This is a genomic window from Marinobacter sp. JSM 1782161 (assembly GCF_011421605.1).
Taxonomy (GTDB): Bacteria; Pseudomonadota; Gammaproteobacteria; order Pseudomonadales; family Oleiphilaceae; genus Marinobacter_A; species Marinobacter_A bohaiensis.
Genome location: NZ_WSSA01000002.1, coordinates 1,663,346 through 1,721,016 on the forward strand (window position 1 = coordinate 1,663,346; position 57,671 = coordinate 1,721,016).

The 57,671-nt window shown below is 63.2% G+C and carries 53 protein-coding genes (2 of these 53 running past the window's edge); 20 read left to right on the forward strand and 33 right to left on the reverse strand.

The genetic code is table 11. The features are described 5' to 3' along the window. Window positions 1-859: the 5' portion of a malate dehydrogenase gene (locus tag GQB00_RS07415; RefSeq protein ID WP_165855755.1), read on the reverse strand. Its footprint begins 62 nt before the window's first position; the window shows 859 of its 921 coding nt (coding positions 1-859); it begins with the start codon at window positions 857-859; its stop codon lies off the left edge, out of view. Between the two features lie 420 nt (window positions 860-1,279). Here GQB00_RS07415 and hpaD point away from each other — a divergent pair, with 420 nt between their 5' ends. The 6 genes from hpaD (at window position 1,280) to hpaI (GQB00_RS07445) (ending at window position 7,423) form a co-directional block, all read left to right on the forward strand. Continuing rightward, a complete protein-coding gene (hpaD, locus tag GQB00_RS07420) occupies window positions 1,280-2,293 on the forward strand; it encodes a 3,4-dihydroxyphenylacetate 2,3-dioxygenase (protein WP_165855756.1) in 1,014 nt (337 codons plus the stop codon). A gap of 63 nt (window positions 2,294-2,356) precedes the next feature. Continuing rightward, entirely contained in the window at window positions 2,357-3,628 is a 1,272-nt protein-coding gene (locus GQB00_RS07425) for an FAD-dependent monooxygenase (protein WP_165855757.1), read from the forward strand. Between the two features lie 135 nt (window positions 3,629-3,763). Next, a complete protein-coding gene (locus GQB00_RS07430) occupies window positions 3,764-4,822 on the forward strand; it encodes an amidohydrolase family protein (RefSeq protein ID WP_111495053.1) in 1,059 nt (352 codons plus the stop codon). Window positions 4,823-4,943: 121 nt separating this feature from the next. Next, the gene (locus GQB00_RS07435; protein WP_165855758.1) at window positions 4,944-5,813 is read left to right on the forward strand and encodes a fumarylacetoacetate hydrolase family protein; all 870 of its coding nucleotides are present in this window, start codon (window positions 4,944-4,946) and stop codon (window positions 5,811-5,813) included. A gap of 3 nt (window positions 5,814-5,816) precedes the next feature. Beyond that, a complete protein-coding gene (gene hpaH / locus GQB00_RS07440) occupies window positions 5,817-6,620 on the forward strand; it encodes a 2-oxo-hept-4-ene-1,7-dioate hydratase (protein ID WP_165855759.1) in 804 nt (267 codons plus the stop codon). An 8-nt stretch (window positions 6,621-6,628) separates the two neighbouring features. Then, window positions 6,629-7,423, forward strand: a complete 795-nt coding sequence (hpaI, locus tag GQB00_RS07445) for a 4-hydroxy-2-oxoheptanedioate aldolase (protein ID WP_165855760.1) — start codon at window positions 6,629-6,631, stop codon at window positions 7,421-7,423. Between the two features lie 81 nt (window positions 7,424-7,504). Here hpaI (GQB00_RS07445) and GQB00_RS07450 read toward each other — a convergent pair whose 3' ends face one another. The 10 genes from GQB00_RS07450 to GQB00_RS07495 all read right to left on the reverse strand — a co-directional run bounded on the left by GQB00_RS07450 (window position 7,505) and on the right by GQB00_RS07495 (window position 16,675). Further along, complete coding sequence (locus GQB00_RS07450; protein ID WP_165855761.1) at window positions 7,505-7,933, reverse strand: hypothetical protein; 429 nt, start codon at window positions 7,931-7,933, stop codon at window positions 7,505-7,507. A 123-nt stretch (window positions 7,934-8,056) separates the two neighbouring features. Then, on the reverse strand, window positions 8,057-8,809 hold the full coding sequence (locus tag GQB00_RS07455; protein WP_165855762.1) for a DUF2218 domain-containing protein: 753 nt from the start codon (window positions 8,807-8,809) through the stop codon (window positions 8,057-8,059). Window positions 8,810-9,079: 270 nt separating this feature from the next. Continuing rightward, window positions 9,080-10,303: a multidrug effflux MFS transporter gene (locus GQB00_RS07460; protein ID WP_165855763.1), complete on the reverse strand. Its 1,224-nt coding sequence runs from the start codon at window positions 10,301-10,303 to the stop codon at window positions 9,080-9,082. Between the two features lie 40 nt (window positions 10,304-10,343). Continuing rightward, window positions 10,344-10,733, reverse strand: coding sequence for a RidA family protein (locus GQB00_RS07465; RefSeq protein WP_165855764.1), 390 nt, complete (start codon window positions 10,731-10,733; stop codon window positions 10,344-10,346). A gap of 65 nt (window positions 10,734-10,798) precedes the next feature. After that, window positions 10,799-12,028: a hypothetical protein gene (locus GQB00_RS07470; protein WP_207950631.1), complete on the reverse strand. Its 1,230-nt coding sequence runs from the start codon at window positions 12,026-12,028 to the stop codon at window positions 10,799-10,801. Window positions 12,029-12,466: 438 nt separating this feature from the next. Next, on the reverse strand, window positions 12,467-13,741 hold the full coding sequence (locus GQB00_RS07475) for a DUF3500 domain-containing protein (protein WP_165855765.1): 1,275 nt from the start codon (window positions 13,739-13,741) through the stop codon (window positions 12,467-12,469). A 46-nt stretch (window positions 13,742-13,787) separates the two neighbouring features. Beyond that, a complete protein-coding gene (locus tag GQB00_RS07480) occupies window positions 13,788-14,642 on the reverse strand; it encodes a fumarylacetoacetate hydrolase family protein (protein ID WP_165855766.1) in 855 nt (284 codons plus the stop codon). Between the two features lie 36 nt (window positions 14,643-14,678). After that, complete coding sequence (locus GQB00_RS07485; protein ID WP_111495035.1) at window positions 14,679-15,074, reverse strand: nuclear transport factor 2 family protein; 396 nt, start codon at window positions 15,072-15,074, stop codon at window positions 14,679-14,681. A gap of 34 nt (window positions 15,075-15,108) precedes the next feature. Next, a complete protein-coding gene (locus tag GQB00_RS07490; protein WP_111495033.1) occupies window positions 15,109-15,891 on the reverse strand; it encodes an SDR family oxidoreductase in 783 nt (260 codons plus the stop codon). 52 nt (window positions 15,892-15,943) lie between these two features. Next, entirely contained in the window at window positions 15,944-16,675 is a 732-nt protein-coding gene (locus tag GQB00_RS07495) for a dienelactone hydrolase family protein (RefSeq protein WP_165855767.1), read from the reverse strand. Window positions 16,676-16,976: 301 nt separating this feature from the next. Between GQB00_RS07495 and GQB00_RS07500 the strand changes: the two genes are divergently transcribed. From GQB00_RS07500 to GQB00_RS07510, 3 genes are all read left to right on the forward strand, one after another. Continuing rightward, window positions 16,977-17,489, forward strand: a complete 513-nt coding sequence (locus tag GQB00_RS07500; protein WP_207950632.1) for a sigma-70 family RNA polymerase sigma factor — start codon at window positions 16,977-16,979, stop codon at window positions 17,487-17,489. Window positions 17,490-17,646: 157 nt separating this feature from the next. Next, window positions 17,647-18,693: a FecR family protein gene (locus GQB00_RS07505; RefSeq protein ID WP_165855769.1), complete on the forward strand. Its 1,047-nt coding sequence runs from the start codon at window positions 17,647-17,649 to the stop codon at window positions 18,691-18,693. 150 nt (window positions 18,694-18,843) lie between these two features. Then, window positions 18,844-21,267 (forward strand): TonB-dependent siderophore receptor, encoded by a 2,424-nt coding sequence (locus tag GQB00_RS07510; protein ID WP_165855770.1) that lies wholly within the window; start codon window positions 18,844-18,846, stop codon window positions 21,265-21,267. A 94-nt stretch (window positions 21,268-21,361) separates the two neighbouring features. Here GQB00_RS07510 and GQB00_RS07515 read toward each other — a convergent pair whose 3' ends face one another. Next, on the reverse strand, window positions 21,362-21,787 hold the full coding sequence (locus tag GQB00_RS07515; protein ID WP_165855771.1) for a DUF1294 domain-containing protein: 426 nt from the start codon (window positions 21,785-21,787) through the stop codon (window positions 21,362-21,364). 274 nt (window positions 21,788-22,061) lie between these two features. Between GQB00_RS07515 and GQB00_RS07520 the strand changes: the two genes are divergently transcribed. Beyond that, on the forward strand, window positions 22,062-24,212 hold the full coding sequence (locus GQB00_RS07520) for a PhoX family protein (RefSeq protein WP_165855772.1): 2,151 nt from the start codon (window positions 22,062-22,064) through the stop codon (window positions 24,210-24,212). 69 nt (window positions 24,213-24,281) lie between these two features. Here GQB00_RS07520 and GQB00_RS07525 read toward each other — a convergent pair whose 3' ends face one another. The 3 genes from GQB00_RS07525 to GQB00_RS07535 form a co-directional block, all read right to left on the reverse strand. Beyond that, on the reverse strand, window positions 24,282-25,586 hold the full coding sequence (locus GQB00_RS07525; protein ID WP_165855773.1) for an NRAMP family divalent metal transporter: 1,305 nt from the start codon (window positions 25,584-25,586) through the stop codon (window positions 24,282-24,284). 154 nt (window positions 25,587-25,740) lie between these two features. After that, the gene (locus GQB00_RS07530) at window positions 25,741-26,211 is read right to left on the reverse strand and encodes a DMT family transporter (protein ID WP_228160515.1); all 471 of its coding nucleotides are present in this window, start codon (window positions 26,209-26,211) and stop codon (window positions 25,741-25,743) included. 10 nt (window positions 26,212-26,221) lie between these two features. Then, a complete protein-coding gene (locus GQB00_RS07535) occupies window positions 26,222-26,650 on the reverse strand; it encodes a DMT family transporter (protein ID WP_165855774.1) in 429 nt (142 codons plus the stop codon). 90 nt (window positions 26,651-26,740) lie between these two features. On the opposite strand from GQB00_RS07535, the gene GQB00_RS07540 reads away from it, so the two are divergent. Next, window positions 26,741-27,673, forward strand: coding sequence for a LysR family transcriptional regulator (locus tag GQB00_RS07540; protein ID WP_207950634.1), 933 nt, complete (start codon window positions 26,741-26,743; stop codon window positions 27,671-27,673). A gap of 16 nt (window positions 27,674-27,689) precedes the next feature. On the opposite strand, the gene GQB00_RS07545 is transcribed toward GQB00_RS07540, so the two are convergent. Beyond that, a complete protein-coding gene (locus tag GQB00_RS07545; RefSeq protein ID WP_165855775.1) occupies window positions 27,690-28,283 on the reverse strand; it encodes a TetR/AcrR family transcriptional regulator in 594 nt (197 codons plus the stop codon). 89 nt (window positions 28,284-28,372) lie between these two features. Here GQB00_RS07545 and GQB00_RS07550 point away from each other — a divergent pair, with 89 nt between their 5' ends. After that, the gene (locus tag GQB00_RS07550; RefSeq protein ID WP_165855776.1) at window positions 28,373-29,578 is read left to right on the forward strand and encodes an MFS transporter; all 1,206 of its coding nucleotides are present in this window, start codon (window positions 28,373-28,375) and stop codon (window positions 29,576-29,578) included. A gap of 79 nt (window positions 29,579-29,657) precedes the next feature. On the opposite strand, the gene GQB00_RS07555 is transcribed toward GQB00_RS07550, so the two are convergent. The 10 genes from GQB00_RS07555 to GQB00_RS07600 all read right to left on the reverse strand — a co-directional run bounded on the left by GQB00_RS07555 (window position 29,658) and on the right by GQB00_RS07600 (window position 40,690). Continuing rightward, window positions 29,658-30,641 carry a DctP family TRAP transporter solute-binding subunit gene (locus GQB00_RS07555; RefSeq protein ID WP_165855777.1) on the reverse strand — a complete coding sequence of 328 codons (984 nt, stop codon included), beginning with the start codon at window positions 30,639-30,641 and terminating at the stop codon, window positions 29,658-29,660. Between the two features lie 387 nt (window positions 30,642-31,028). Further along, window positions 31,029-31,691, reverse strand: coding sequence for an outer membrane protein (locus GQB00_RS07560; protein WP_111495009.1), 663 nt, complete (start codon window positions 31,689-31,691; stop codon window positions 31,029-31,031). A gap of 152 nt (window positions 31,692-31,843) precedes the next feature. Continuing rightward, window positions 31,844-32,305 (reverse strand): DUF2059 domain-containing protein, encoded by a 462-nt coding sequence (locus GQB00_RS22010; RefSeq protein ID WP_204355729.1) that lies wholly within the window; start codon window positions 32,303-32,305, stop codon window positions 31,844-31,846. Between the two features lie 183 nt (window positions 32,306-32,488). Beyond that, window positions 32,489-33,538, reverse strand: coding sequence for a tartrate dehydrogenase (locus tag GQB00_RS07570; protein WP_165855778.1), 1,050 nt, complete (start codon window positions 33,536-33,538; stop codon window positions 32,489-32,491). 46 nt (window positions 33,539-33,584) lie between these two features. Continuing rightward, window positions 33,585-35,114 carry a tripartite tricarboxylate transporter permease gene (locus tag GQB00_RS07575; protein ID WP_165855779.1) on the reverse strand — a complete coding sequence of 510 codons (1,530 nt, stop codon included), beginning with the start codon at window positions 35,112-35,114 and terminating at the stop codon, window positions 33,585-33,587. A 20-nt stretch (window positions 35,115-35,134) separates the two neighbouring features. Further along, entirely contained in the window at window positions 35,135-35,614 is a 480-nt protein-coding gene (locus tag GQB00_RS07580) for a tripartite tricarboxylate transporter TctB family protein (protein ID WP_162628751.1), read from the reverse strand. A 60-nt stretch (window positions 35,615-35,674) separates the two neighbouring features. Continuing rightward, a complete protein-coding gene (locus tag GQB00_RS07585; RefSeq protein WP_165855780.1) occupies window positions 35,675-36,622 on the reverse strand; it encodes a tripartite tricarboxylate transporter substrate binding protein in 948 nt (315 codons plus the stop codon). 157 nt (window positions 36,623-36,779) lie between these two features. Continuing rightward, window positions 36,780-37,604 carry a 4-hydroxy-2-oxoheptanedioate aldolase gene (hpaI, locus tag GQB00_RS07590; protein ID WP_228276681.1) on the reverse strand — a complete coding sequence of 275 codons (825 nt, stop codon included), beginning with the start codon at window positions 37,602-37,604 and terminating at the stop codon, window positions 36,780-36,782. Between the two features lie 3 nt (window positions 37,605-37,607). Then, window positions 37,608-39,095: an NAD-dependent succinate-semialdehyde dehydrogenase gene (locus GQB00_RS07595; RefSeq protein ID WP_165855781.1), complete on the reverse strand. Its 1,488-nt coding sequence runs from the start codon at window positions 39,093-39,095 to the stop codon at window positions 37,608-37,610. A 59-nt stretch (window positions 39,096-39,154) separates the two neighbouring features. Beyond that, the gene (locus GQB00_RS07600) at window positions 39,155-40,690 is read right to left on the reverse strand and encodes a UxaA family hydrolase (RefSeq protein WP_165855782.1); all 1,536 of its coding nucleotides are present in this window, start codon (window positions 40,688-40,690) and stop codon (window positions 39,155-39,157) included. Window positions 40,691-40,807: 117 nt separating this feature from the next. Here GQB00_RS07600 and GQB00_RS07605 point away from each other — a divergent pair, with 117 nt between their 5' ends. After that, on the forward strand, window positions 40,808-41,752 hold the full coding sequence (locus GQB00_RS07605; RefSeq protein WP_111494991.1) for a LysR substrate-binding domain-containing protein: 945 nt from the start codon (window positions 40,808-40,810) through the stop codon (window positions 41,750-41,752). 57 nt (window positions 41,753-41,809) lie between these two features. On the opposite strand, the gene GQB00_RS07610 is transcribed toward GQB00_RS07605, so the two are convergent. From GQB00_RS07610 to GQB00_RS07625, 4 genes are all read right to left on the reverse strand, one after another. Then, window positions 41,810-42,148 carry a zinc ribbon domain-containing protein YjdM gene (locus tag GQB00_RS07610; RefSeq protein ID WP_111494989.1) on the reverse strand — a complete coding sequence of 113 codons (339 nt, stop codon included), beginning with the start codon at window positions 42,146-42,148 and terminating at the stop codon, window positions 41,810-41,812. Between the two features lie 97 nt (window positions 42,149-42,245). Then, window positions 42,246-44,597 (reverse strand): FdhF/YdeP family oxidoreductase, encoded by a 2,352-nt coding sequence (locus GQB00_RS07615; RefSeq protein WP_165855783.1) that lies wholly within the window; start codon window positions 44,595-44,597, stop codon window positions 42,246-42,248. A 90-nt stretch (window positions 44,598-44,687) separates the two neighbouring features. Further along, window positions 44,688-45,581 carry a LysR family transcriptional regulator gene (locus GQB00_RS07620; protein WP_165855784.1) on the reverse strand — a complete coding sequence of 298 codons (894 nt, stop codon included), beginning with the start codon at window positions 45,579-45,581 and terminating at the stop codon, window positions 44,688-44,690. 145 nt (window positions 45,582-45,726) lie between these two features. Beyond that, complete coding sequence (locus GQB00_RS07625; protein ID WP_165855785.1) at window positions 45,727-47,907, reverse strand: TonB-dependent siderophore receptor; 2,181 nt, start codon at window positions 47,905-47,907, stop codon at window positions 45,727-45,729. A gap of 232 nt (window positions 47,908-48,139) precedes the next feature. Between GQB00_RS07625 and GQB00_RS07630 the strand changes: the two genes are divergently transcribed. Next, window positions 48,140-49,099: a helix-turn-helix transcriptional regulator gene (locus GQB00_RS07630; RefSeq protein ID WP_165855786.1), complete on the forward strand. Its 960-nt coding sequence runs from the start codon at window positions 48,140-48,142 to the stop codon at window positions 49,097-49,099. Window positions 49,100-49,117: 18 nt separating this feature from the next. Here the strand turns inward: GQB00_RS07630 and yeiP are convergent, their stop codons facing one another. Then, window positions 49,118-49,684, reverse strand: a complete 567-nt coding sequence (gene yeiP, locus GQB00_RS07635) for an elongation factor P-like protein YeiP (RefSeq protein ID WP_111494979.1) — start codon at window positions 49,682-49,684, stop codon at window positions 49,118-49,120. 157 nt (window positions 49,685-49,841) lie between these two features. On the opposite strand from yeiP, the gene GQB00_RS07640 reads away from it, so the two are divergent. After that, window positions 49,842-50,729, forward strand: a complete 888-nt coding sequence (locus GQB00_RS07640; protein WP_165855787.1) for a ribokinase — start codon at window positions 49,842-49,844, stop codon at window positions 50,727-50,729. A gap of 102 nt (window positions 50,730-50,831) precedes the next feature. On the opposite strand, the gene GQB00_RS07645 is transcribed toward GQB00_RS07640, so the two are convergent. Continuing rightward, window positions 50,832-51,401: an outer membrane beta-barrel protein gene (locus GQB00_RS07645; protein ID WP_111494975.1), complete on the reverse strand. Its 570-nt coding sequence runs from the start codon at window positions 51,399-51,401 to the stop codon at window positions 50,832-50,834. A gap of 657 nt (window positions 51,402-52,058) precedes the next feature. Between GQB00_RS07645 and dctP the strand changes: the two genes are divergently transcribed. From dctP to GQB00_RS07660, 3 genes are all read left to right on the forward strand, one after another. Then, entirely contained in the window at window positions 52,059-53,132 is a 1,074-nt protein-coding gene (gene dctP / locus GQB00_RS07650) for a TRAP transporter substrate-binding protein DctP (RefSeq protein ID WP_165855788.1), read from the forward strand. 2 nt (window positions 53,133-53,134) lie between these two features. After that, window positions 53,135-53,641 carry a TRAP transporter small permease gene (locus GQB00_RS07655; protein WP_165855789.1) on the forward strand — a complete coding sequence of 169 codons (507 nt, stop codon included), beginning with the start codon at window positions 53,135-53,137 and terminating at the stop codon, window positions 53,639-53,641. A 72-nt stretch (window positions 53,642-53,713) separates the two neighbouring features. Continuing rightward, the gene (locus tag GQB00_RS07660) at window positions 53,714-55,009 is read left to right on the forward strand and encodes a TRAP transporter large permease (RefSeq protein WP_165855790.1); all 1,296 of its coding nucleotides are present in this window, start codon (window positions 53,714-53,716) and stop codon (window positions 55,007-55,009) included. A gap of 18 nt (window positions 55,010-55,027) precedes the next feature. Here GQB00_RS07660 and GQB00_RS07665 read toward each other — a convergent pair whose 3' ends face one another. After that, on the reverse strand, window positions 55,028-56,125 hold the full coding sequence (locus tag GQB00_RS07665; RefSeq protein ID WP_165855791.1) for a mechanosensitive ion channel family protein: 1,098 nt from the start codon (window positions 56,123-56,125) through the stop codon (window positions 55,028-55,030). Between the two features lie 328 nt (window positions 56,126-56,453). Between GQB00_RS07665 and GQB00_RS07670 the strand changes: the two genes are divergently transcribed. Next, window positions 56,454-57,392 carry a metal-dependent hydrolase gene (locus GQB00_RS07670; RefSeq protein WP_165855792.1) on the forward strand — a complete coding sequence of 313 codons (939 nt, stop codon included), beginning with the start codon at window positions 56,454-56,456 and terminating at the stop codon, window positions 57,390-57,392. A gap of 43 nt (window positions 57,393-57,435) precedes the next feature. Next, on the forward strand, window positions 57,436-57,671 hold the beginning of the coding sequence (locus GQB00_RS07675; protein ID WP_165855793.1) for an SDR family NAD(P)-dependent oxidoreductase. The gene runs 601 nt beyond the window's last position; the window shows 236 of its 837 coding nt (coding positions 1-236); its start codon is at window positions 57,436-57,438; its stop codon lies off the right edge, out of view.

Consider the following 57,671-nt stretch of genomic DNA (forward strand, 5'->3'; position numbering starts at 1 on the left):
GGAAAGCCTGCTGCTCACGCTCGTTCAGCCTGGGATGCAATACCCGTTCGATCCCGTTGCCACCAATCACCGCCGGCAGGCTCAGGCAAACGTCCGTTACCCCCTGGAAACCGTCCACCCGCAGGCTGACCGGCATGGTGTGCTTGGCGTCCAGAGCGATGCTCTCGATGATGAACGCCGCGGCCAGGGCGATGGCGTAGTTGGTGCAGCCCTTGTGCTTGAGCACTTCAAAGCCGGCTCGCGAGGCCTTCTCGAACAGGGCGAAACGACCCGGCGTCGGGTCCAGCGGCTCACCACCGGCCTCCGCGCAGCTCATGGCCGGAAACTGGCTGTCGCCGTGCTCGCCCAGGATATAAGCGCGAATGTCCTCGGTGTGGATCCGCAACTCCTCCGCCAGCAACTGACGGAAACGCGAGGAATCCACCAGCGTGCCCGTGCCCAGGACCTGATTGGGCCGGAAGCCGGTAAACTTCAGCGCATAGTGGACCAGTACGTCCACCGGGTTGGACACCATCACGATCGTGCTGTCCGGCGACAGACGCGCCAGTTCCGGCATGATCTCACGCATCAGGTCCACGTTGCCCTGGGCCAGCTCCATGCGGCTGCGCATATGCTTGGGCGTGGGCACCGACGCGCACATGGCGATGATGTCGGAACCGGCCGTGTCCGCCAGGGTTCCGGCGTTGACCTGGGTGGGCGTGCTGACGAACAGCTGGCCGTGGCGCAGGTCCAGGACGTCCCCCAACACCGATTCCCGGCTGCGCCCCACCAGCACCAGTTCCTTGACGATGTGTTTCATGGCCAGGACAAACGCCAGGCTCGAACCGACATTGCCCATGCCGATGACGGATACTTTCATGCTCTTTCCCCAATGCGGAGACACCGCCGGCCAACGAGTAGCATGGGCAGCAACCTCCGCTCAACGTGTGAAACATCCCAACACGAGCAGTATCCGTGCCCGGTGCGGCGCAGACCTCACCAGCGCCTGCCACCTCGCAATGGCACGCCTTCTACCCGGGCTCATCACAATAACGCCCACCTCGGCTAACTGAACGACGCACGACCGACGCTCAAGCGCACCAGCTCGGTGCAAAGCTCCCACCTTTTCTCCAAACCAAACACCTCAACTACGACTTTTGTCTAATCGTTGATTGGAAAATTAAGATATATCTTTTTCTAAGATATATCGAAATATTCAAATCACTCGCAATCGAAAGACGCACCAAAGTGTGAAAGGCCGGCCCGTCCGGAGCCGCGTCGAACGACAGGGAGAACAACAATGAGCCTGAATGATTTCGTCCTGAACCCACCCTTCAACGTGACCCGCACCAGTCACGTTGTGCTCAATGTGAGCGATCTGGAAGCCAGCAAACACTTCTATACCGAACTGGTGGGGCTGGTGGTCAGCGATGAGGACGCCAACAGCGTCTACCTGCGAGGGCTGGAGGAGAACGGCCACCACAGCCTCGTGCTTAGCAAGTCGCCAGACGCCGGCAAATGCGCCCGGATCGGCATGCGGGTACTGACCGACGACGACATCCACGCCGCCCAGGACTATTTCGGCAGCCGCGGCATCGACTGCCAGCTTGTCGACGTGCCTTTCCAGGGCCCAACCCTGCACGTCACCGACAGCACCGGCGTGCCATTGGAGCTGACGTCTTCCATGGAGCGACGTCCGCGGATGATGAAGGAATACAACCACTACCGCGGTGCCAGCGCCCAGCGCATCGATCACTACCAGATCCAGACCCACGACGTACGCCGCGCTTATGAGTTCTACCAGCCGCTGGGATTCCGGCTCAGCGAGTACACTTTTTCCAAGCGCGAGGATGGCGGCGAGAATCTGTGGGGCGTCTGGATGCAGCGCAAGGGCAACCCGCACGACATCGTCTTTACCAACGGGCTGGGACCGCGCCTGCACCACTTCGCCTACACCCTCCCCGATACCAACGACATGATCCGCGCCTGCGACGTGGCCGGATCCCTGGGCTATGCCGCCCGCCTGGAGCGCGGCCCGGGGCGCCATGGCATCAGCGGCGCGCTGTTCGTCTACTTCCGCGACCCGGACGGCCACCGCGTCGAGCTGTTCAACACCCACTACCAGCACATCGACCTGGAGCCGCCACTGGCCTGGGATCTGGCCGACCCCAAACGGGCCGACCAGTGGGGGTTCCCGGCGCAGAAGAAATGGTTTGCCGAAGCGAGTCCCTTCGTGGGCACCGAACCGCGCGAGCCCAACATCAAGGTGGACCCACCGACCCTGGAGCGATTCCTGGCGATGGTGAACGAATAGTCGCCAATCATCCGACACCGGCTCCGGCACGGAGCTACCGCTAACAACAAGAGGAAACGAACCATGCTGGACATTGCAATCATCGGCGCGGGCCCGGGTGGCCTGGCCACCGCGCTGCGACTCCACCAGCAGGGCTTTCGCCCACACATCTACGAAGCCGCCCCGGAGCTGAAACCGCTCGGCGTGGGCGTGGATATCAAGCCCTATGCGGTGAAAGAAATCACCGAACTGGGACTGTATGAAGATTTCCGCGACATCTCCGTCGAAGCCCGGGAATCCGTCTTCTACACCGGTTACGGCCAGAAGATCTTCGGCGAGGAATGCGGCCGCCATATGGGCTACGACCACGACCAGCGTTTCGTTCATCGCGGCCACATGCAGATGATGCTCTACAAGGCCGTATTGGACCGTCTGGGCGAGGATGCCATCACGCTCGGCGCGCGCTGCAAGGACATCGACCAGGATGCGGACGGCGTCACCCTGACTTTCGAGGGTGAGCCTGGCCAGGTCCGCGCCGATGTGGTGATCGGTGTCGACGGTATCCGCTCGGTCATCCGCAGCAAACTGCTGCCGGAATCCGACCGCTCCCATTTCTCCGGCCTGACCCTCTACCGCGGCGTTACCGTCATGCCGCCGATCAAGACCGGCGGCAGCATCCTGCACATCGGCGATCCGATCCGCCAGGGCACCCTGATCGTCTACCCGATCCAGGACAACGTCGATGGCCAGGGCAATCAGCTGGTCAACTGGGTGGTCGAGCAGGACGAGAAGCCCCAGAGCGAGGAAGACTGGAATCAGGAAGTGGGCATCCAGGAAATCGAACACGTGTTCGACGACTGCAAGCTGGACTTCCTCGATGTCGGCGAGATGATCCGCAACGCGCGGGAATGCTACCTGTTCCCGCTGATCGACCACGACCCACTGCCCCAATGGTCGTTCGGTCGCATCACGCTACTCGGCGACGCGGCCCACGCCATGTACCCACGCGGCGGCAACAGCGTCTGTCAGGCCTTCGTCGACGCCCGCGTGCTGGCCGAGCGCCTGGCCGCGGTGGACGACCCGGCGGAGGCGCTCAGGCAATACGAGGCGGAGCGCCGGGAAAAGGTCAACTGGCTGGTCATGGCCTCCCGTGGCGAAGGCCCGGAGGTGGTTCGCCGCATTGTCGAGGAACGCAGTGGCGGCAAACCCTTCGACGATATCGAGACGATCTTCCCCTACGAAGAAGCGCTTTCCATCTTTAGCGAATACCACGCCAAGGCCGGGATGAAGATCCCCGGAAAAAAAGAGGGCGCCGGCGAGTCAGGGAAGTACAAATCGGTTTTCTCCACGTCTTGAGGAAGTCGAACCGGGACCGGGCACGTTCCGCAAGAAACGGTCCGGCCCAACGTTCGCCGTCGCACGATGGCGCGCAATCATGAATCCACAACAGCAATCAGAAACACGACTGAAACCACAACAAGGACCAAAACCATGAGTTCCAGAAAAATCATCGACGCTAACATGCACTGGCTGCCGGGCGACCTGTTCTCCGACAAGAATCTGCTGAATTCCTTTCTCGACTGCATCCCCCGCCAATACGGCGTACACACCCGGGTCGAACAGATCGAAGGCAAGGACCTGCAGCAGTTGATCATCGAACAGCCCAAGGGCTACGTGAACCTGAACTACGCCGAAGGTCAGTACACCCTGGAAAGCCAGTTGGCCGACATGGAAAAAGCCGGCGTGGACCATGCGGTCTTCCGTCTGCCGGTGTGGCAGGAATGGCTCGACATCGAGACCTGCAAACTGGTCAACGACCGTATGGCCGAATACGTCAAACGCAGTGGCGGTAAGATGACCGCGCTCGCCGTCGTTCCGCCCTGGGGCACCGACGCCTGCCTGCGCGAAGTCGACCGCTGCCTGAACGAACTGGACTTCAAGGGCGTGCAGATGGTGGCCCACTACGGCCAGATCTACCTGGACGACCCGGTCTTCCGTCCGTACCTGAAGTTCCTCAATGACCTGAACGTACCGGTGGTGGTCCACCACACGCCGCTGCCGGTGGATTACCATTCGGTACTGCCGTACACCAACCAGCGTCGCCAGTTCGGTCGCTGCGTGGACCAGGCCACCGCGGTCGGCCGCGAGCTGTTCAGCGGCATGTTCGACGAGCTGCCCAACCTGAAGTTCATCCACTCCATGCTGGGCGGTGCCTTCTACGCCTTCGCCGACATGCTGGTTCCGCCCCAGCACAAGTTCAACGATGCCGTGGACCGCTTCCAGACCGGCACCAGCAACCTGCGCGATCAGCTGAGCAACAACATCTTCTTCGACACCTCCGGCGCCCCGCAGTGGGGCAAGGCCCAGCTCGAAGCGGCTGTCAGCGTCATCGGTAGCAAGAACATTCTGTACGGCAGTTCCTACCCGATCCGCAAGGACTGGTTCTTCCAGGGCATCGAAACCATCGAATCCCTGAACGTCACCGACGAAGACAAGGCCAACCTCCTGGGTGGAAACGCCGCCCGTATGTTCAACATCAACCTCGACTAAATCCCCCGGCATCCACACCGGGAACGCGGCCGCCATACTCGATGGCGGCCTGTTTTCGCCCGCCCTCTCGGGCGAACCGCGTTGAAACTGACTCGAGTCCAAACAACAACAGGAGGCTCAGTTGAAACACGCCCGATTTGCAACTCTATCGTCGCCCCGGGGTATCCTCTACGGCCTGGTCACCGATCACGGGATCATCGACCTGTCGGCCCGCTACTCGTCCCGCTGGCCGACACTGCACGAGGTGGTCGCCGACAACGCGCTGGCCACACTCGCCGAAGAGGTCACCAACCTCGAGCCCGACTTCAGCCCCGAAGACGTTACCTATGAGATTCCCCTGCCCAGACCGGGCAAGATCCTTTGCGTCGGGGTCAACTATCCCAACCGCAATGCCGAGTACCGCGACGGTCAGGACGCGCCGCCCAAGCCCTCCCTGTTCGTGCGTTTTCCCGGTTCCCTGACCGGCCACCTGCAGCCGCTGATACGGCCGCCGGAAAGCGAGCAGTTGGACTACGAAGGCGAGATCGCCATCGTCATCGGAAAGAAGGGGCGTCGCATCCCGGCGGCTAAAGCGCTGGACCACATCGCCGCCCTGACGCTGTGCAACGAAGGCACCATCCGCGACTGGGTTCGCCACGCCAAGTTCAACGTCACCCAGGGCAAGAACTTCGATAGCAGCGGCGCTATGGGTCCTTGGCTGGTGCCCTTTACCGACGCGTCCCAACTGGCCGATATCCAGTTGACGACCCGCGTCAATGGCGAGATTCGCCAGCAGGACCGCACCAGCCGGATGCTTTTCTCCTTTCGCGAGATCATCGCCTACATATCCACGTTCACCACACTGGAACCCGGCGACATTCTGGTGACCGGCACCCCCACCGGCGCCGGCGCCCGTTTCGAGCCACCGCTCTGGCTGCAGCCGGGCGATGTGGTTGAGGTCGAGGCGGAAGGCATCGGCGTGCTGCGCAACATCGTGGAAGACGAGGGATAAACCATGCTCGACCCAAACGCCATCCAGCAGGCCGTCGCCGACCTGGACGAAGCCGAGAAAAACCGTCGGCAGACCGGCCTCCTGTCGCTGCAACATCCGGGCATGACTCTGGACGACGCCTACGCCGTCCAGAACGCCTGGGTCAACCGCAAGATCGACGCCGGCCACCGTGTGATCGGCTGGAAAATCGGCCTGACCTCCAAGGCCATGCAATACGCCCTTAACATCGACACACCGGATTCGGGCGTGCTGTTCGACAACATGCTGTTCGAGGACGGCAACCGCATCCCGCCGGACCGCTTTATCCAGCCCCGAATTGAAGCCGAGCTGGCCTTCGTCATGAAAGCCCCGCTGTCCGGCCCCGACGTCACTGTCTTCGACGTGATCAACGCCACCGACTACGTGACCCCATCGCTGGAGGTCCTGGACACCCGCATTCTGCGCAAAGACCCGGAAACCGGTCACGCACGTACCATCGTCGACACCATCTCCGACAACGCGGCCAATGCCGGCATCGTGCTCGGCGGCCGGGCCGTGCGCGCCCACGAGATCGACATGCGCTGGACCGGCGCCATCGTCTCGCGCAATGCCGCCGTCGAGGAAACCGGACTGGGGGCCGGGGTGCTCAATCATCCCGCGCGCGGCATCGCCTGGCTGGCCCGCCGCCTGGCCCGTTACGGCGACCGCATCGAGGCCGGTCAGGTGGTGCTGTCCGGTTCTTTCATCCGCCCGGTCGAGGCCCGCCACGGTGACACCATCGTCGGCGACTTCGGCCCCTACGGCACCGTCAGCTGCTTCTTTGAGTGAGGAATGCCATGCCTGCCCCGCGTAACACTTTCAAACAGGCGCTGCTGGAGCGGCGTCCCCAGATCGGCCTCTGGGTCGCCCTGGCCAGCCCCTATACCGCCGAGATCTGCGGCGGCGCCGGTTTCGACTGGCTCTTGATCGACGGCGAACACGCCCCCAACGATGTGCCCCTGATGATGGCGCAGCTCCAGGCCCTGGCGGCCTCGCCGTGTCATACCGCGGTTCGCGCCACCATCGGCGAGCCGGCCCTGATCAAGCAATACCTGGACATCGGCGCCCAGACACTGCTGGTGCCCATGATCGAATCCGCTGCCCAGGCCCGGGACATGGTGCGTGCGGTACGCTATCCACCACAGGGGATTCGGGGGGTCGGCGCGGCCCTCGCGCGAGCGTCGGCGTTCAACCGCATCCCGGATTACCTGCAGACCGCCAACGACGAGATCTGCCTGCTGCTGCAGATCGAAAACCGGGCCGGCCTGGAGGCATTGGATGACATCGCCACCACCGAAGGCGTGGACGGCGTCTTCGTCGGCCCTGCCGATCTTGCCGCCGATATGGGCTATCTGGGAAATCCGGGAGCACCCGAGGTCCAGGCCGTGGTCGAGGACGCCCTCAAGCGCATCCAGTCACACGGCAGGGCCGCCGGCATTCTGTCTGCCGATCCCAAACTGGTGGAACGTTACCTGGAACTGGGCGCCACCTTCGTGGCTGTCGGCAGCGACGTGGGCCTGCTGGTCAAGGAAAGCACGCGACTGGCCAGCGCCTTCAAGGAGAAAGTACCGCCCCGGGCCGGTACGTCCTGAATCCCACAGGCAGGCCCGGTTTTGGTCCTGCCCCTCCTGGCCGGATCCCGGGTGGTCAAGGCCAGTCAGCAGGCTTTGGCCTTACAGCCGGAAGCCGGCAAATGTCTCCGGCATCGGACGTGGGCGAAAGGCGACGCCGACCCGCTCCAACAGGGCGGCGCCGGCCTGGAGCAGATCATAAGACGGGCCGGAGTCTTCCGGGTATTCGACGCCCTTCATCGGCAAGCGGTAGCGTGCAAAATAGTTCAGCGTCGCCAGCAGGTCGAGCTCATCCCGCGACACACAGGGGGACTTGGGGCCCAGCATGTCGAACCGCCCAAACTGCCGGAACAGGGCCTGGAAGACCTCGATCAGATCGATGATGTCGGTTTCCGACACGCCCTGATGGCCGAGCTGGGGGGCAATACCCGGAAAGGGATCCGCACGGTCGTGAATCGCCCGCAGTACGCGCAGCATCTCCTGTTCTGACTTGGAACATTGATGCTTGATGAAAAGAATCGGCGTGGACATGTATGACATCCTCTTTCAAAACATGTTCAAACAGTTGTATCAAGTGCGCGACTCCGAACCCCATCCATGGTCCGCCGGCCCCAAATATCGCCGATCATTCCAGGGTGTCGGCTAACAGCCGGCTCAGGCCGACTGCCAGTCGAACCTCAGCTCTTCGCGGACGGCGGCATCTTCCAGGTGACGTACGATGATCTCCTGGAGTTCCCCCATCTGCTTGACGTCGGGCGACATGACGGTGACACGGAGTTCATGCTCCCCGGCCTCCAGGAAACAAGCCCCCCGGGACATACGGATCTGGACCGAGTTCTCGCCGGCGGTGACCGGCGTCTTGTGCTGGAAGTGACTGCTCAACCGGCGCACGAAACGCTCCGCATTCGGCGTCTCGACAACGGCGACGCTTTTGACGTTGGTATCGGCCACCGGCCGCTCGTTCATTAGTTCCTCAACCTCATCGGCCGCCGCATCGATGACCCCTGCGATCTTGTCGAGGGTGCTTTCCGCCAGCGGTTCACGCTTCATGCGCAGACTCAGGGCGAACTTGAGGTGGTCCATTGCGTTGACGATCTGCGCCGGCGGCCGGCCTTTGCCGGACGGTCCAACCCGTGACATCAGGAGCTTTACCTGCGCCTCGTTCGCTTTCAGGAACGCCTTGCCTTCCGAGGTGATGCTGTACTGTTTTCGGCCGCCACCCTCGGTGTCGATGACCGCGTAGTTCTTGTCATAGAGCCAGGTCAGCGTGGGATAGATCACGCCCGGGCTGGGTTTGTAGTTGCCGCCGAAGCGTTCCTTGATCTGCTTGATGATCTCGTAGCCGTGGCTGGGCTGGTCCGCGAGCATGGTCAGGACCAGCAGTCGCAGTTCGCCGTAGTCGAACAAACGGCCACTGCGTCGGCCGCCCCGGCTTCCCGAGCCGGCAGCGTCACCGGACCTGTCGCCGTCATGGCCTGGAGAACGATCATCACGCTTGTTACCTTTTGCCCTACTCTTTCTCGGGTTACTTCCCGCCGCACTCTTCAAGCTGGTCAAGCTGGCTACTCCACTCTCATCGCATATAACTTAATTTTAGATATATCTGAAATATAGCATCCGCCTGACATGCAGACAATGCTGGCACCGGCCGGAGTGGGCGACCGGTTCGGACAGCGATTAAGCCGCTTCTTCCACAGCGGTCCCGGTCAAGCGGCGCCGCAACAGTCTGTAGGTCAGTGTTGCGCCAGTCGCCGCGGCACAGGTCACACTGGCCATGGCCACGGCGTCACTGCCCAGTGCGCCGACCAGGGAAGCCGCCAGCGCCGCGCAGCCGAACTGGGTCACGCCGAACAGCGCCGAAGCCGCGCCGGCGGTATCCGGTGCCAGGTCCAGCAGCCCGGCGATGGTATTAGCTCCGGCCATACTGACGGTCAGCAACATGAGGAAGGCCGGGATCACGATGCCCCAGAGCCCACCCGCGCCGGTAACGGCCATGACGAGCAGGACAATACTCCAGATCAGGGTGTTGCTCACGGCGATGCCCAGCATGGGCAGATACCCGTAGCGCACGACCAGCCGGCCATTAATCAGATTCCCCAGCAGCATCGCGATCATGTTGAAGCTGAAGTAGAAACCAAACAGGGAGTCGTCGACGCCGAACTGGTCGATGTAGATGAAGGAACTGGCGGAGACGAAGGCAAACAGCACGGCGAACATCTGCACCCCACACGCGAGGAACAGCGGGAAAGGTCCGCGCTGCAGCAGCTCGAAATAGCCCAGGTACTGGGCTGGCAGGCTACCGTGGCGCGCGCGTTTGTCGACACCGTGGGACTCGCCCAGCCACAGTGCCGAAGCCAGCAAACCAAGGGTGGCGTAGGCCGCCAACAGCCAGAAAATCGCACGCCAGGACGCCACACTCAGCACCAGGCTCCCAATCAGCGGGGCCACCAGGGGGGCAATGGCCATCACCATGATCACGAAGGAAATCACGCGGGCCGCCTGCGACCCGGAGAAACGATCACGCACGATGGCGCGGGGAATCACCTGGCCCGTGGCGGCCCCCAGGCCCTGCAGCGCCCGCGCCAGGATCAGCGTGGTGACCGATCCCGCCAGGGCACCGGCCACGCAGCCCAACAGGTAGAGCGTGAACCCGAAGTACAGCACCGGCTTGCGGCCGTAGCGATCGGCGATGGGACCATAGAGAAACTGACCCACCGCCAAGCCGATGAAGAACAGACTCAGGCTGTACTGGGTAACGGCCGGATCGGCCCGAAACTCCTCGGTCAGCGCCGGCAGCCCCGGCAAGTAGATGTCCGTGCCCAGGGAGGACGCCGCGCTGAGGATGCCCAGCACCACAATGAGCTGTACACGCTGACGGCGGTTACCGCTATCGAACGTCATGGAAAGGTCCTCTGCGTATGCACCAGGTGTCACGGTGGGATCAGCGGTTCGCCAGTACCGCCACGAAATCGCACTGGATCAGCATGTTACCGGTGAAGTTTCCATCCAGCGCGTGACGCGCCGGGCGCGACTGCGGGTCCGGGAACAGCCGCTCCCAGTGTCGGTTCACCACGTCGCGCTGGGACTTGTCCTGCATCCACAGGGTCATCTTGATGATGTCGGCGGTGCTGCCGCCGGCCATCTCAAGGATGCTGCGGACATGCCCGAACATTAAGGCGCACTGCGGCTCCAGCCCGTCGGCCATTTTTCCAGTGGCGGGATCACGCCCGTAGATCACGCCCGAATAGAGCATGCCGTCCACGCGGCAGGCTGCCGGGATGGGATTCCTGTGTGCGAACCCGTCGATATAGATGCTCTGTCGTCGCTGCATGGGTTTGACCTCGCTGGTGAAGAACGGGGCGCCGAAACCGGCGGGCGCCCCTTGTCGAAAGGCGGCTAACCGTGCCCCGGCGCGTGGCCCAGTTTGTAGGTGATGCGGATACGCTCGGCGTGGTAGGCGCCGGTCACGTCGGAGTCGGAGTCGATGTAATCCCCTTCGAACTGCAGCCCGAAACGATCGGTGACGTTGTAACCCAGGATCACGAAGCCGGCGTTGAATTCGGACTCATCCAGCGGGTAGTTGATCCCGGTCGATTCCTCCAGTTCAAAGCGCGTCAGGCCCAGAACCGCCAGCAGCTTGTCGTCATGGTGCACGTAGCGCAGTGAATAGGAGCGCCCCGGCTGGTCTTTGGTGGCCAGCGACGCCAACGGCTGGCCATCCTCGATCGGCGTGGAGTTGTAGATACCGTAGCTGTAGGGCGCGACGTAGGCGCCGCTGAGGAAAGCGTCGTCCTTGTGGGGGACATAGGTCGCGGCGAGGTAGATCTTGTCGTGGCGAGAGTTGATCCCGATACGGCCGGAATACAGGTCCGTGTCCACGTTCTCAAACGGTGCCGTCTGATCGGAGACGTCCCATTCCTTGACGTACTGCAGGGCCCAGAAGGGGGTCCAGGAATCCATCTTCAGGGAATCCAGCGGCATCTGGAAACCGGCATAGGCCAGTTGCAGGCGCTTGTCGAAGTTGTAGTACCAGGCCTCGGCATTGGCGCCGTAACGATGCCCCCAGCGCACACCCGCAGTGGCAAAGCCATTGCTGTCCGTCTGCGGCGTGTCGGTTTCGGGGATCTCCGGATTACCGGCGTCCCCCTCGATGAAGCTGTCTTCGCTGAAGGGCTTGAAGCGGAAAATGCGGTAGCCGTACACCTTGATGTCGGGATTGAACGGCAGTGCGTAAGTGCCACCGAAACCTTCGTACAGCGCCGGGATCATGGTGCGGCCGTCGCCTTCGTTGGCAAAGGGGGTATCCAGCCCGATGCGGCCGCCCTTGAGATCGAAACCAGCGCCCCGGTAGCGTAGGAAGGCCTTGCCGATCATGGTGATGTTGTCGGACGGCACATAGCCCTCGGTCTCGTCCGGGTTGGACGGATTCAGGCCGAAATTGTAGGCGGAGTATTCACCCACGCCGAAACTGAAACCGTGGAGATCGGCGCTGCGATACTGAAACTCGCCGCCGAATGAATGTGTCCGTTTGTCGTCGATGATGCCTTCGTAGGTCTTGAAGAAGGTCATCGTTTTCAGCTCACCGAAAAACGTCCCTTGTGCCAGCCAGTCGTTGAGCGAATCCACGGATTCTCCGGATGCCTCGGCCGCATGACCGACCGGACTGAACAGCAGGAAAAACGAAACGATGAAAGAGCCCAACCTGGATATCAACTTTATTGTCATTGTGTTGCCCCTCTTGTTCTCTCGTGTGCTTCTGTCTTGTTATGGATTGGAATAAACGCGCTGTTTTTCTGGGCCTGACCGGAATTCCGGCGGCGTGTCATGCCCTCCTCCGCGTCACCCGGACGCGCTTCCGCGGCGTGTATCGATACCAGCTCGCGACCGTATTCCAGACAAAGGCAGGCCCAACGGCCCGGCGTACAGCCAGCCCGGGAAAAGGCTCAGTCTTGAGATAACGGTCCCGCTAGCGGCTAAAAGGGCCCCGGATGCATTCCCAATGCAGCAACCGGGGCAAGTCACCTCCGACACAACAACGAGGTGACCGACCTGGGGACGGAGCGGCTATCCTGCCTGCCCCGGCTCCCGATCGGGGCCATGAACACCGCATCCGCAATGCTTCTGGAACTGATCCAGCAAGGCCTTGCCGTAGTCGTTACCGTTGGGAATGCGAGTGATGGTGTGGATGTGGAACTTGGCGGGTTCCTCATTGCCCAGCCACATGCCGCTGTGATGGTCGAACTCGATCATGATCACCGGGCTCTGGATGCGGTAGTAGAAAACGTCGTCATCGCCGCAGCCGCCGATCCAGTTCCACCAGGTGTCGTCCAGGTGGCTCTCGACGAGCCGCATACGCGCCGCGCGCGGACCGTCGGGCAAAAATTCCAGGAAGGTCTCGATCACCTGCATCAGTTTGGCGCGCTGGGATCGATCCAATTCCGAGGCACGTATGCCCTCAAGGGGTATCACACGGTTGTCCTGGCAGGCGCCGCCAAGGTGGCGCTGGTCGGCAAAGTTGAAGCGCCAGTCCGGCATGGCCGGATCTTCCATCAGCCGATAGATCGTGGCCCGCTCGCGCAGCGTCGGCGATAGCGACTGCATCAGCGCCAGCCCCAGGCTTTCCTCGCCGGTGAGCAGAGTGAAAGCCTCTCCGTCGCCGCGGTCGATGTGCTTGGGCTCCACCCCCATGAAGGTGGGCGAGATCACCAGCTGACGCCCCACGACGAAACAGCAGATGGCAGCGTGATGGCCGTACAGGCTCCAGCCCCAGGGCTTTGTGGTGGACGGCTCGCCGAACATCAGAACGTGATAGCTCCACCGGTTCATGATGTTGTTAAGGTCGTACAGTTCGCCCAGAAAGTGGTTGGCGTCCATCAGTCGCCGGATCTTGGTGAACCCCTTTTCGCTGGTAAACGCCTGCAGCAGTTTCAGGAACGCCTGGCGCGAGCCCTCCGACATGTTCTCCAGGCGTACACCGTTGTCGTTGAACTGAATCTCCGGGTTATACCAGCCCCGCCATTCCGGGGCGTCCACCGGATAGCCGACCTGCTTGCGCTGGGCCTCATCCAGCGTCTCCAGGAACGCCTCTGCCGCCGCCACCGCAGGCGCCACATCAAAGCCTTCATCCTCAAGATCAAACAGACCATGCTCCACCTCGCCGTCGGGCGTGACACCCTGAAAGGGCTCATCAAGGGCGGCCTGCCACTCGTCGCGCAGCTTGGCGCCCTTCTCGTTGGAGAGCATGCGCTCGGTATAGGTCTTGGGGTCCACCCCCCGCGCCGCCTGGATACGAAAAGTGTCCGGCGGCAGGATGTAGTCACGATAATCGTCACTGGCCATGCCATTTGCTCCTCGATAGATCAACGGATCGGTGTACACACCGACGTCAGCCCCGGCCGTCACCGACCACCCGGTTCTCGATGTAGCCCAAGGATTCAATGTCCAACCGCACCACGTCGCCCTCCTCCAGGAAGTTGCCTGTGGGTGCACCGATACCCGACGGCGTGCCCGTTGCCAGGATGTCACCGGGCTCCAGGGTCATCACCGTGGAGAGGTATTCGATCTGCTGGTAGATGTCATAGATCATGTCGTTGGTGGGGGAATGCTGGCGCACCTCGCCATTGACCGTCAGTTTCATGTCCAGGTTCAGCGGGTCGGCGATCTCATCATCGGTGGTCAGCCAGGGGCCGATAGGGCCGTGCGTGTCGAACGACTTACCGAGAGTGAACGTGGGCGACTTGTGCAGCCAGTCCCGGGTGGACACATCGTTGACGATCAGGTAACCGGCGATCACCGCACGTGCGCCATCCGCCTTCACGTGACGGCAGCGGCGACCGATGACCACGCCCAATTCGATCTCGTAGTCGAGCATGTCCGACTCCTGCGGCTTGACCACCGGATCGAAAGGCCCGTTCAGGCAACTGACCTGCTTGTTGAACCAGAGCTGACTCTCGGGAATTTTGATGCCGGCCTGGCGCGCCTCCTCGGCGTGTTTGGCATAGTTCATCCCGATCCCCAGGAACTTCTGCGGATCGTTGACCGGCGCCTCCAGGCGCACCTTGTCCATCGGAAAGGCCGGCTCGGCCACGCCCTCCAGGTCAGAGCGCAGTTGCGGCAGGTCGCCCAGCAACTGCCGCATGGAGTGCCCCACGCCGGCCACACCGGACAGGTCCACCACCCGGTCGCCCACAACCTTGCCGATACGGGTGGTCCCGCTTTCCGTAAATCGCACCAGTTTCATCTTGTTTTTCCTTTCACGAATGAACGTCCAGACAGGTCAGGACCTGTCGCGAACCGGAGTCAGTTGGGACAGCACCACCTCCCAGCGCTGCTCCACCTGACGTAGAATCAGGGTGGAGAATCCGTGGCGGACCATTCGCTCACCGGTTTCCAGCGAGCGCACCGTGTTAATGGTGACGCCGGTGACGACGGCCAGGTGTCCCTCGACCCGTATCTCGGGCACCTCACGCTCGATCGAGACGAAGCCGCCCATCCTGCGGATGTGGTTGAGGAAAGCCGGCTTGTCGTGAACCATGCCGGTGCTGTGAATATGCACCAGGTCGTCGGCCAGCAGCCCTTCCAACACGCCCAGATCCGGCTCGGTGAGGGCACGCTGACGAACTCGCTCGAATTCCAGGATGGCCAGTCGGCTGTCCTGCTCCCCACGCGTCATACCGCTTATCTCCTCCGGTTCGCGCCCGCTCCGGTCAGACCAGGCCGTCATAGGAACCACCGTCGAGCTGTAGGTTCTGGCCGGAGATAAACGCGGCCTGGGCGCTGCACAGGTATGCACAGGCATCGCCGAACTCCTCCGGTCGGCCATACCGGCCGGCGGCGATGGAGCGACAGTTGCGCTCCCGTGCCTCGTCCCGGCCGATTCCTTCCTTCTTCATCAGCCGCTGCAGCATGAATTCCTGGCGCGGGGTATCCACCCGCTCGGGCAGGAGGTTGTTGAGGGTGACGTTGTCCACCGCCACTTCTCGGCTGATGGCCTTGCTGATGGCCGTCAGGGCGGCGCGGGCGGAAGTGGACAGCCCCATCATGTAGTGCGGGGACTTCACCATCGCCGAGGTAATGTTGACGACGCGGCCGAAACCGCGGCGACGCATGCCGGGGATGTAGGCCCGGATTAACTGCACTGCGGGCATGAAATTGGCTTCCATGGCCGCATCCAGGGCCGGCTCGTCCCAGTCCTCCAACGCGCCGGGCGCCGGGCCCGCGTTATTGGTGACGAGGATGTCCACATCCGGCACAGCCCTGAGGATCGCAGCGCGCCCCTCGCGGGTGGTGAGATCCGCCGCAACATGACCGATTTCGGCTTGGGGGAAATCCTTTCGCAGGGTGTCGACCACTGTCCGCAGCTTGTCCTCGTCGCGGCCGTTCAGAGTCACCGCCACGCCTTCCCCCAGCAGGGAGCGGGCACAAGCCAGCCCCAGCCCCTGGGACGATCCGCAGATAAAGGCCCTGCGCCCGGCGATACCAAGATCCATCATTCACTCCTGTTACTGACATGCGTCGTCGCGTGACGGGGCACCCAGCCCCTCACTGCCCGAAAACATCCTCGAAGAAGCCCGTCATGGCGTGCCAAGAGCGGCAATCAGCGGTGGCACTGTAGGCCGCAAACGGGGGCGTTCCGGGGCCGTCGGCCTCGGTAAAGGCATGCCTGGTGTGGCCGTACAGATTGACCTCCCAACCAAGTCCGGCCTGGGTCATGGCCTCCTGAACACGGGCCAGGTCGTCGGCATTGGCCATGGGGTCGTCGGCACCGGTGCAGATCAGTGCCCGGGCCTCGCCGCAGGCATCCGACCAGTCGTCGTGGACCAGGTTGATACCGCCGTGGAAACTCACCACGCCCTGCAACTCACCGCCGCTGCGAACAAACTCCAGCACCGAGGAACCGCCAAAACAGTAGCCGAGACCGCCCAGCTTGCCGGGATGGGTCGACGACTGCGCCCGGAGCGTCTCGCGGGCGGCCTCCATGCGCCCCATCCAAAGTGTCCGGTCTTCAGCAAAAAGCCCGATCATGTCGTCGAATTCAGCCGGGCCGTTGAGCCGCTTGCGCCCGCCCCACAAGTCCACAGCCAGGGCGGCGTACCCCAGGGCCGCCAGCCGCTCGGCGCTGGCCATGACGTGCTCGGTCATACCTTCGGCGCCGTGCACGACCAGCACCCCGGGACAGCTCCCGGGCGCCGCATCCCGTGGCGAACAGAAATAACCGAGCATGCGGGTGTCGTCCTGAACATATTCCACATCGCGGGTTTCAACGTGCGTCATGCTTCACCTCTTCATTCGCCGTGCGTGGCAGGCCACCGCCGGAGAACGGCAAAGGCACTGAAAGCAACGGGTTGCGGGGTGGTTTTCCATAGGTATTGTGCGATCTTTTTTGTAATTTTCGATATATCTGATAGCAAGATATATCTAGAAATACGCACCAACCATTAGACAAAAGTCGTACATTTCAGGGCGCCCATCGATGCCTGGCGTGGAAATAATTGATAATCAATCTCATTTTCTGGTATCAATAGGCGCCGCGATCCAGGCCCTGGCCGCGTCGTTTTCTGAGGAAGCAGTCGCCTTGTCCCATCCCCAATCCGCGCTTGACCTGTTCGTCAGCCACCGGAGTGCGCTGGTCAGCTATGCCAGCCGCATTACCGGCAGCCGGGTGACGGCGGAGGATCTGGTGCAGGAGGCCTGGCTGCGTTTCGACGAGGCGTCCCGGGGCCGCTTCCTGGATGACGCCACCGGTTACCTCTACCGGATCGTGCGCAACCTGGCGCTGGACAGCCTTCGCCGCACCACCCGCGAGCCCCCGGTGACCGTACCGGCCCCGGAGGACGACGCCTCACCACATGCCGCCGATACCGCCCGCAACCCGGAAACGGTCAACCTCTACCGGGACGAGTACGCGCGGGTCCTGGCCGCCATGAACGAGCTGCCCGAGCGCACCCGGATCGCACTGGAGATGAACCGCTTCGGCGGCGCCAAGCTGCGGGAAATTGCCGCCTATCTCGATATTTCCGTCGCCCTCGCCCACAAGCTGGTGGCTGAAGGCATCGAGTACTGCAAAGAGCGTCTGGAGCGTCTCTAGTGTCCATGCAACGCCAAACAGCGCCTCTGTTTTCCCGGAACCTGTTTTTTTGGAAAAAGCCGGTGTCGGAACGTTTCGTCATCAGGGCACCGCGTTGGCAGCAGAACGGCCCCGATAACAACAGCACTCAACGAGCCGCAAAGGGATAGACACGGGAATGGCAGGGAACACCGAATCAAGCCGCGCCCGGATCGACCGGGAAGCGACCGACTGGATGATCCGATTGCAGGAGGAGCCCGGGAACGACGACCTCCGCCAGGCCTTCGACACGTGGTTGCAACGCAGCCCCGAGCACGCCGACGCCTGGGCGGCGACCCGGCATACCGCCCTGTTGATTGAGGCCGCGGCCCCGGCCGAGCCCCGATCCTGGCAGGCTGCACTGGATGAGATGCGCGGTCAGACTACCAGCCACCAGCAGGATGCAGCCTTCGCAGCAAACGACGCGCCGCCCACCGGGGCTGAACCCCGCGCGGCACAGCGGCGCCCCCGACGTCTGCGTGTCGCCGGCCTGGCGATAGCGGCCTGTCTGCTCGCGCTGGTGGTGGGCCCTCACGCCTACCTGCACATGCGGGCGGACTACACCACGGATACGGCAGAAACGCGCGATATCCAGTTGAGCGACGACAGCGTCGTCACCCTGGCGCCGGAGAGCGCCATCAGCGTTCACTACAGTGACGGCGAGCGCCATATCGACCTGTTGCGGGGCGAGGCCTTCTTCGAGGTAACGCCGGTGCCCACGCGGCCGTTCCGGGTGTCCTCCCACAACACGGAGGTCACGGTGCTGGGTACCGGCTTCAACGTCCTGCGCCGGGACCTGGGCACCGCCGTATCCGTAGAGCACGGCCGGGTCCGGGTCGATCCAGCCTTACGGGCGGATGCCACAGAAGTGCTGACGACGGGCCAGACGGTTACGGTCCGTGACGCCCAAAGCGTTGAGCGCGGCATGCTTCCAACCGGTCAGATCGCCGCCTGGCGCCGGCACCAGCTGATCGCCCAGGACCAGCCCCTGGGTGACGTGGTTGACCGGCTACGACGCTATTTCCCCGGGCGCATCGTGGTAACCGACGACGCCCTCGCCGGGCAGCCCGTCACCGGCGTCTACAACCTGAAGAATCCGGTCGGCGCGCTGCGCGGCATTGCCCGGGCTCAACAGGCCGTTGTGCGGGAAATCACGCCCTGGTTGCTATTGGTGTCCGCCTCCTGAACGCGCACGAATGTTCGATTTCAGGTTTTTTGAGGCAATTTCAGATTATTTTTGAAAAAAGTCCTCCGGCCGACGTTTTGTCTCAAGCACGCAAATGAGAAACGTTCAAATTCTCATTAACGCACGACAAACATCCAACGGAGACACTCGATGACAACCGGGGCATCCACCCACTCCCCCACCCGATACCGCCGCCGCGTCCTGGCCAGCGCCCTGCTGCTGTCCACCGGCCTGACGCCCATGCTGCTGCCGGCCAGCGCCAACGCCCAGACCAGCACCCAGCAGGCAGTCTCGGCACTGCAGGCCGAAAACACCTTCAATATTCCGGCCCAGCCGATGACACCGGCCCTGGCCCTGTTCGGTCAGCAATCGGACTTGCAGATTACGGTCGATGGCTCGCTGGTGCGCGACCTGCAGGCGCCCGCCGTCAACGGCACCCTGAGCAACGCCGACGCCCTGGGCCAACTGCTGCTGGGCTCCGGCCTGAGCTACAGCCTGGCCGACGCCAATACCGTCGTGGTGGAAGCCGCCGCGGAAGTCAGCGATGACGCCACGCCGCTGGATCCACTGCAGGTCCAGGCCAGCGCGGAATCGGCGGTGGGACCGGTGACGGACAGTGTGGTCAACAGCCGCAGCGCCACCGGCACCAAGATGGACACGCCGATTGTCGATACGTCGGCCTCGGTCTCGGTCATCACCGAAGAAGAACTGGAAACCCGTAACGTCCAGGACCTGCAGCAGGCGCTGTCCTACACCTCCAGCGTCTCGGTGGATGCCTACGGCTCGGACGACCGCTACGATTTCTACCGGATTCGCGGGTTCAACCAGATGTCCCTGGGCACCTATCGCGATGGCCTGCCCAGCCGCATTCCCAGTTTCACGACCTCCCGGATCGAACCGTACGGCCTGCAACAGATCGACGTGCTGAAAGGTTCCACCTCCAGCCTGTTCGGGCTGAACGGTCCCGGCGGTCTGGTCAACGCCATTACCAAACGCCCGCAATCCACCGAGCACGGCGAAGTTTTCGTCACCGGCGGCGATGAGCACCTCAGTGCCGGTACCGATTTCGGCGGCCCGGTCGATGACGACGGCAAGTGGAGCTATCGTCTGACCGGCCTGTGGCAGGACGGCACCCACGGTCGGGACTACTCCAACGACGACCGTTTCTACATCGCACCAGCGGTAACCTACCAGCCCAGCGACAGAACCTCGCTGACCCTTCTGGCCAACTTCAGCAAGCGCGACAGCAACGCCGGTTATGGCTTCCCCGCCGACGCCGACATCGATCCGGAAAGCTTCCTGGGCGAGCCGGACTTCAACCGGTTCGACACCACCGAATCATCCCTCGGCTATCTGTTCTCGCACCAGTTCTCGGACGCGCTGACCTTCCGCCAGACCGCCCGCTACAGTCACATCGACCTGGACTACGAGCAGGTCTACGGCGGCACCACCGATCCCAGCGTCGACCGCACCGCCTTTTCGGTGGACGGCGAGGCGGACCGCTTCGGCATCGACAACCAGCTCCAGTACGACACCGCCCTGACCGACTCCATCGACAGCCGTACCCTGTTCGGCATGGACTACACCTACGACAAGGACCGGGAAACCACCCTGCTCGGGTCGGCGCCGGGCATCGACATCTACGACCCGGTCTACTGCGGCCGTGCCTGCGTCGATGTGTCCACCGTCTACCAGGACTACGAACCGGAACAGAACGCCTACGGCGTCTACGCCCAGGAAGAGCTGACCTTCAACGATCGCTGGATCCTGACGCTGGGTGGACGCTACGACTACTTCGATGCCGACGTGCACTACTTCACGACCGACACCGACGAAAGCACCACCGCCGAGAGCTTCACCTCCCGCGCCGGCCTGACCTACAAGATCACCGACGGCCTGTCGGTTTACGGCAACTACTCCGAGTCCTTCCAGCCGCTGTATGCACCGAGCGCCAACGGCTACTCCGTGGAAGGCTCGCTTGAGCCCCAGGAAGGCACGCAATACGAAGTGGGCATGAAGTACCAGCCGGCCACGCTCGACGCGCTGTTCACCGTGGCGCTGTTCGACCTGACCCAGACCAACGTGCCCACCAACGTGACTCCCGTCATCCAGCGTCAGGTGGGTAAGATCGGCAACCGCGGCGCCGAGTTCGAAGCCAAGATGTCCCTCGCCCGCAACACCAACATGACCCTGGCCTACTCTTACTGGGACGCGGAAATCGAGGAAGACGGCATCGGCGGCAACGAAGGTAACCGCCCGTCCGCGGTGCCCGAGCATCTGGCCTCGGCGTGGGTGGATCACACCTTCCCGGCCAACGGTGCGCGAGGCGATGTCACGATCGGTGGCGGCGTGCGCTACGTCGGCTCGACCTACGGCGATGACGCCAACACCGTTCCGGTCGACGCCTACACGGTGACCGACGCCATGGTGCGCTACCAGATCACCCCCAAGCTGGGCCTGTCGGTCAACGCCACCAACCTGCTGGACGAAGAGTACGTGGTGACCAGCTACTACGGCACCAACTACTACGGCGACGGCCGGACCGTGCTGGGTACCCTCAAGTACGCCTGGTAAAACCTCACCGGATACCGGTCAACACAACCGGGAGCGGGATGCTCCCGGTTGTTCTCGACGGGTTGCCTTCGACCACTGACGGTTGACCGATCCCCTACCCGTTGCCGAGCAGGCGCGACAGTTCCGGCCACAGCTCATTCCGCCACCCCTCGATGCCATGCGCCAGGAGCAGCGCCCCCAGCACCACGAGGTGCAGCAGTACGATCAGCCAGAAGACCACCTGAAAACGAAGCTTGCGGGTCTTGTGCCGGAACAGCTGCTGGGCCAGCAGGGCACCGGGCCAGCCGCCCAACAGCGCCAGCGCCTGCAGACGCCGCTCCGGCACCCGGCGACGATCGAGGCGGGCCGCCCGTTTGTCGAGACCGTACAGGAAAAAGAGAACGCCACTGACCACCCCGTAAATGGCCGGCACCACCGGCGTCAACGACGCCCACCCGACCAGCCAAACCAGACTGGCGATAAACGCCCCCACCACCAGCCATACCGGAATCAGCCCCTTACTTCGTCCTGCCAAAGCCATCTCCTTCGATGTTTTCCCGCATCCGATGCGTGCGGGCGCCGCCCAGTAGAAACCGCTCGGGCCTTCGAATCAAGCCGGCGACAGCCCGGTTCCGCGCCTTTTCGCGCTGCGTCGCCAATCCGGAATGCGTACCAGAACGACGCGTCAGGGCGGCTCTGATAAGCGTCCGATTCGTCTTATTTCGGTAACCGACCTGTCACCTTGTATCGATAGGCTTGCGGACGGCTTAGGAACTGACGCCCATTCCGACAAATAATCGATGAGAGAGGGACACATGAGTAAGGAAATCGAGAGCCACGAGATCTACAACCAGAGCGGCAACGAGCCGTTCTCGGAAATCATGGAACGCCGTCTCAGCCGCCGCTCCGTCATGCGCGGCAGCCTCAACGTCGCCGCCGCCACGGTACTGGGCGGTTTCGGCATGAGCCTGGCCGGCTGCGACTGGAATGATGACGACGACGATAACGACAGCGACAACGACACTTCCCTGACTCTCGGCTTCGACGCCGTGCTGGGTTCGCTGACCGACGCCATCGTCGTGCCCGACGGCTACACCGCGCAGATCCTGATCCCCTGGGGGACCGCACTGAGCGACGCCGGCACCGAGTGGGATGAGTCCCTGGCCTTCACGCCGGAAATCCAGGAAAACGCCGTGGGCATGCACCACGACGGCATGTACCATTTCCCGCTGGCCGAGGACACCGCGTCCACCCATTTCATCCTGGCGCTGAACAACGAGTACATCGACCAGGGCGCCCTCTGGTCAACCCAGGGCGGCCCGGACACCTCCAACGCCTACCGACTGGCGGACGAAGTGCGTACCGAGATCAACGCCCACGGCGTCACCCTGGTGGAAGTGCAGAAGCAGTCCGACGGCAGCTGGAGCCACGTCAAAAACTCCACCTACAACCGCCGCATCACCTCCGCCACACCGATGGCGCTGGCCGGCCCGGTGGCCGAAAGCGACTACGTCATCACCAAGTACTCCACCGACGGCACCATGACTCGCGGCACCAACAACAACTGCGCCAGCGGTTACACGCCCTGGGGCACCTACCTGACCTGCGAAGAGAACTGGCCGGGTTACTTCATCAAGACCGACACCCAGCGCGACGACGACCTGCGCCTGGGGATTGGCTCCAGCACCGGTCGCTATGGCTGGGAAACCGCGTCCGATGATCCGGCGGCCGCTGAGGTTGACGAGGAATTCGCCCGCTTCGACGCCACGGAAACCGGCGCCACCGCGGCGGACGACTACCGTAACGAGCCGCGCACCTTCGGCTACATCGTCGAAATCGACCCGTACACCGGCGAAGCCGTCAAGCGCACCCACCTGGGCCGCTTCCGTCACGAAGGCTGCTGGCCGGGCAAACTGGTGGAAGGCGAGCCGGTGGTGTTCTACTCCGGTCATGACTCCCGCAACGAGTACATCTACAAGTTCGTCTCCGACGCCGTCTGGAGCGCCAGCGATGCCAACCAGGCCGGCGGCACCTACGACCGCCTGGCCCTGGGCGCCAAGTACATGGACGAAGGCACTCTCTACGTCGCCAAGTTCAACGACGACGGCACCGGCGAGTGGCTGGCGCTGACTCCGGACGCGGAAACCCCGGACGGCGGCACCCTGGCCGACGCCCTGGGTCTGGCCGCCGACGATCTGGCGGGCGTGATCATCCACACCTGCGACGCCGCCGACATCATGGGCGCCACGCCGATGGACCGTCCCGAATGGGGCGCGGTGGATCCGGCCTCCGGCGATGTCTACATGACCCTGACCAACAACTCGGACCGCACCGCGGAAGGCACCGCCGCCACCTACACCAACAGCGGCAGCGCCATTGAGGACCTGGGCGTAGGCTACAGCACCGCTCCGGTGAACAACGCCAACCCGCGCGCCGCCAACGAGAACGGACAGATCATCCGCTGGCAGGAAGGCACCGCCTCCTCCACCACCTTCGAGTGGGAGATTTTCGTCTTCGGCGGCGCCGTGACCGGCAACGACAATCCGTCCGGCCTGACCGAGCTGAACCAGTTCGCCAGCCCGGACGGCCTGTGGTACGACCAGCGCGACGGCGACCAGGGCATCCTCTGGATCGAAACCGACAACAGCGGCAACGACGTGGCGGATTACACCAACGACCAGGTCCTGGCTGTGGTGCCGTCGACCGTCTCCGGCAACAGCAACGACCCGTCGGTGGTCGACATGCAGGACCAGGGCAACCTGAAACGCTTTGCGGTCGGCCCCAACGGCTGTGAAATCACCGGCATCTTCGCGACGCCGGACAAGACCGCGCTGTTCATCAACGTGCAGCACCCGGGCAACTGGCCTTCCGGCTCCGACGCCACCGTCGAGACCAGCGGCACCGTGCGCCCGCGGGCCTCTACCGTGGTGGTCCAGAAAGCCGATGGCGGTCGCGTCGGCGAATAAACCGGCGACCGTCGCCTGAACCAAAAAACCCGGGGCCGAAGCCCCGGGTTTTTATTGGCCGCGAACGCCTCACTTCACGAACAGATACCAGTACGCCAGCAGCGCGTTCACCGACGCGAAGAACACGATGCCGATCCAGCTCAGCATCACCATCCCCTTGCCCAGACGGTGCTCGGCCGGCACCGAATCCAGCCCCATCAACCGGTAGTTCAACCAGGCAAAGACCAGCGCCGCCACAAAGGCGGAAATCATCGCGAACTCCAGCATGGCCAGCAGCGCACCTTTGAAGAACATCACAATCAGCGCCGCGACAATCGCCATCACCACCATCAGCGGGTAGGTATAACGGGCACCGTGGCCGGTGGGGCGGCTGCCGGCCGGCTGGCCAAACTGGACGAAGCATTCGCTCAGTGCCCGGCTGTAGCCGTCCAGCACGGTAACCGTGGTCGAGAACATGCACAGGAACGCGATGGCCGCGATCAGCCAGCGGCTCCAGTCACCGATCACGCCGGCGTAGACATCCACCAACTGATGGGCAAAGGCGATGCCGGAACCGGCCAGGGATACGCCGCTGCCATGGAGCACCAGCGCTCCCAGCCCCATGAAGGCCAACGCCAGCACGGTCGACGTAACGTAGCCCACGTTGAAGTCGACAATGGAGTCGCGATAGGTCAGGTCACCGCCCCGGTCCTTGAGCTTCTGCCGCAACCAGACGCTGTTCCAGGTCGACAGCTCGATGGGCGCCGGCATCCAGCCCATCAACGCCACCAGGAAGCCGATGGCCGCGAGATTCCATGGACTGGGTGACACGAACTCCGGCGGCGCCACGCCGCCCCGGTCCAGGGCAATCACCAGCGCCGCCACCGTGGCCACCGCAAGGCCGGCAATGATCCATTTGGTCACGCCGTCCAGCACCCGATAGTGACCGGAAATCAGGAATGCCAGCGAGCCGGCCAGCACGATCATGGTGAGCTGGGTCACGTTCAGGCTATCGCCAACGAACAGCCCCAGGATGCTGCCGCACAGCATGGACACCCCGGCGGTACTGACCACCGAGGCGAACAGGTTGAGCGCTGTAAACAGATACAGGTAACCGCGGCCGATGCGGTCGTAGCCCTGGATCAGGGACTCGTCGGCGGCCATGGTGTAGCGGGCGCCGATCTGGAAGAACGGATACTTCAGCAGGTTGACCAGGATCACCAGCCCCGCCAGCTGCCAGCCATACAGGGCCCCCGCCTTGGTGGACGCTACCAGATGCGAGCCGCCAATCGCCGCGGCCGCTCCCAGAATACCGGGCCCCAGTATGGCCAGGTACTGGCGGAGCGAACGGGATGAAACCGGTGTGGCGGCCTGGGCTTCGGCAGCGTGAGACATGGATATTCCTTGGCGTGGCGGTGGCAGAACGATTCGCTATGTCGCGGTTCAGGCAACTGCATAGGCAGCTACCCAAAGGACGGAGGCGCATTTTTAAACAATCTGCCGCCGGACGCAACGCTTGGCGCTGCCGGGGATTGATCTGCCAGCCTCGTCAGGCGGTGGCCAAAGCCCTCTCCCGGCGCACGTTACTCAGATAGATCAGGGCCAGCGCCGCCGCCAGCAGCACGATGGCGCCGATGCGCGAATCGTCCAGCGGCAGGCGGGTGTTACCCAGCCAGCCGAAGTGGTCCACCAACAGACTCATCAGCAACTGCCCCGTGATCACCGCGACCGTCGCCGCCGCTGTACCCACCCGGGGGACGGCAAAGACGATCGCCAGCATGTACACCACCCCGAACAGGGCCCCCGTGAGCTGCCACTTGGGCACCGTGAACAGCGACTCGGCGTGCGGCGGTTCGAAGAAGAACACCAGCAGGAAGGTAATAGCCGCCCCCATCGCAAACGTCAGCCAGGCACTCGCCAGCACGCCGACGGTCGAGCCCAGCCGGCCATTAACGGAGGATTGCGCGGCGAGCACCGCACCACCTACGAGCAGCAAAGGAAAAACCAGTGAAATCAGCATGGATACGTCCTCAGTAAATCAGCCAGAGAGCCATCAGAATCATCGCCAGGGCCAGCACCCGGTAACCATCGATGGCCCGGCGCTCGCTGCCGAACAGCCCGAAGTGATCGATCGCAAGGCTTGCAGCAACCTGACCACAGAGGATGCCGACCATGGTCATCCCCACGCCCACCAGCGGCGTCGTCACCGTCAGCACGATCACATACACCGGCCCCAGGACACCGCCGGTCAGCAGCCAGCGCGGTTGCCGGAACAGCGTCCCCAGCGGCGCGCCAAAGAAGACCATGGCCAGGGTCAGCAGCAAGCCACCCACCATGAAAATGGAGAGCGTGGCCGACAGGTGGCCCACCTCTTCCCCGAGCGGCCCCAGCAAGCCCGCTTCCACCGACAGCCCCATGCCTGCGCACAGGACCAGGAAAAGCGTCAGTATCGATTGCATGTCGTCCCCGTTTGGTCGTCATTGAAAGGCCGGCAATTTATAGTCATGCTCAGGAACGAACAACCCGACACATGAACAAAGGTTTATTGCTTGGAAAGCAACAATATCGATCTGATTTCACTGCGGCTGTTCGTGCGGGTGGCCTCTTCCGGTCGCTTTGCCGAAGCCGCCCGACACTTTGGCCTGCCGGCCTCATCCGTGTCGCGACGCATCGCCCGCCTGGAAAAGGCGCTCGGCCACCGGCTGCTCTACCGTCACACCCGCGCGGTACGCCTGACCGAGGTGGGTGAGCGTTATTTCCTGCAGGTGCGAGACCTTCTGGATGAACTGGACCGGGCGGCGGAGCAGGTTTCCGGCGCCGCCGGGCAGCCCCGGGGCACACTGCGCGTCAATGCGCCGGTCGCGTTTGGCCGCCGACACATCGCACCGTTGCTGGCGGCCTTTCAGTCCCGCTACCCCGCCATTGACGTCGACATGACGCTCACGGACGCTTTCGTCGATCCGGTGCAGGAAGGCGCCGACGTGGTCATCCGTATCGGATCCCTGGCCGATTCCAGCCTGGTCGGTCGCCAACTGGCCGAACAGCACCACGTGGTGTGCGCCGCGCCGGCCTACCTGTCCCGGCATGGCCAACCCGACACGCCCGAAGCACTGCAGGAACATAACTGCCTGGTCTACAAGGGCACCCGGGGCGAGCAACCCTGGTATTTCCGGGGAGAGGGAGAAGCCACATTCAGGGTCGTGGAGGTACGGGGAAACCTGCGCAGCAACAACGCGGAATGCCTGGTGGAAGCGGCCCTGCAGGGACAGGGTCTGATCCTGTTCCCCACCTGGCTGATCGACGGTCACCTGCGGCGGGGAACGCTGATACCGATCCTGGACGCCTGGGAATCAGCCGGCGAACCGGCCCGCCACGGCATCCATGTGATCTACCCGGAAAACCGGCTGCGATCCTCCAAGGTCAGCGCCTTTCTCGACTACCTGTTCGAACACGCCCCGCGGCTCGACGTCAGACCGGAATGATCGCCACCGTTTCCGGTCATGCCGGGGCCATCGCGGTCACAGAGAGTGACCGGCGAACCCAGTGCTCCAGACCGTCCCGGGACAGGGTATCCGGCGCGTAACTCAGGCGGTATGTCAGCGGGCCCATGATCCCGTCGAGCAAGGCATCAATCGTGGGCAGGGGTGACTCGCCGCGGGCCCGGGCCCGCTCCAGCATGAACGCCATCTGGTCGCGCTGCCACGCCCAGCAACGCTGACGCAACGCCAGGTTGTGGCTGCCCAGGGCGTCCGCCAGGACCTGCTGACCGGGTGCGGAAGCCATCTCCTCCATGTAGTCACCGGCCCAGGCCATGAGGTCGCCTTCCAGACTACCGGTGTCCGCCAGTGGCGCGTCCGGCTGCAGGCGCTCGGCGGCGACATCGGCCATCAGCTCCTTAAGGTTGCCCCAGCGGCGGTAGATGGTCGACGGCGTCACGCCAGCCCTCTCGGCAACCTGCGGCACGGTCAGGGCGTCGCGCCCCGCCTCCTCGCACAATGCCCGAACCGCCTCATGCACCGCCTGCTGGACCCGCGCACTCCGGCCACCGGGCCTGACCGCTGGCTTGCAACTCGTATCGCTTCTGGATCCCATACCACCCCTAAACGCAAAATATTTGCTTTAAGTCTGCTTTACCGTACACTGCGCATCATAACGCAAAATCTTTGCTTTAAGGAGCCTCCATGACCGCTTCCGTCCACACCACTCCCGGGCCTGGCGCCAACCCGCGCCAGCTGGTGTTTTACACCCTGGTCGTGGTGGCGTTCCTGGCGGCCTCCAGCGTTCCCACGCCGCTGTATCCGGTGTACCAGGCGACCTGGCATTTTTCCACGCCCATGCTGACCCTGGCGTTCGCCACCTACCTGTTTGCCCTGCTGCTGACGTTGCTGTTCACCGGTCCGCTGTCGGACTACCTGGGACGACGGCCGGTGATCGCCACGGCACTGATCCTGGAAATCGGCGCCATGCTCTGCTTCTGGGGCGCCCACGACCTGACCTGGCTGTTCATCGCCCGGGCCTTGCAGGGCATGGCGACCGGCATCGCCACCAGTGCCCTGGGCGCCGCGCTGATCGACAGCGACCACCGGCATGGTCCGATCCTGGCCAGTGTCGCGCCAATGATCGGCATGGGACTGGGCGCGCTCGGCTCCAGCGTACTCGTGGCCGAAGCCCCCTACCCCATGCGTCTGGTGTTCGTGGTCATGGTCGCGATCTTCATCTGGCAGTCGATCGGAATGCGCAGCACCCGGGAAAGCGTCCAGCGCCGCGCCGGTGCACTGGCCGCCATGCGTCCCCGGGTGCACATTCCCGCCAACGTGCTGCCCACCTTTCTGCGCGTGATTCCGGCCAACATCGCCGCCTGGTCACTGGGTGGTTTCAGCCTGTCGCTCGGCCCCATGCTGGCCAAGGACGTGACCGGTCTCGACAATGCCATGATCGGTGGCCTGATGGTGTGCCTGCTATCGACCATGGGGGCCGTCAGCGTGTGGCGCATGCGCGTGCTGGCAACCCGGCAGATCCTCATGTTCTCGGGCACCCTGCTCCCACTGGGGATGTCCATCATTCTGGGCAGTCTCTACACTCACTCGACGCCCCTGCTGCTGACCGGATTCACCGTGGCCGGACTGGGCTTCGGCACCGGCTTCATGGGCGCGATGCGAGCGATCATGGCCCTGGCGCCGGCCGGCGAACGCTCGTCGCTGATGTCGGTGATCTATGTGGTCAGTTATCTGTCCGCCAGCCTGCCGGCCCTGGCAGCGGGCCTGGCTTCCCAGCGCTATGGTTTCGAGCCAACCGTCTACGGCTACGGCCTCTACGTAATGGCGCTGTCGCTATTGGCGCTGGCCGGGGTACTCAGCCAACGCCCGCAAACGGCATCCTGCAGCTGACCGGCCAGCAGTCCGTCACACGGCCCTCAACCGGGCGCCGCAACACCACGTCGATGCGGCGCCCATCACGAAATGACGGCTAATTGCCGGCTGCCTGGGCGGCCTGGAGCACATCGGCGCCGACGGCGGACCGGTACTCGTCCCAAAGCGGCTCCATGACCTCCCGCCACTGCGCCAGCTCCGTGGCGCCGGGCTGGTAGATATCCACCGATTTCATGCTGAGCAACGCCTCCCGGTCATTGGCGCCCTTGGCCAGGGACATGGCGTTGCCGTACTCCAACGCCATATGCGCGGCGTAACGAAAGTGGCGCCGCTCCTCCTCGCTCAGCCCGTTCCAGAAGCCCGCGTTGGTGATCAGCATACCTTCGAGCATGCCGTGGTTGGATTCCATCATGTAGGGCTGATGCTCGTAGAAGCGCTTGGAATAGATATTGGACCAGGTGTTCTCCTGCCCCTGGATACGGTCATCCGCCAGCGCCTGGTAGACCTCGGGGAACGGCAGCGGGACCGGGGTGGCACCCAGACGTTCGAACTGCTTGCGCAGCACGTCCGAATTCATGATGCGAAAACTCAGCCCCGCCAGGTCCGACGGGGTGTGGAACGGTTTGTTGGCGGTCAGCTGTTTGGCCCCGTTATGCAGGTAGCCCAGACCGACGATGCCTTTGCCGCTCATGCTCTCAAGCAGCTGTTGCCCCACTGGCCCCTGCTCAAAGCGGTTGACCGCGCCCATGTCAGGGAACAGGAATGGCAGGTCGAACACCTTGAGCTGCTGGGTGTAATCGCCGAATTTCGACACGGGCGGCACGGCAAAGGCGATCTCCCCGGACGCCACCGCATCAACCGCCTGGGCGTCGTCCATGAGCCGGCCTTCAGGCACGATCTCGATGGTATATCGGTCATCGAGCTTGCGCTCGACGAGTTTCTTGAACAACGCCACCAGCTTGCCGGTGGGGGTATCGCTACTGGTGACGTAGGAGAAAATCAGCTTCTGGGGCTCCGCGCTTGCGGTCACGGGAGCCAGCAACAGCAGGCCGCACAGTACTGCACAGAAAGTCCGGTTCATCGCATTTTTCCTGTTGAAACATTGTTTTTATTGCGGCGTCAGGGCGCCTTGGCAACAACGAGGTGCGGACCAGGCAGGCACCCGGAGCGACGGCCCGGCCTGGCTAAGGAACGGTGCCACACGGTGGACGTGATCGGGGTGCAACGGCTTGGAGCCCGCAACTGACGTTTTTCTTGTTGGTCTGGAGATCACACCGTAATCAACGCCGGGGATCGACTCCCGACAACCACGGGATCCGAATGGAAAGGACGATGAGTCATACCGGCAATAGATCGCGATGCAAATGGATCAGATCACTTCGCGATCACATCACCTTGCGCCGAAGCAGGTAAACGACTTTCCCAAATTTGCAATAACGAATGCTTAAAAACCAATCCGGCCAGTCGTTTACCAGTAGCGCACGCGCCAACCGAACTGGATTCGCCAGACGTCGAAATCCGGGCTGGCACCCAGATCGTCGTCGGTCAGTTCGAAGTGGTCGAAGCCCGCCTGCACGAAATAATGCTCGCCAAACTCGTAACGCACACCGGCCCCGGCGCCATAGCTGAACTGGGTGTCGTCGTAGGTGTTGTAAGTGGCGGAGCAGACGTAGCCCAGCCACGGATCCCACCAGCACACACCGACCGGGACATCGCTGGAGATGATATTGGAATCGATGTAGGTCCAGCCCAGACCGGCACGCACATAGGGAGTCAGCGGGCCTTCCATGAAGTTCCAGGCACCGTAGATGTGGGTATTGAACACGTCCAGCTCGGTCTTGACGGTGCGGGTACCGCCACCGTCGATATTGAAACGGGCTTCGTAATCCGGGTTCAGGAACGTGAGGTCGACGCCGAACTGGAGGTGCTCGGTGGCGTGATAGGCCCCGCCGAAGGCCAGGCCAAGGTCGGAGTCGATATCCAGTCGGGAGTCGTTATCGCCACGGCTGGTCTCGTCCAGGTTACCGACCATCTGGACGGAAAAGTCCCAGGTGCCGGCGCGGTCGGCCAGTGCCACTCCGGGGAGGATCGGCACGACCAGTAACAGGGCCAGAATCCCGATTCGATGCATGCCCGGCGCCTCCAGATCGATTCCAGGGAAAGACGACAACACGCGGCAGCGCAGGCAACCGGTACAACCGATTCAGGAAGTATAGCGCACGCGACCGGGCCAGGCCGCGCGGTCGGGGCAGGCGCCGCGGGTTGGCACGGCGCCCGGCAGGATCAGGGTTGCTGTTCGAGGCGCTCCGCCTCTTCGGCGATCATGGTGCGCAGTTCGCCGATGTGGGCCTGGACCCGCTGGGCGCCCATCTGCGCGCCCTTGGCCATCAAGTCCGGCATGGTGCGGATCGCCTTCTGGCCGATGTCCGTGGTGTAGAACGCGTTCAGCTCGCGCAACTCCTCCGCGGTGAACGCATCGGCATAGATACTGACCAGGTCCGGTTTGATGTTGTCGTAGCTCATGTACTTGCTGAAGAAGCGAAGCATCACGTCCTTGTAGGGTTTCAGGGACGGCTGCTGGTTCAGTTGCACATCCAGCATCTGGCTGATCGAACGATCCAGGGTCTCTTCCATGTTGATCGCATCGAGCAGTTTTTCCGCCTCGGCGGTGGAAGCGGCATCCGCCAGGGCGGCGGAAGACGTGGCCAGCGCCAGCGTAAAGGCAAGGTACTTGAGGGTATTCACGACGGTTCTCCCGGGTCGTTGAGACGTTCCCTTTCGGGGGTTGGCGACTCGCAGCCATGCCGCTGCCAGTCCGCCATCCTCCGGGAAGCCGGAGCGATACTCAAGAGTCTTTTGATGGGGCGCCGCAGCCCACCCCATCTGAAGAACAGGCCGCGACAGGACGCTTTCTGGCCATGCGTCCGGTCAGAGAGCCGCCCGCACCGCTTCAGCGAGAGCCTGGGTCGACAGCTCGCCGCCCATATCGGGCGTGCCCTGGCCGGCTGCCGTCACCTGCTCGATCGCAGCGAGCAGCGCATCCGCGGCCGCTGTCTCCCCAAGATGCCGGAGCATCAGCGCGCCAGCCCAGAGTGTGGCGAGCGGATTGGCCAGCCCCCGGCCCATGATGTCCGGCGCCGAGCCATGCACCGGTTCAAACATCCCCGGCCCCGTGCCCCGGGGATTGATGTTGGCGGACGCGGCGAACCCCAGGCCTCCCTGGATGGCCGCACCGATGTCCGTCAGGATATCGCCGAACAGGTTGGAGGCAACGACCACATCGAGGGACTGCGGATGAGTGATCATCCGCGCCGCAATCGCATCCACGTGATAGGCCGTGACTTCCACGTCCGGAAAGTCTTTGGCAACCTCTCGGGTAATCTCGTCCCAGAACACCATGCTGTGACGCTGGGCGTTGGACTTGGTCACCGACGCCAGTTTGCCCCGCCGCAGGCGCGCCTGCTCGAAGCCATAGCGCAGGACCCGCTCCACGCCCACCCGGGTAAAGATAGAGGTTTCCACCGCCACTTCGCGATCGCCGCCGTGGTGCACCCGGCCACCCGCGCCGCTGTATTCGCCCTCGGTGTTCTCCCGTACACACAGGATGTCGAACGGCTCAGCCGTCCGCAGCGGTCCAGTGACACCGGCCAGCAAACGGTGCGGCCGTTCGTTCACGGACAGATCCAGGCCCTGGCGGATCGCCAGCAGCAGGCCACGCAGCGAGACGTGGTCCGGCACCGTGGCCGGCAGGCCCACAGCGCCCAGGTAAATGCCGTCGAAGCGCCGCAATTGCTCCACGCCATCGGCCGGCATCATTTCGTTGTGTTTGAGGTAGTACTCGCAGGACCAGGGCAGCCATTCGCCATCCAGCCCGAAGCCGTGCCGGTCCGCCAGGGTCTGCAGCACCGGCCAGGCGGCGTCCATTACTTCACCGCCAATACCGTCGCCCGGTATCAGCGCAATCCGATAGTCAGTCATTCACAAGGTCCATCACGTGGTTGGTGTTGCGCCGGAGCGGCATGCCTCAGCGTGCCGACTCCAGCGGCCGGTTCGAGTTCGTTTCCTGCTGGCGCTGCCTGGCCTGACGGCGATGGCGGATGATCGGCAGGACCACCGAGACCACCGACAGCAGCAGGAAACACAGGCTAATGGGGTGGGTGAAGAAAACGGTCCAGTCGCCGTCGTTCATGGTCATACCACGGCGGAAATTGGATTCGACCATGTACCCCAGAATCATGCCCAGAACCACCGGCGCCGAGCTGAACCCGTAGCGGTTGAGGAAGTAGCCGAACACCCCGAAGAACAACAGGACCCAGGCCGAGCTCAACGTGCCGCTGATGCCATAGGCGCCAACCATGCACATAACCAGAATGAAGGGCAGCAGATAGGAGCGCGGAATCTGCAACACGCGCACGAACAGCTTGATGCCCACCGACTGGAAACAGAACATGAAGATGTTGGCCACCAGGAACGCGATGATGATGCCGTAGGCGATGTTGCCCTGATCCTGGAACAGCATCGGACCGGGTTGCAGGCCATGGATCAGCAGACCGCCCATCAGGATCGCCGCCGACGCATCACCCGGAATCCCCAGCGTCATCATGGGAATCAGTGCGCCGCCGGTCATGCCGTTGTTGCCGGACTCGCAGGAAATCACCCCCTCGTCGTGGCCGGTGCCAAACTTCTCCGGGGTCTTGGACATGCGCTTGGACTGGTCATAGGCAAGAAAAGACGCGATGCTGCCGCCGGCCCCGGGGATTGCCCCCACCAGCGAACCGATTAACGAACTGCTGGACCAGACCTTCCAGTGGCGGAAGGTTTCCCGGAAACGTGGATAGGCGTTATTGACCCGCACCCGGGCACCGGACTGGCTCTGCGGCGACAGGTTGGTGACATCGCTGATGATTTGCGACAGCGCGAACAGGCCGATCAGGGCCGGCATCAGATCGACACCGCCGACCAGGTCGGGAATACCCGCGGTCAGGCGCACTACGCCGGTCAGCGAATCAATCCCGATCAAGGAGATCAGTACGCCAATCAGACCGGCTACGATCCCCTTGATGATCGACTGGCCTGATACGGACGCAATAATGGTCAGCCCGAACAATCCCAGAGAAAAATACTCGACCGCACTGAAATCCAGCGCCACGTCGGCAATCACCGGCGACAGGAAGGCAAAGATGGCGACGCTGATCAGACCGCCGATCATGGAAGACACGATACACAGCCCCAACGCCCGCCCGGGCTCGCCGTTGCGGGCCATGGGGAAGGCGTCCAGGGTGGTGGCCACCGACGACGGCGTGCCCGGAATGTTCAGCAGGGCTGCCGGGATCGAGCCCCCGGAAATCGCACCACAGTAGACACCCAGCAGCATGCCCATACCGGTCACCGGCTCCATGCTGAAAGTCAGCGGCAGCAACAGGGCAATACCCATGGTCGCGGTGAGTCCCGGCAGCGCGCCGAAGATCAGACCAAGGACCGTACCGAAGGCAATCGCCAGGAACACATTGACGTCCAGAAACAGGCCGGCTGCATCTGCAAAGTTAGCAAGCATAATCGGATCCCCTACCTTGCTCAGGGCATCGCCAGTTCAAACAGAACCGAAAACACCAGATAGATAAAACCGGTGGCCAGCACCGAGAAAACGCCAGAGGCTATTAAAGACCGGGCGGACATCGGCTCGTGTTTGATCAGTCGATCGATGATCTGCCGGAAGGCAAACAGGAAGAACAGAGTGCTGATGACAAAGCCCGCGTAGGACAGCAGCAACAGATAGATCACAATGGCCGCGATAGTTACCGCCAGGGCCACCAGCTCGTGCCGCGTCATGCGAACCGGTGTGTCCCGGTCCGCGCGCTGGAAGAAGGTTTCGGTCACCAGCAGATACCCCAGCAACACCATGATGATCACGCAGGACCAAAAGGCGAAGAAACCGGCGCCGGGGTCCCCCGGCATTCCCATCGACGACGGAATGGCCTTTGCCATACTCAGAAAAAACCCCGCCCCGACAATCAGCACGACATAGAAAATCTGTCGTTCGTTGATGCGCAACATCGCGACACCCCCTATGGCAACGTGAGGGAGCGACTCCGTCCGGCGGAGCCGCATCGCCGTTTATTGTTTCAGCTTATGGGCCGTCTGGATAAACGACTCCGCCAGGGTGGCCATCCGCTCGTCGAGCGTTTCGCCCGGCGGGATGTATTCGATCTCAGCGCCCTGGGTTGCGATCGCCTTGCGGAAGGCCGGATCGGCGGTTGCCTGCTTGAGCGCCTCGGCCCAGGCCTGTCTGACCTCATCGTCCACACCCGCCGGTGCCGCGACACCGCGCCAGTTGGTCAGGGAGAGCTTGAGGCCTTCTTCCTGCGCCGTGGGGACCTCCGGATATTCCTCCAGGCGCTTGTCCCCAAGAATCATCAAGGGGCGCAGCTTGCCGGATTTCAGGCCCGCGGCGAGATCCCCCACGTTGAGCATCAGCGCGTCGATGTGGTCCCCCATCGCCGCCAGCACGGCCTTGGACGAGCCGTCGTAAGGCACTTGCTTGGCCTTGTAACCGGCGCTGTCAGAGAGCATTTCGCTGGCCACGTGGGTGGAGCCGCCGTAGCCGGAGAAGCCGAATTTCACGCTGTTGGGGTTGGCTTTCATATCCTCCAGGAGGTCCTGCCAGGATTGCCAGGGACCGTCCGCACGGACCGCGACCATGTAATTGTCGGTCAGCACGTTGCCCAGATAGGCGAAATCATCGGAGTGGTAGGTTGCGTTCCCCATGCCTTCGGTGGCGAAGATCACGTTGTTGGGGATGGTGACGGTGTAGCCGTCGGCACGGGCATTGGCCACCTTGGTAAAGCCCAGGATGCCACCGCCACCGGGTACGTTGGAGACAATGATGGTCTGCCCCAGCGACTCTTCCAGCGCCGGTTGCATGGCCCGCGCCAGCACATCGGTACCGCCGCCGGCATTGTAGGGGATGACCATGGTGATCGGTTTGGTGGGGTACTCGGCATAGGCCAGGCCCGCACCCAGGAGACCGGCCATCAGAACGGACGTTTTGATCAGCTTGTGCATGATGCTTCCTTATATTTGTTAGTGATCGTATTTCTGGTTGATCGGATTGTCTTCGAACCGCCCCGAGGCATTCGCCGATGCCCCGTCCGGTTCGCGATCTCTCTCTTCAGTGCTCCCACAGGAGTCTGTTTCCGGGCGCAGGCCCGTATACCTCACTTCAATAGGGTCCCTTGACGGACGTGGGTTGATCGGCCCGCAGGCCAAACTCGAAGGCACGCTGGCGTACCGACTGCATCAGCAGGGTCACGTCCAGCCCGACCGCGACGAAGGTGGCACCCAACGACAGGAAGCGCCGCGCCTGCTCGATGTCGCCGGTCAATGTGCCGGCCGCCTTGCCCGAGGCGACGATGCGCCGGATGGCCTCATCGATAGCGTCCTGCACTTCCGGGTGTGCCGGGTTACCCAGGTGGCCCATGGACGCCGCCAGATCCGCCGGGCCGATAAACACCCCGTCGATCCCATCCACCGCGCAGATGGCCTCCAGGTTCTCCAGGGCGGTGACGGTTTCCGCCTGCACCAGCAGGCAGACTTCCTCATTGGCGTGGTGCACGTAATCGGCCCGACCGTTCCAGCGTGACGCCCGCGCCACCGCCGCACCCACACCCCGGATACCTTCCGGCGGATACCGTGTGGCCGCCACCATCGCAGCCGCCTGCTCCGGGGTATCCACCATCGGCACCAGCAGCGTCTGAACACCGATATCCAGCAGCTGCTTGATCAGCGCCGGTTCACCCTGCACCGCCCGCACCACCGGATGACCACCGTAAGGCGCCACCGCCTGGAGCTGGGCCAGGGTGCTGTTCACATCGTTAGGGGCGTGCTCGCCATCAATGAGCAGCCACTGGAATCCAGCGGTCGCACACATCTCCGCGCAATAGCTGCTGCCCATGGAAAGCCAGAAGCCCACCTGCGGCTCGCCGTTGGCCAGCGCCCGCTTGAAGGGATTGCCCGGAACCATGCCGGGTACCGCTGTGTGATGCATCTTTCAGCCTCCGCTGGTTTGGCGCAGGTTGCCCTGGCAGAGATATTTGATGTGCATATAGTCCTCCAGGCCATACCTGGAGCCTTCCCGGCCGTAACCGGATTCCTTGACGCCCCCGAAAGGCGCGGCTTCCGACGCCACCGCACCTTCGTTGATGCCGACAATGCCGGTTTCCAGGGCATCAGCAACACGCCAGATGCGGCTGACGTTCTCTGAATAGAAGTAGCCCGCCAGGCCGAACGGCGTGTCGTTGGCCTTCTCGATCACCTCGTCCTCCGATTCGAAACGGAACAGCGGCGCCACCGGACCGAACGTCTCCTCGCAGCAGAGCACGGCGTCCTCTCCGGCATCGGCCAGAATCGTGGGCGCCACATAGTTCGGGCCCAGTTCCTCAAGGCGCTGTCCGCCCACCAGGACGCGCGCGCCCTTGGCCACCGCATCCTCGATATGCGCCAGGATCTTCTCCACCGCCCGGGCATTGATCATCGGTCCGATCTCGGCCTCCGGATCCGTCGCTGGCGCGACTTTCAGGGCCTCCACCCGGCGGGTCAGACGTTCGGCAAACGCTTCGAAGACACCGGCCTGCACATACACCCGGTTGGGGCATACGCAAGTCTGGCCGCCGTTGCGGAACTTGGCCGCCATCAGGCCATCCACGGCCGCATCCAGATCCGCGTCGTTGAAGACAATGAAAGGCGCGTTGCCCCCCAGCTCCAGGGACAGCTTCTTCAAGGTGTCGGCTGACGCCCGCGCAAGATGCTTGCCCACGGGCGTGGAGCCGGTGAAGCTGACTTTGCGCACGCGGGATTCGGCCAGCCAGACGTCCACCACCTCAGGCGTCTGCTCGCGGGACGCGCAAACCACATTGATCACCCCCGCCGGCACCCCGGCCTCTTCCGCCAGGCGAATCAGTGCCAGGGAGGTCAGCGGCGTGTCTTCCGCCGGCTTGGCAAGCACCGTACAGCCCGCCGCCAGGGCCGGCGCGATCTTGCGGGCGATCATCGCTGCCGGGAAGTTCCAGGGGGTGATCACTGCCACCACACCCACCGGTTCGCGGACTGCCATCATACGGCGACCGGCAACCGGCGAGGCGATCACGTCACCGTCGATGCGGCTGGCCTCTTCGGCAAACCACTCAACATAACTGGCGGCGTAGAGAATCTCGCCCCGACCTTCGGCCAGGGGTTTGCCCTGTTCCAGCGACACCAGTGTGCCCAGATCATCCTGATGCGCCAGGATCAGGGCGTGCCAGCGCTTGAGGATCTGGCCCCGGCTCTTGGCGGGCATCGCGCGCCAGGCCACGAAGGCGGCGTGGGCTGCATCGACGGCCGCTCGGGCATCGGCCGCGGCGCTGTCAGGGACCTGGGCGATCGTGGCCAGATCGGCCGGGTTCTGGACCGGGAAGACCACTTCCGATAACGCGGACGTCCATTCGCCGCCTATCAGGTTCTGCGATCGGATCAAATCGTCACGCTTGAGAGTCAGAGACATGGCCATTTCCTTTTCTTAACGGGTCTTATTGGGTATTCGATGCTTTGAAAGACAGGCTCTTAGCTGACAATGCCGACGTGCCAGGGCACGAACTCGTGGTCGCCCAAACCCAGCCGTTCGCTGCACGTGGCCTCACCTGATGCGACACGCAGGATGTGCTCGAAAATGGCCTGACCCATGGCGTCCATATCCAGGGTACCGTCGATCACCTGGCCACAGTTGATGTCCATGTCCTCGGTCAGGCGGTCGTACATGGGGGTGTTGGAAGCAAGTTTGATGGTCGGCGCCGGCTTGGAGCCGAACATCGACCCCCGCCCGGTGGTAAAGCAGATCAGGTTGGCCCCGCTGGCGATCTGGCCGGTCACGGCCACCGGGTCATAACCCGGCGAGTCCATGAAGACAAACCCGTTGCTGTCGATAGGCTCGGCGTATTCGTAGACGGCCTGCAGCGGCGTCGTTCCGCCCTTCATGGCGGACCCCAGGGATTTCTCGAAGATGTTGGCCAGGCCGCCAGCCTGGTTGCCCGGGCCCACCACCCCGTTGAACTGGCCGCTGTGGCCGCGGGTGTAGTCCTCCCACCAGGCCAGGCGGTCCAGGAGCTTCTGCCCAACATCCCGGGAAACAGCGCGGCGCGTGAGCATGAACTCGACGCCATGGATTTCCGGGGTTTCCGACAGAATGGCCGTGCCGCCGTGACGCACCAGGATGTCCATGGCCGCGCCCAGCGCCGGGTTGGCGGAGATGCCAGAGAAGCCATCCGAGCCACCGCATTCCAGACCGATCTTCAGGTGGCTGGCACTGACCGGCTGACGCTCCACCCGATTGGCTTCGGGCAACATGGACTCCACCGCGCGGATGCCCGCCTCGATGGTTTCGCGGGTACCGCCGGTATCCTGCATGACCAGCGTCTCAACGCCGTGCCCGACTTCCAGGCCCTGGGACTCCACCAGCGTATCGACCTGGTTGCGCTCGCAGCCGAGCCCGACGATCAGCACACCGGCAAAGTTCGGGTGGCGGGCGTAGCCGGCCAGGGTACGGCGCAGGATGTCGAAGTGATAGCTCGGAGACGACATACCACAGCCGCTGGTCTGCGCAAAGGCGACGACACCGTCGACATTGGGGTAGTCCGCCAGTCGCTCCGGGGTGAAGTATTCAGCGATATGGTTGATCACCGTGGCGGAACAGTTCACCGACGACAGGATGCCGATAAAGTTGCGGGTCGCCACGCGGCCGTCCGGTCGGACATACCCCTGGAACGTGGCCCGCTCCTCCTCCGGCAGGTAGTCCACCGGTCGCACGTCCTGGCCAAAAGCCGGATCGCGATCGAAATCGATCAGGGTCAGATTGTGGGTATGCACGTGTTCGCCACCCTTGATGTCCCGGGCGGCGGCGCCGATCACCGTGTCGTACTTCTTGACCCGCTCGTTGACGGGAATGTCTCTGGCCGCGATCTTGTGTCCGGCCGGAATCTGGGCCCGGGCGCGCAACCCCAACTCGGGGAGCTCTTCGCCGAGGCCAATCTGTCGACGGGCGATCAGCACATTGTCGTTGGCGTGCAGGCGCAGCAGGGGCGATGTGGATGCAGACTGGTCCATAGGTGCTTACTTGTGATGGTCGTTTGTATTTGTGTTTGAACCGAGTATGCGACCCGCCATCATAAGGATAAAATGAAACAATGGACTGCCTTCATAACCTTAAGGTAATGTAAGGCCATGTCTGTCATTGATCGTGCCCTGCGCTCCAACCTCAAACTGCGCCACCTGCAACTGCTGGTGGCGCTCGACGAATTCCGCCACATCGGTCGCGTCGCCGAATTCCTGTCGCTCACCCAGCCGGCCGTATCCAAGATGCTGGCGGAAATCGAGAAGATGTTTGAGCTGGACCTGTTTACCCGCTCCACCCGGGGCACCGAACCCACGCCTTACGGCGAGTCGGTGGTGCGCTTTGCCCGCTCGGTGCTGGCGGATTTCAGTCGCACCCGGGATGAGCTGGACGCCGTCGCCACCGGAGCCGCCGGACGTGTCAGCATCGGAGCGATGGTGGTGGCCACGCCGGTGTGGATGACGCGTGCCGTATCGCTGCTCAAGGAACACTCGGCTCTGACCTCGGTCATGGTTGAGGAAGGCGACCTGAAACGTCTGTTGCCGCGTTTACGGATGGGCGAGCTGGATCTGCTGGTGGGAAGACTGGAACCGGGCTACGCCGCGCCGGACCTGGACACCCAGGCGCTCTATAACGAGAAAATGTGCGTGGTGGCCAGCCCGGATCACCCCCTGGCCAGCAAGGCCAACCCCGACTGGGCCGACCTCGCTGGACAGCCCTGGGTGGTGCCTCCGCCGTGGGCGTCGTCACGGGTCAAGCTCAACCAGATGTTCTACAAGCACGGGCTGAACCCGCCGGTGGACCTGATCGAGACGGCGTCATTCCTGAACATCCTGAACTTCGTCCGCCACCGGCACGCTATCGGCTACCTCGCCGGCGACGTGGGCATGCATTTCGAGAAGGAAGGGTTTCTGAAGGTACTGGATATCGAACTGCCCATGGAGCTACCTCCGGTGGGCATCATCACCATGCGTGGACGCATCCGCACGCCGACCTGCACCCAGATGATCCAGTGCCTGCGACAGGCCGCTGTGGAACGCCCGCCGCTGCATTGATCACTGCTGCTTATGGAATGGGTCCGCCGGTCTCAGAACCCGGCGACCCACCTGACCTCAGGCTTTCTTGACGAACTCGGACTTCAGTTTCATCGCCCCGACCCCGTCGATGCGGCAGTCGATGTCGTGGTCGCCGTCCACCAGGCGGATGTTCTTGACCTTGGTGCCCACCTTGACGACCAGGCTGGAGCCCTTGACCTTGAGATCCTTGATCACGGTCACCGTGTCGCCGTCCTGCAGTTCATTGCCGTTGGCGTCCCGGATCACCGCGCCCGCCTCATCCGCCGACTGCTCCGCTTCGCTCCACTCGTGGCCGCATTCGGGACAGACAAGCTGGATGCCATCCTCATAGGTGTACTCAGACTGGCACTGGGGACAAGGTGGCAAAGCGGTCATGACGGCTTCCTGGTGGCTGGCTTGAGAATCGGGAAGCGGGCCATCATAACAGGGATGATCGCCCACGGCGCCACTCACGTGTTCTTTGACGCTCCGGTCAGCCCGCGGCCAAAACCCGATCGTGGTCCTGCTCCGCGCTCTTCGACAATTTGATGGCGATGAATTTGGACGTGGGCGTGTGGCTGCCCGTACCGGTGCTTTCCAGTGGCACCAGCGGGTTGGTCTCCGGGTAGTAGGCCGCCGCCTGACCCGCCGGCACATCGTAGGCCAGCACCTTGAAGCCACCGACCGAGCGACGCCGACCATCTTCCCACAGGGACGTGATGTCGACCCGCTCACCCGCCTCCAGGCCCAGACGGCGAATGTCATCCTCGTTCATGAAAAGCACCCGGCGCTGGCCGCTAACGCCACGGTAGCGGTCGTTGAGACCATAGATCGTGGTGTTGTACTGATCGTGGGAACGCAGGGTCTGCAGGATCACGTCCGGGGTCTGCCCGGTCGCCTTGATCCGGTCGTGCAACAGGTCATCCGGCAACGCGTTGGGCGAGAAAACGGCTCGACCGCCAGGCGTTTTCCAGCGCCGCTCCCGGGCCGGGTTGCCCAGGTAGAAACCGCGCGGCTGCTTGAGGCGGTCGTTGAACTGGTCAAAACCGGGAATGGTGCGAGCAATCAGGTCGCGGATGCGGTCGTAATCCGCGATCACCGCATCCCAGTCAATGGGCCGGTTGCCCAGGGTCGCCCTGGCCATGCCGGCGATGATGGCCGGCTCGGATTTCATCCGCTCCGACTGCGGCGGCAACTGGCCGTGGGAGGCGTGGATCATGCTGAAGGAATCCTCCACGGTCACCGCCTGGGGGCCGCCGGCCTGCCAGTCGATGTCGGTGCGTCCCAGGCACGGCAGGATCAGGGCGTCCCGCCCGGTAACCAGGTGGCTGCGGTTGAGCTTGGTGCTGATCTGCACGGTCAGGTCGCAGTTGGCCAGGGCCTGATGGGTCCGCTCGCTGTCCGGGGTGGCCTGGGCGAAATTGCCACCCAGCCCGATGAACACCCGGGCGTCGCCACGGGCCATGGCCTCGATGGCTTCGACGGTGTTGTGACCCGGCCGGCGCGGCGCGGTGATGCCGAATTCCCGCTCCAGGGCATCCAGCAGCGGCGCCGGGGCTTTTTCGTCGATGCCCATGGTGCGGTCGCCCTGCACGTTGCTGTGACCGCGCACCGGACACAGGCCCGCGCCCGGGCGGCCGATGTTCCCCCGCAGCAACTGCAGGTTCACCAGCTCCTGCACTGTGGGCACCGAGTGCCGGTGCTGGGTGATGCCCATGGCCCAGCAGAGCATGACGTTGTCCGCCTTGCGGTAGGTGTCCGCCGCGACCTCAATGTCGGCGCGGCTCAGGCCACTCTGCGCCTCGATCTGTTCCCAGGACGTCGCGCGGACCACCCCCATATAGGCGTCCAGCCCCTGGGTATGCTGCTCGATGAACGCCCAGTCCAGCACCGCGGCCCGGCCCTGCTCCTGGGCTTCGCGATCCCACTCGATCAGGCACTTCGCCATGCCGCGCACGGCCGCCATATCACCGCCCAGCGCCGGCCGGAAGTAGGCCGTGTTCAGTGGCTCGGAGCCGTTCCTGAGCATGTCATGTATGGCCTGGGGATCCTGGAAACGCTGCAGTCCGCGCTCCTTGAGCGGGTTGAAGCAGACCACCTGGGCCCCGCGACGGACCGCTTCGGAGAGCGGCGCCAGCATGCGCGGGTGGTTGGTGCCCGGATTCTGGCCGAACACGAAGATGGCGTCCGCCTCGGCGAAATCGTCGAAAGTGACCGTGCCCTTGCCCGTACCGATGGTCTGGGACAACCCGACCCCGCTGGCCTCGTGGCACATGTTGGAGCAGTCCGGGAAATTGTTGGTGCCGAAGGTGCGCACGAACAGTTGGTAGAGGAACGCCGCCTCGTTGCTGGCGCGACCGGAGGTGTAGAACTCGGCCTGGTCCGGACTGTCGAGCCGGTTGAGATGTTCGGCAATCAGGGCGAACGCGTCGTCCCAGCCGATGGGCAGGTAGCGATCGGACGCGGCGTCGTAGCGCATCGGTTCGACCAGCCGGCCCTGGTACTCCAGCCAGTGATCGCTGCGCTGGAGCAGTTCGTTCACGCTGTGACGGGCAAAGAACTCGCGACCCACCTGGCGTTTGGTGGCCTCCCAGTTCACCGCCTTGGCGCCGTTCTCGCAGAACTGGACGCGACCGCCATTGGGATCGTCGCCCCAGGCACAACCCGGGCAGTCGAAACCGCCGTTCTGGTTGGTTTTAAGCAGCGCACGGATGTTCCTGATCGGCTGTTTGCTGTCCAGCCAGAAGGCGGCAACGCTCTTGAGCGCCCCCCAACCGGCGGCAGGCCCTTTATAGGGTTCAAACCTGGGAACGGGAGCGTGGCCGGATGCGGATTCGTGCGTCATGGGGCAAACCTGTTGGGCAAATAAGCAACAGGTTAAGACGGGACATCATAACCGTCCAATCACGATTAAAGATCCATTGATAAACAGAACTTATTGATCCGTTAACGCCAGGCGCTCACATACGAACTGTTGCAGCGCTTCGGCCAGCGCCGACACCGGCGCGCTGCGTCGGGTCGCCAGACACAGCGGCGCCAGGGTGTGGCTGCCGGCAATCGGGCGCAACTCCAGCGCCTCGTCCCGCTGTTCCAGGCCACCGCCCATGGGCATAACCGCACAACACAGGCCGGCACTGACCGACTGCACCAGGAATTCCACCGAATCGGTTTCCACCAACGGCGTGATTTCGACGCCGGCACTCTGCAGCGCGTGGTCCACCGACTGACGGAAATGCATCCCCTTGCTGAGGATGCCCAGCGGCAGTTTTTCCAGGTCCGACCAGTCCAACGTCTCGGCGGCGAAGGACCAGCGCTCGCGGTTGAACAGCAGCCCCATGCTGGTGTCGGCCACCTCCAGCAAGCGGTACTTGCGCTCGTGACGCCCGTCGGCGTAGGCAAACCCGGCGTCCAGTTTGTTGGTGTCCAGTCCCGCCAGGATCTGTTCGCTACTCAGGGACTTCAACTCGAAACGCACGTCCGCATGCTGGGCTGCGAACTGTTGCAGCAACGGGATCGGCTCGAAGCCCGCCAGCGGCACCATGCCCACTCGCAGCGTGCCCACCAGTTGGCCGCGACACACCGAGGCCTCGGCGTGCAGCCCGTCGTGGGCGGCCAGCACCGCCCGCGCCCAGGCCAGGATGCGTTCGCCTTCGGCGGTGAATCCCACGAACCGGTGCCCACGGGTGACCAGCGTCAGCCCCAGTTCCTCTTCCAACTGGCGCAGGCGCATGGACAGCGCCGGCTGGGTGACGTGACAACGGGCGGCGGCGTCGCCGAAGTGGCGCACTTCATCCAGGGCGACCAGGTATTGCAGTTGGCGGATATCCATCGACGGTCTCGGGCACGGGTTTCGATCAGGGTTCCGGGCGAGGATAGGCCAACGCGGCCTGGCCGGAAAGGGCGTCGTGCGCCGGACGACGTTACGAAGCGGGGTTGCCGGGCCGCATGGGCCCGGCTTCCAGTGTCCCGTCAGGTCAGAAATCGTAGGACACGTTGGCCATCACATTGCGCGACGGGCCGTAGAAGTTGAACGTGGCCACACTGCCCACCCGCGAGTAGTACTTGCGGTCGAACACGTTGTTGACGTTCAGCGAGGCGGACAGGTTTTCGGTGAAACGCTTGCTGATCAGAGCATCCACCACGGCGTAGCCCGGCGCTTCGATGCTTGTGCTGCCACGCTCCAGGTAGAAGTCGCTCATGGCCGTCACGCCGGCGCCCAGACTCAACTGGTTCAGCAGGCCACTCTGGTGGAAGGTGTACTTGGACCAGGCGTTCACGGTGTGATGCGGCATCAGCATGAACAGGGTGTTGGTATCGCCGGCCAGCTTCTCGGTGTCCATATAGGTATAGCCCACCAGCAGATCCCAGGGACCATACTGGCCGCTCAGCTCCGCTTCGAAACCGCGTACCCGGGCTTCACCGGTGGCTTCGGAGTAACTGCTGATGGCATTGCCGTCTTCATCATAGGGGGTGGCGGCACGGTTCTTGTCGGTCAGCTGGAAAACGGACAGCCGGCTGTTGAGGCGGCCATTGTCGTAGGCGCCCTTGATGCCGATCTCGTACTGCTCGCCCTCGCGCGGATCGATCAGGTCGCCGTTCTCGTCAGTCTCGGTCTGCGGATTGAACACTTCCGAGTAGCTGGCGTAGAGGGAGTGGTGCTCGTCCACATCCAGGACCGCGCCGGCATACGGGGTCCATTCGCCTGAGCCGTCGCCGTCGCTTTCCGTGGTGGTGTCGGTGGACAACGCGGTGGTATCGGCACTCAGGTCATACCAGCTGAAGCGGCTGCCGGCGATCAAAGCCAGGTTTTCCAGCGGACGGAAGGTCAGCTTGCCGTAGACGCCGGTCTCGGTCAGCTCGTTCTCGATGCGCTGGGAATAGGTCGGATCGCTGTACGTCACCGACGAGGCGTCGAAGGTGTTGACGTTGATCGAGCCCAGATTGGAGGCGCCGTTGAGGTAGTCGGTGTCGTAGTGCTTGTAATCCGCACCCACCACGAATTCGCTGACGTGGCCCAGGGCCTCGAACGGCTGGCTGTAGCTGGCGTCCATGGACAGCGCATCCTGTTCGAAGTCGCGCTGGGTGGTGCGCAGGCTGGTGCTGCCGTCGTCCCCCAGCGCACTGCCGGTAAAGGCGTAGTAATAGTCGCCTTCACGATGGGACTGGCGCACCGCGAAGCGACCGTAGCCACCGTTGTCGAACTGGTGGGTCAGATCGAGGAACAGATCCGTGGTTTCGTTCTCGAAGTTGTTCCAGTCGGCCCCGAGGAAGGTGGAGCGATCCCAGTCCGCCAGGCTGCCGTCGGAAAACGCGGGCAGGCCATTGGACGGCGTGATGTCCTTGGTCTGGTGCAGCACCGCCAGGGACAGCTCGGTGGCGTCGGTCACGTCGATATCCAGCGTACCGTAGTAGCTTTCATCGACGTTCTCATTCTCGTCGACTTCATTGGGCATATCCTCGCGGGACGCCACCACCCGGCCACGCACGGATCCGGATTCGTTGAGCGAGCCAGACACGTCCGCCGACAGCCGGTTGCGGTCCCAACTGCCGTAGCCGGCCTGGAGCGAACCCTGGGTATCGACGGTGGCGCGCTTGCGCACCAGGTTGATGATGCCGCCCAGTTCACTGGTGCTGTTGAACAGGCCGGACGGCCCGCGCATGACTTCCATGCGGTCGAACGCCGACAGCGACGGCAGCGTACCGAAGATGCTCTGCAGCGGCGCCGGCAGACCGTCGATGTTGAGTTCGTCGTATTCGTAGCCGCGGGAATAGATGGACGAGCGGCCACTGTCGTTGCTCAGGGTGCGCAGGCCCGGCGTCAGTTTGGCGGCGTCGTCGATGTGGGTGACGTCGCGATCATCCAGGTAATCCCGCGTCAGCACGGTGATGGACTGGGGGATATCGCGCACGGAGGCCGGCGTCTTGGTGCCAACAGTGGCGGCTTCGACGCCGTACCCCCCGGTTTCCTCGCTGGGCGCCATCTCGTAGAGGCGATTGCCTTCTACCGTGAGCGTGGGCAGGGCAACATCGTCCGATGTGTCTTCGGCAGCGGATGCGGGTAAGGCGCAGGCTAAAAGGGACAGAGAAACAGCGGTCACCGCCTGACGGGAACGGCAGGCCTGACGGATGGCGGAACGGATTTTCTTATCGGACATGGATGAACGTCTCCAGCAACAGTGCAGCGGTTACGGCTGCGACACCGGGTGAAGCCCGGCGCCGCCACAATCACAAACGACAATCGTTTGCATTTAGATTGGCTGGCACGCATTATTCCACAGGTGCCTGTCTGCTGCGGATGCAAAAACATCAATCATCTATTGATTTGCCTCAACTGCCTCCGTAAGCCAATGACAGTTGCCCTTTATGCCACGGCGTCAGAGGATGTTCATGAGCCGCCCTTCCCCGCAAAACCCGCATCTGTTGAATACGGAAGACCTGGAGCACAACGCCAGGCACCTGAACCGCTACCGCCTGCGTGAATGCCCGGCGCCGGCCAGTGCGGGGCACTCGATGCTGCGGGGCACCCTGCTGACCGAGAAGCTGGCCTCGGGGCTGTCTTTCCATATCGTCAACGCCCGGGCGGAGCGGGACATCGGCTTCGACGCGGAGTTGTCCGCCAGCCTCAAGGTCTCCCTGTTCCTGGAAGGCCAGACCCGATTCCAGTTCGGCAACCGCCACATGGCGTTGCACGAATCGGCGGCGCAGGCCCAGGTGATGACACTGAGCCATGCCGAAAGCTGCAGTATGAAAACCGCGGAAGGGGAACAGCGCACGGCGCTTTACGTTGCCGTGGAACCGGAGTGGTTTGAACAGCAGGCGCTGGATTCGAAGCCGCTCAAGAGGCGAATGCAGCAGCACCTGTCGGTGGCGCCCTGGTCGCTGCCGCCGTCCCTGTGGATGCAGGCCCGGCACCTGATCGAACACCCGGACCCGGGCCGCATCGGTCAACTGGCGCGGGAAGGGTTCGCCCTGTCGCTGATGACAGCCTGGCTGGAAACGCTGCCGGAAGACAGCGCTGCCGCGTCCCGGTTAACCGGACGCCAGGCCCGACAGTTCCTCGAGCTGCTGGAGAGCGACACGGTGCTCGCCATGACCCAGAGTCAGATCGGCAACCAACTCGGAATGAGCCCCGCCACGCTCCAGCGTTACGCCCGGGACTGCCTCGGCATGGGCGTGGGCCGCTTCCTGCGGCAACGGCGGCTGCAAAACGCCTATCGGGCGCTGCAACAGGACGGCGCCAGCATCACCGAAGCCTCGGCGTTGGCCGGCTACGGCCACCCGAACAACTTCACCGCGGCCTTCCGGCGCCAGTTCGGTATCAGTCCGTCCCAGGCCGGCCGCGCCTGACCACCGGCGCCAAACGGATCAGGCGCGTCCGAGGAACTTGCGCTCCTCCACGTTGATCTTGATACGGTCGCCGGAGGAAATGTGCTCCGGCACCTGCACCACCAGCCCGGTGGTCAGCCGCGCCGGCTTGGTGCGCGCGGTGGCCGAGCCACCCTTGACGGAAGGATCGGTTTCCTCGATGGTCAGGTCCACGGTCGGCGGCAGGGCCAGGGAGACCGGCGCGTCGCTGACCAGAATCACCATCACCCCCTGGGTGTCCTCGTTGATGAACAGCAACTCGTCGGCAATCGCCTCCCCCATCAGGCTGTACTGGGTGAAGTCCTCGCTGTCCATGAAAACGTACTCGTCGCCATCCGTGTACGAGAAAGTCGCGGGACGACGCACCAGATCCGCCAGGTTCAGCATGTCGGAATCCTTGAACGTCTGGTCGATCTTGTTACCGGTGACCACATCGTACATGCGCATCCGGTAAAGACTGCCGCCCGCCCGGCCCTGGGGCACGGAACGCTCGATGTCCTTGACGAAGTAGACGTTACCTTCATATTCGACGGCGGAGTTCTTCTTGATTTCGCTGGCTCTGGGCATGGTTCGAATTCCATTGATTGGCAAGACAGGGCTGCGGATATACCACGAAGGCCGTCCCGGCGCGAGTGTTTCACAGGCTTCTCCATGCTAGGCTCGATGCATTCGCCCGCCGGAAAGCGGCCCCGCTAACGACAACAAGGAAAGCACAAGGCCCGCCATGACCATCTACAACCTGGGCTCGATCAACCTCGACCACGTCTACCGCGTGGATCATTTCGTGCGACCCGGCGAAACCCTGGCGTCCAGCGATTACCACACGGTGCTTGGCGGCAAGGGGGCCAACCAGTCCATCGCCCTGGCCCGCGCCGGTGCCCATGTGCAGCATATCGGCGCCATCGGGCAGGCGGACAACTGGGTGCTCGACCAACTGGCCGAGGCCGGCGTCGACACCGTTTCCATCACTCCGCTGGACGGGGCCAGCGGCCACGCCATCATCCAACTGACCGACGATGCAGAAAACGCCATCCTGTTCTATCCCGGTACCAACCACAACGTGACCCGGCAGCAGATTGAGCGGGCACTGGCACCCGCTGGCCCGGACGACTGGCTGTTGCTGCAAAACGAAACCAGCGGTCTGGCCGACGCCATGGCGCAGGCCGCCCGCCAGGGCATCCGCGTGGCCTTCAATCCGGCGCCCATGACCCGCGATTCAGTCATTCCCCTGCTCGCCGGGGTGGACCTGCTCATCGTCAACGAAGTCGAAGCCATGGATCTGGCTGGCGTGGACAGCGTCACCGAGGCCGAAGCCTCTCTGCACCGGGATTATCCGGGTCTGGCGCTGATCCTGACTCTGGGGCGTGAAGGCGTGGTCTATATCGGCCCGGAAGGGCGCTCCCGGGTGGCTGCTTTTGCGGTGGACGCCGTGGACACCACCGCCGCGGGGGATACGTTCATCGGCTATTGCCTGGCGGCCCTGGCTGGCGGCGAGCAGCCCGAGACAGCCCTGCGCCTGGGCAGTGCCGCAGCGGCGCTGTGCGTTACCCGGGTCGGCGCCTCCGCATCGATCCCCGAACGCGCGGCCGTGTTGGACTTCCTAAGGAACTAATGTCCCGTCTGGCGGATTGCTTCGGCCAGTCTGTGGAGAAGCGACCGGGACCACCGACAATGCGTAAGCCGCCCGGTGAATGGCGTTTGCCGAAAGAGTGGCTCAGAAGGTGAAAGCCGCGCCTACGGAGAAGTAGTCGATGTCGAAATCGTCCAGGTCGTAGCGCTCGTACTCGGCCCGTACCTGGAACGAGAACAGGCTGAAGCGCGCACCCACGCCGTAGAACGGATCGGTACCGTCTTCGTCACCGAGACCGTCGAAATCGCTGTCCCAGTTGATGGCACCCACCTTGCCGAACACTCCGATGGGGCCGAGGTTCACACCGGCGAGCCCGGCGGCCGTCCAGCCGTCGACATCCAGGTCCCGGTCACTGATGCTGCCGATGTCGCCCTTGAACTTGCCGAAATCGACGTAGGCGCCCTCCACAGCCAGGTCCACGAGCGGAATCAGGCCGAAGTTGTAGCCGGCAAAGATCTTATAGGCGGTATCGTCGTCGTCAAAATCCACTTCACCGACATCCGGCAACTCATCGTCGAAATCCACCTGGGCCTGGCCCACGGACGCACCGACGTAGACACCGCTATCGCTGCCCGCATGGGCGGCGGCCGACATCATCAGGAACACCAGGGCCGTAAGGGGAACTGCAAGGAAAGAAGGGAGAGAACGTGTCATGGTCGGAGACCTCCTTGCGAAAGACACTTCCCTAAAAATCTAGTCCCGGCTCCACGCCTTGTCGCAAGCATTGCCAAAACGTAATGAAGCGTCGCGTGCCACGGCGAGTGACTCCCTTTCCCAACTCAAGAGGCCAGCCCGCAGCCACGGGAAGTCGACTGTCAACGCCATTCACCCTCAATCGCTTTTCCTGTCCCCAACACGGCTTGTTGGACGCCGACGTGCCTTAACGAATCCACCGGATCGGCTGCAAGTGATCAAAGCAAAGACCTAAGACCTTCGTCTAATGGCTGCCTGCAAATTCTAGATCTATCTTGAACTACGATATATCTAAATATGAAGAAAAAAGAAAGATAAGAGCTTCACGAGAAGAACGGCGTGGAAGGCAAAGGCGCCGGGACAAAGGAGGTGAAACAACGCTGAAAATCGCCCCTGCCCAGGGCGACGGAACCCGGAGGTAAAGCCCGAGGCAACGCATCAGGACGATAAGAAGAAACGCGTGGCCGGATCATGACTTCTGAAACCACCAAGCCACGGCACCTTCACATCGATCAGACGCGCAATTGTCTGGCTTCGCTGGTAAAGCCCCGCGTCATCAAGGGCTCACACATACAACTGATTTTCTCCATTTATAACCAACAAGACCGAGGAGACATCATGCTGCGACTTACCTGCACTGCCATACTTGGCCTGTCCCTGCTGACCGGCGTCTCGAGCGCCCAGGCGGCGGACGACCCGGTCAAGCTCATCTACAACACCTACCTGCCCAAACACGACCCCATGCGTCGCACGTCGATCGACGACTTCAGCCGGCGTATCGAGAAAGAATCCGGTGGAAGCATCGAAATCACCATACCCGGTTCCTCTCTCACCAAACCAGACGGCCAGTTGAGTGCGGTCAAGGACCGCATCATCGACATGGCCATGATTTCGGTCTACGCCAGCCGCGCCCAAACCGGCCTGCCACTGCTTGGGGACATGCCGTTCAATTCGCTGTCGGGTGAATCCGCCTCCGTGGCGATCTGGGAAACCCAGCAGAAGTATTTCGATAAGGTCAACGAATTCAACGACGTCAAACTGCTTTCCATGCACGTGCTGCCGGGGGTCAATTTCGTGGGCCGGGAGCAGCCGATCCGCAGCATGGCCGACTTCGACGGCAAAAAAATATGGGCCACCGCCGGCAAGCAGACCGATGCACTGGAAACCGTCGGCGCCGTCCCCGTGCACTCCTACTTCCCGCAACTGTTCGAATACGTCTCCAAGGGCACGGTCGACGGCGCGATGATCGGTACCGGCACCATCCTCGCCGCCAGTCTGGGCGATCACGTCAAGGCCATGACCCGCTTCCCGGGCGGCATGGGCTCCGCCACCTGGGCTGTGGTGATGAACCAGGACGCCTGGAACGAACTCAACGCTGAGCAGCAGGCCGCCGTGCTGCGCGCCGCGGACGGACTGCCGCGCCGTACCGGCATCGCCATGGACGAACGCAAGGACAGAGCGCTCAAGGAACTGAACCTGGATATCGTGGATGCCGATCCCGCCTTCGTCGACAAGCTCCGGCACGCACTGGCGCCGATGAAGCAGGCATGGATCGCTGATGCCCAGAAACGCCACCTGGACGATGCCGCCAACGCCTTCGAGTTTTACCGCTCGCGCATGGAGGACATCTACGCCGGCCAACTCAAGGCGGCGAATACCACCGCACAGGCAACCATGGACGAAGCCGAATAATCATGACCCCGTTGCGCTCCTTCTCTGCCGCTGTCGACCGCCTCGACAGCGGCCTTTTTCGGTTGGCGCAGGTGATCGCCTGCGTCTCGGTGTTCGCGATGATCGTGGTCACCTTCATCGACGTAGCCGGCCGTCACTTTGCGACGCCACTGCCCGGCGCCGCGGAGTTCATCTCCACCCTGCTCGGCATTGCCTTCTTCGCCGGCATGTCGCTGGTGGTTCGAAACAACAGTCACATCGTCGCCGGCCTGGCGGTGACGCGCTATCCCGCCGGCCTCCGGGTCGTCGAACGGGTGCTTACCGCCGCCGTGTCGTTCCTGTCGATGGTCGGCATCACCTGGCTGATGTTCGTCAAGGCCCAGAAGCTGCTGGATGCCCAAATGCTGACCAAGTTCCTGGAAGTCCAGTTGGGGTATTCCGTCTACGCGTTCGCGGTGCTGGCGCTGATCGCCACCGTAATCGGTTTCTTCCGGCTGCTGAGGGTCGGCATCCATGACGACGACACCTGATGCCTCGCCGCAAATCCGGCAAGCAATGCATCAACGCCTCTGACAAAACGCCTCTAACGGAGATTGGGAACTGTGGTTGTCCTGACTGTCATCGTAGCGCTGATGGCGCTGATCGTGTTCACCCGAATCCCGCTCGGGTTCAATCTCATGCTGTGCGGCATCGGCGGCATCGCCTGGATCCACCCTCGCGGACTGCCGGCTGCGGCCACTGTCGCCCAGAACGAAATCGTGGCACTGGCCATGAATTACCAGTTCTCGGTGCTGCCGCTGTTCCTGGCGATGGGCGTATTCGTGGCCCGCGCCGGCCTCGCCGATGACCTGTTCGAGGCCGCCAATCGCTGGCTCGGCCGTTTCCGTGGCGGTCTGGGTATGGCCACCATCGCCTCCTGCGCGGGCTTCTCGTCCCTGTCCCACAATTCCGCCGCATCGGTCGCCATCATGGGGCGCCTGGCCCTGCCGGTGATGCGCAAGCACGGCTATGACGACAGTTTCAGCGCCGGCTCCGTGGCCGCCGGCGGCACCCTGGGCCTGATGATTCCCCCAAGTGGCGCGCTCATCATCTATGGCCTCCTCACCCAGACCAACCTTGACGGTCTGTTCATGGCGGCGCTGGTGCCCGCCTCACTGCAGGTGGTGGTGTACATGGGCGTGATCGCGGCGATAGCGGCTTTCCTGCCCAACTGGCTGCCGCGCGGTGAAAAATACAGCTGGGGTGCGCGCCTGTCGTCGCTCAAGTCGGTCTGGGGCGTGCTGGTCCTGTTCATGCTGATCGTGCTGGGCATCTTCTTCGGCTGGTTCACCACCACCGAGGCTGGCGGCATCGGCTCCGGCGGAGCGCTGCTGTTCGCCATCCTGCGCCGCAAGATGACCTGGAAGATTTTCGTCGAGTGTCTCACCGACACCGCCAAGACCGCTGGCATGATCTATTTCGTGGCCTCCGGCGCCATGGTGCTCAACCAGTTCGTGAACCTGGCCGGTATTCCCACCGACGTGATCAACTTCATCCAGTCGATGCACATGAGCCCGATTGCCGTGGTGTTCGCGATCCTCGCGTTCTATCTGGTGCTGGGTATGTTCCTTGACGGGTTCGCCATGATCTTCCTGACAGTGCCCGTGGTGGTACCGGTCATCCTCGGGTTGGGCATGGACCCCATCTGGTGGGGCGTCATCACCATCATCGTCGTCGAACTGGCGATGATTACCCCACCGGTCGGCCTGAATTGCTTCGTCCTTAAAGCTACCTTACCGGAGATCCCCCTCACCGCCATTTTCCGCGGCATCCTGCCGTTCCTGCTGGCCGACGGTATCCGCCTGGTGTTCCTGGTGCTGGTGCCAGCGGCCGTGCTCTGGCTGCCGTCGTTGATGTAGGCCGGGCCGGCGCGGGGGTCAGTCGCTCTCTGCGCCGGCCCCGCCGTCCCTGTCCGGATCTTCCCGGTTGGCTTCCAAAAGCCGCGCCCGGACGCGGGGCAACTGCTCCGGATAATGCTGCTGGATATACGTCACCAGGCCTTCACGCACCGCGCAGCGCAGGTCCCAGCTCTGGCTTGAGTCCGGCGCGCTCATCAGAAAGCGGATCTGGATCGCCTGGTCGCTGGCATCGGTGACCTGCACGGTTTCCACCTGACCGTCCCATTGCCGGCTGTCACGCAGTAAGCGGCCGAATTCCTCGCGCAGCGGTGCCACCGGCATGGTGTAGTCGACCCAGAGAAACACCGTGCCCAGCAATTCCGCCGTATTGCGGGACCAGTTCTGGAACGGGTTCTCGATAAACCACTGCAGCGGCACGATCAGGCGCCGCAGGTCCCATACACGCAGCACCACATAGGTGGCCGTCACCTCCTCCACCCAGCACCATTCGCCCTGAACATGGAGCACATCGTCGATCCGGAACGGCTGGGTCAGGGCGATCTGCATCCCCGCCAGCAGGTTGCTCAGCACCGGTCGCGCCGCAAAACCCAGAATGATGCCGCCGACACCAGCCGACGCCAGCAGGCTGGCGCCCAGTTGGCGCACGGACTCGAACGTCATCAGGGCGGCGCCCAGGCCGACAATGACAATCAGCACGTTGAGGCAGCGCACCAGGAACCGCGTTTGCGTCTCGACCTTGCGGGCCCGCTTCCACTGCCCTTCCAAAACCGGGTTCAGGTGGACGATCGCCTCGCCGATCGCCGAGGTCAGGCGCACCGCCGCCCAGGTGAGCGCCAGGATCAGCAGGAGGGTCGCGATTTGCTGGATGAGTGCCAGCAACGGGAGGTCGTCGGGCACCGCGTTGAGCATCCCGTTGAGTACCAGCAGGCAGGACACCACACCGAGCGCCCGGGCAGCGGCGTCGAGGAACAGGCGCGGCACCGTGCGGGAATCGGTGACATGGCGGGTCAGCCACAGGGCGAGCCGGTAGATCACATACGTGGCGGCCACCGCGGCCAGTGCCGTCAGACCCGGCAGGAACCAGGCCTGCAGAGCGCTTTCCAGGGATTCCAGCATGACATTGCCCGACCGGCGGCGTTTACAGGAAAGCTAGCGCATGCCGCGCGCATGCGAAAGTCGGCGCCGGCCCGATGCACGTCAAAACCCGAACAAGCGCTCACTTTGGCGACCTCTTCCCTTCCCCGTGCTCAAACCCCACAGGGCGCTGGCAGACACAGCGTCCGAATTTAGCCGCTGATTGGCGCACTTACGGACGGCGGCGCGCAACCCCGCCGCCGTCCGTATTCTCGCCAGGGTCCGAATTGAATCCGAACAATGTCGAAAATTAACCTGTTAGCAACGAGTTAGCGCTCATTTCACGTTCGTTTTCATAACGGGGAAAACCATGAACAGCGCAGCATTGAAGGCGCCGACAGGCGCCGCAACCGACTCCGACAGCCGGCGGCCGGGCATTCCCATCCGGCACATGAAGTTCGAGTTCGACGCCAAGTCCGTCGACACTCACTTCTACCTGAACACCGAACTGGCCAGCGGCTATTTCTCGGCCCTGTCGATCTTCCTGACGTTCGGCGAGGACCTGGTCATCGAGACCGCGCGTTACCACCGGAACTTCCTCAAGGACCCGGAGCTGAAACAGCGGGTGACCGCGCTGATCGGCCAGGAGGCCCTGCACTCCAAGGTGCACGACGAGTGGAACGACATTCTTGAAGTGCATCGCTTCCCGGTCAGTTTCTACCGCTTCCTGGCCCGGAACGTGTTCGACCACGGTTTCCTGCGTTTCCCGCAGCCGCTGAAGCTGTCGCTGATGGCGGGGATCGAGCACTTCACCGCGGTGCTGGCGCAGTTCTTCATGCAGCACGAGGACTATTTCTTCGAATCCGACGACGAGAAGCAGCGCGCCCTCTGGATGTGGCACATGCTGGAGGAATCGGAACACAAGGACATTGCTTACGACGTCTACCAGACGCTCAACGGCAACTACGTGCTGCGCGTCAGCGGCTTCGCCATGGCGCTGTTCACCATCTGGTTCCTGGTGGCGCTGGGCGGTGTCGGCATTCCCCTGCTGCGCAAGCCCCGCAACCTGTTAAGCCGCCGCTTCTGGCGCGACGCCCGGCGCAGCGTGGGCCTGATCGCCAGCCGCAGGAACGGCATCTACGGCAGCACCCTGGGCCACGTCTTCGACTACCTGCGCCCCGGGTTCCACCCCAACGACCACGATACGTCCGAGTACCTGGCCTACTACAAGGAGCGCCTGCTGAACCCCGAGACCGGGCTGCTGGCGCCCTACCTGGTCAAGGAAGTGGTGCCGCCGGTGCGCGCCTGAGCGCGCCCGGACATACAACAACGATCCTTTCGGGAAATGCATTATGGTTCCATTTTTCTCACGCAAGCACGGGGTTCCAAGTCGCGAAGCCTGCGCCGTGGTCACCGGTGCCGGCAGCGGGATCGGCCGCAGCTTCGCGCTGGAATTGGCGCGGCGTCACGGTTCCGTGGTCTGCGCCGACATCAACCTGGCCGCGGCGCAGGAGACGGTCGCCCGCATCGAGCAACTGGGGGCAAGCGGCCTGGCGGTGCGCTGCGATGTGGCCGAGGCGGAGCAGGT

Bases quoted from the DNA above. Each gene is read 5' to 3' on its own strand.
- GQB00_RS07510 (WP_165855770.1), top strand. From the start codon at position 18,844: ATGACAACCGGGGCATCCACCCACTCCCCCACCCGATACCGCCGCCGC.
- GQB00_RS07460 (WP_165855763.1), bottom strand. From the start codon at position 10,303: ATGACGTTCGATAGCGGTAACCGCCGTCAGCGTGTACAGCTCATTGTG.
- GQB00_RS07640 (WP_165855787.1), top strand. From the start codon at position 49,842: ATGACCATCTACAACCTGGGCTCGATCAACCTCGACCACGTCTACCGC.
- hpaI (WP_165855760.1), top strand. From the start codon at position 6,629: ATGCCTGCCCCGCGTAACACTTTCAAACAGGCGCTGCTGGAGCGGCGT.
- GQB00_RS07490 (WP_111495033.1), bottom strand. From the start codon at position 15,891: ATGGATCTTGGTATCGCCGGGCGCAGGGCCTTTATCTGCGGATCGTCC.
- GQB00_RS07620 (WP_165855784.1), bottom strand. From the start codon at position 45,581: ATGGATATCCGCCAACTGCAATACCTGGTCGCCCTGGATGAAGTGCGC.
- GQB00_RS07555 (WP_165855777.1), bottom strand. From the start codon at position 30,641: ATGAACCGGACTTTCTGTGCAGTACTGTGCGGCCTGCTGTTGCTGGCT.
- GQB00_RS07670 (WP_165855792.1), top strand. From the start codon at position 56,454: ATGAACAGCGCAGCATTGAAGGCGCCGACAGGCGCCGCAACCGACTCC.
- GQB00_RS07530 (WP_228160515.1), bottom strand. From the start codon at position 26,211: ATGCTGATTTCACTGGTTTTTCCTTTGCTGCTCGTAGGTGGTGCGGTG.
- GQB00_RS07630 (WP_165855786.1), top strand. From the start codon at position 48,140: ATGAGCCGCCCTTCCCCGCAAAACCCGCATCTGTTGAATACGGAAGAC.
- GQB00_RS07585 (WP_165855780.1), bottom strand. From the start codon at position 36,622: ATGCACAAGCTGATCAAAACGTCCGTTCTGATGGCCGGTCTCCTGGGT.
- GQB00_RS07600 (WP_165855782.1), bottom strand. From the start codon at position 40,690: ATGGACCAGTCTGCATCCACATCGCCCCTGCTGCGCCTGCACGCCAAC.
- GQB00_RS07645 (WP_111494975.1), bottom strand. From the start codon at position 51,401: ATGACACGTTCTCTCCCTTCTTTCCTTGCAGTTCCCCTTACGGCCCTG.
- GQB00_RS07505 (WP_165855769.1), top strand. From the start codon at position 17,647: ATGGCAGGGAACACCGAATCAAGCCGCGCCCGGATCGACCGGGAAGCG.
- GQB00_RS07615 (WP_165855783.1), bottom strand. From the start codon at position 44,597: ATGACGCACGAATCCGCATCCGGCCACGCTCCCGTTCCCAGGTTTGAA.
- GQB00_RS07665 (WP_165855791.1), bottom strand. From the start codon at position 56,125: ATGCTGGAATCCCTGGAAAGCGCTCTGCAGGCCTGGTTCCTGCCGGGT.
- GQB00_RS07655 (WP_165855789.1), top strand. From the start codon at position 53,135: ATGACCCCGTTGCGCTCCTTCTCTGCCGCTGTCGACCGCCTCGACAGC.
- GQB00_RS07625 (WP_165855785.1), bottom strand. From the start codon at position 47,907: ATGTCCGATAAGAAAATCCGTTCCGCCATCCGTCAGGCCTGCCGTTCC.
- GQB00_RS07550 (WP_165855776.1), top strand. From the start codon at position 28,373: ATGACCGCTTCCGTCCACACCACTCCCGGGCCTGGCGCCAACCCGCGC.
- hpaH (WP_165855759.1), top strand. From the start codon at position 5,817: ATGCTCGACCCAAACGCCATCCAGCAGGCCGTCGCCGACCTGGACGAA.
- GQB00_RS07480 (WP_165855766.1), bottom strand. From the start codon at position 14,642: ATGAAACTGGTGCGATTTACGGAAAGCGGGACCACCCGTATCGGCAAG.
- GQB00_RS07450 (WP_165855761.1), bottom strand. From the start codon at position 7,933: ATGTCCACGCCGATTCTTTTCATCAAGCATCAATGTTCCAAGTCAGAA.
- GQB00_RS07485 (WP_111495035.1), bottom strand. From the start codon at position 15,074: ATGACGCGTGGGGAGCAGGACAGCCGACTGGCCATCCTGGAATTCGAG.
- GQB00_RS07610 (WP_111494989.1), bottom strand. From the start codon at position 42,148: ATGACCGCTTTGCCACCTTGTCCCCAGTGCCAGTCTGAGTACACCTAT.
- GQB00_RS07595 (WP_165855781.1), bottom strand. From the start codon at position 39,095: ATGTCTCTGACTCTCAAGCGTGACGATTTGATCCGATCGCAGAACCTG.
- GQB00_RS07475 (WP_165855765.1), bottom strand. From the start codon at position 13,741: ATGGCCAGTGACGATTATCGTGACTACATCCTGCCGCCGGACACTTTT.
- GQB00_RS07520 (WP_165855772.1), top strand. From the start codon at position 22,062: ATGAGTAAGGAAATCGAGAGCCACGAGATCTACAACCAGAGCGGCAAC.
- GQB00_RS07535 (WP_165855774.1), bottom strand. From the start codon at position 26,650: ATGCAATCGATACTGACGCTTTTCCTGGTCCTGTGCGCAGGCATGGGG.
- GQB00_RS07575 (WP_165855779.1), bottom strand. From the start codon at position 35,114: ATGCTTGCTAACTTTGCAGATGCAGCCGGCCTGTTTCTGGACGTCAAT.
- GQB00_RS07425 (WP_165855757.1), top strand. From the start codon at position 2,357: ATGCTGGACATTGCAATCATCGGCGCGGGCCCGGGTGGCCTGGCCACC.
- GQB00_RS07430 (WP_111495053.1), top strand. From the start codon at position 3,764: ATGAGTTCCAGAAAAATCATCGACGCTAACATGCACTGGCTGCCGGGC.
- dctP (WP_165855788.1), top strand. From the start codon at position 52,059: ATGCTGCGACTTACCTGCACTGCCATACTTGGCCTGTCCCTGCTGACC.
- GQB00_RS07465 (WP_165855764.1), bottom strand. From the start codon at position 10,733: ATGCAGCGACGACAGAGCATCTATATCGACGGGTTCGCACACAGGAAT.
- GQB00_RS07560 (WP_111495009.1), bottom strand. From the start codon at position 31,691: ATGCATCGAATCGGGATTCTGGCCCTGTTACTGGTCGTGCCGATCCTC.
- hpaD (WP_165855756.1), top strand. From the start codon at position 1,280: ATGAGCCTGAATGATTTCGTCCTGAACCCACCCTTCAACGTGACCCGC.
- hpaI (WP_228276681.1), bottom strand. From the start codon at position 37,604: ATGCATCACACAGCGGTACCCGGCATGGTTCCGGGCAATCCCTTCAAG.
- GQB00_RS07580 (WP_162628751.1), bottom strand. From the start codon at position 35,614: ATGTTGCGCATCAACGAACGACAGATTTTCTATGTCGTGCTGATTGTC.
- yeiP (WP_111494979.1), bottom strand. From the start codon at position 49,684: ATGCCCAGAGCCAGCGAAATCAAGAAGAACTCCGCCGTCGAATATGAA.
- GQB00_RS07525 (WP_165855773.1), bottom strand. From the start codon at position 25,586: ATGTCTCACGCTGCCGAAGCCCAGGCCGCCACACCGGTTTCATCCCGT.
- GQB00_RS07605 (WP_111494991.1), top strand. From the start codon at position 40,808: ATGTCTGTCATTGATCGTGCCCTGCGCTCCAACCTCAAACTGCGCCAC.
- GQB00_RS07545 (WP_165855775.1), bottom strand. From the start codon at position 28,283: ATGGGATCCAGAAGCGATACGAGTTGCAAGCCAGCGGTCAGGCCCGGT.
- GQB00_RS07570 (WP_165855778.1), bottom strand. From the start codon at position 33,538: ATGACTGACTATCGGATTGCGCTGATACCGGGCGACGGTATTGGCGGT.
- GQB00_RS07495 (WP_165855767.1), bottom strand. From the start codon at position 16,675: ATGACGCACGTTGAAACCCGCGATGTGGAATATGTTCAGGACGACACC.
- GQB00_RS07515 (WP_165855771.1), bottom strand. From the start codon at position 21,787: ATGGCTTTGGCAGGACGAAGTAAGGGGCTGATTCCGGTATGGCTGGTG.